The following is a 57671-nucleotide window of genomic DNA, read 5'->3' as shown; positions in this document are numbered from 1 at the left end:
CCTACATATCCAATTGTTTGGCCTTGCGTTACTTTTCTGCCCCGCCGGATACCTTTAGCAAAACGGGAAAGATGCAGGTATTGTGTAGTAAATGTTTTGTTGTGCTGAATTTTCACGAAATAACCATTACCAAAATTGTAAGCCGCATCTAAAATTACACCATCGCCGACACTCCGGATAGGGGTGCCCCGGGGAGCGGCAAAGTCGGTGCCTAAGTGCGCTTTAAACCGCTTTTGCACCGGATGAAAACGGTTCATGGTATAACGGCTACTGATGCGGGTGTATTCCAAAGGTTCTTTCAGGAAAGCCTTTTTAAAACTTTTACCATCCTGGTCGAAATAAGTAATTCCTTTTCCCTGATCGAAACCAATGGCGTAAAGCGGTTGGCCACTATGTTCAAAAAAGGCAGCTTTTAAAGCGCCGTAGCCAATAGTAGTATTGTTTACCAGTTTCTCTTCAAAAATTAGTTTAAATTGGTCGCCAGGTTGCAGTTGATTAAGATTCAACCGCCAGCCGTAAACATCGGCTAACTGATTTACCATTTGCGCTGATCCGCCCGCAGCCAGCACCGACTCGTATAGAGATCCTTTAATTTCACCGGCTAGCTCCCGTTCCACTACTTTTATTTCCCGTTCATGTCGGGTTACAGCTAAGTCGCCGCGTAAATCATAAATCACGTACTCGGTACTACTCGGCTCGTAAATAAAATATTGCGCCGTTTGAGCTGAATCCAAGCTGTGTAATAGCACATAATGGCGCCGCGACTGAATGCGACGAACGTTAAAAACCGGCTTTGCTTTTTGAGCCAGGTTATGAACCATAGTAGGCGAGATATTATATTTCGTTAAAATATCCGAGATACTCTCGCCCCGGTTTATGGTACCTTCCACAATGGTTAAAGAATCGGTAGAAATTCCAAATACCACGGGAGCTAATTTTTTTATTTCCTTTTGAACAACCGGCAGTTTCGGGGTGGCCGTGGTTTGCGACCCAGAAAGAACACGGCTTATATCAAAGTTTAGGGTCTGAGCAGCGGAGATAAAAATGAGAAAAGATAATGCAATAAGAATGAACAGACCTTTATTACGTTTGAACATAAGTTATACACCTTGGTTAAAAATTAATAAAGAAGGCGCAAAACTAGGCCGAACCATCTAGAAATAAAAATTTAACAGAACACAATAATCAGCAGCTAAGTGGGTTAACACCACTTAATTTACCTATTTCAAAGAGTTAAAAGAAATATTCCAAGATTTATTATCGAGAGGTATATAACTTAAATTCAACCTTTTAGATAAAATTATCTACAAGAGATAGTAGAAAAATTCTATTTAGCTTAAAAGTCTAAAGAATTTAAAATTTACAGGTTAGTTTTTAAAATTAATTTCCAATATCCTCAATTTTTAGTAATGCAATGGCAAGATTCGTTACTAAACTAGAAAATACAAATATTCTTATTTTCAACTAAGATTCTACCATGCTTGTATTTCAGCAAACAATTTAAAGCATCTAACAAACTTTATAAAATATTAGTCAACTTGCCTTAATTGTTGCACAAAAACTTGCATGCGGTCGTAATGAGAACCCTTCCAGAGAACGCGCAGGCAGTTTTGGCATTGGTAAAATTCCTGAAAGTATAGTTTGGTTTTGGGTGGTAATTGTTCCAGCACTGTTTCTTTTGGCACCCAGGCCAGAATGCCGTTGCAAACCAAACAGCGGGTAAATGGCTGAAAAGGCGGAAGAAATTTAAAATAAGCGAGTACTTCGGTTAATTGCTTTTCTGGGTGCTGCGAACGCAGCCAATATCCCCAAAGTACCGTTTTATGTTTTAGTAAACCTACATCGCGGGTAAGAATAATACGTTCCTCCGCACCGGCTAATTGTACAATAGTTTTATTGTCGTAATCGGTGCGGTACAGCGTATCGAAACCCAGTAGTCGCAAGTTTTTTGCTAATTTACCTAAATGTACATCCAGAATAAATTTATGCCATACCGGTAAAGTTGCTTGCCTGGAATACGCGGCTAAATTGACGTGGTTCGTACCAGTTGGATAAACTGCTACAGAATCGTTGGCTTGTAGTAAATTAGTAAACTGGGTAGGCTGACCATTTATCAGAACTATATCTACTTCGGGGTGAGGAATACCCAAAGCTTCTATTGCATCTTTTACGGCTGGTGTGCCGGTAAATGAATATTTCACTTCTTTTTCCTTCTGCAAAGAAGGCAAAAAATCATTCAGGTTACCGTAAAAACGAAAGTAAGCTAGTTTTGCCATCCTCCTTTTACGGCCAATTGCCTACCCGTTAATCACTAATCTATTTTTAATTAAGTAATTCGAGATTACGAAACCGCAAACCAAGCTCGCCAAGGTAAACGGCTTAAAATAAGAATAAGCCCAATGCCGTAAAACACAAAAATGCTCTGGAAACGAGCTTTGCCAAGTTTTAACCGTTTGGCCCGGGAGTAACCAATGGTAATGAGTACCACCGCGATAATCATGGTAAGCGGATGTTCCAGAATATACAGCCGGGAGTTGGCATCTTTCATAGCAGCCCCCGAAGCATTTGCCGCGCCAAGCGGAGAAATAAAATATAAAATTAGCCCGATTATCCATTGCAAATGCGTGGGAATTAATCCGAGCAAGGCACGTTTCCGGTCTTTATCAGCAAAAGGGCGGTTTTGCATCCAACCGCCAATAGCCGTTAAAATGCTAACTAATAAACCTAATAAAACCAGGTAAGCCAAATAAGAATGCAGGTGTTGTAATCCGGTATACATACGTTCTAATATTTTTAATACGCCGCATTAATCGGCCTTTTGTTAAATTTTGCCTCAATATTAGTTAATTTTTGAGAAATAAGTACCCCAAAAATGAATCTGAATGAGTAGTACTCGTTCTTGTTAAATTTAAGGTAAGCTTACTTTTTTTACTAGTTGTGCGTTTCTCCTGATGTTTATGCAGGAAACATATCAAGCTACTTCTTTTATTTTAATCGTTTTATGGGATTGGATGAATGAATCACAAACAATTTTTACTAAATATAGCTTGTTTAATAAAGGAGAGGTATTACTTTTGCAAATAAAACAAGTAGAAACTTGTAAAATTAAAATGACTGATTTTTCGCCAACACCTTTTCTTACCTTTAAGATTATTTGTTGTAGCTAGGTCCCCCGAAGGTCTATAGCTATTTTCTGTTGGCTTTCCATTTCCACTTGCCTTGTATCACAGGCTCTTTCTTATAAAAATAAACTTTTAAGATTATTTCTGCTTTTATAAAGCAGAGATAGAAACAGGCATTATTCTGTTTCCATTTACTAATTTTTAAATTTTCCTAAGTACAATCATGATAACTACTGATATATGCATTATTGGTGCTGGCCCTGTGGGCTTGTTTGCCGTTTTTGAAGCCGGATTATTAAAAATGCGCTGCCATTTAATAGATGCTTTACCGCAGGTAGGTGGGCAATTATCTGAGATTTACCCCCAAAAACCTATTTATGACATTCCTGGCTTCCCGGCCATTAACGCTCAGGATTTAGTAAATAATCTTTTAGATCAGATTAATCCTTTCCACCCTACCTTTACCTTAGGCGAACGGGTAGAAAAACTAGAACGCCAGGAAGATGGCTCTTACCTGATTACTTCAAACGAAAATACTCAAATTCACTGCCAGGTAGTAGTAATTGCCGCCGGACTAGGTTCTTTCGAACCGCGTAAACCGGCCGTAGAACGGCTTGAAGATTTTGAAGGCAAAGGCGTAGCCTACATGGTAAAGAATCCGGAACTGTTCCGCGATAAACGCATTGTTTTAGCAGGCGGCGGCGACTCAGCTTTAGACTGGACTTTATTTTTATCTGAAATAGCCAGCAAGGTTACCTTAGTACACCGCGGCGAAACCTTCCGGGGGGCTCCGGATTCGGCGGAGAAAGTATTTTCCTTAGCGGAGCAAGGCCGGATTAATTTAATTTTAAATGCCAATGTTACAGCTCTTAACGGTAATGGCCATTTAAAAGAAATATCGATCTCGCGCAAAGATAAAACTGTTTCTAACCTGGATGTCGATTATTTTATTCCCCTATTTGGTTTAACTCCTAAGTTAGGACCAATTGCGGACTGGAATTTAGCCGTGGATAAATCAGCCATTGAAGTAAATACTCAAGATTTCTCGACGAACGTAGAGCGCATTTATGCCATTGGCGATATTAACACGTATCCGGGTAAGCTGAAGCTGATTTTATGTGGTTTCCACGAAGCTGCTTTAATGGCGCAGAGTGCCTTTAAATACGTTTTTCCGGAGCAAAAACTAAGTTTTAAATACACCACCGTAAATGGTATTCACGCTTTGTAATTTACTTAATTACTTATGATTAACATAACCATAGAAGACCGCAATGGCACCCGGCAGGATATAGTAATTCCGGAAGGTATTAATCTTTCCCTGATGGAAGTGTTAAAGGCCTCGGAATATAATATACTGGCTACTTGCGGCGGTATGGGCATTTGCGCTACTTGCCACGTACAGGTTTTAGAAGCACCTGGTTCTTTACCGCCGGTTAACGATACCGAACTAGATATGCTGGATACCTTACCCGAAGCTGGTCCGGATAGCCGTTTGTCCTGCCAAATAAGAGTGAATGAAAATATAGCCGGTGCCGTTTTCCGAATAAAAGGAGAATCCAATGAATAACTCTTCAGTTTAAAGTGGAGGTAATAAATTAAACCAATATAAACTTTCTAAATTGCCCCTGGCTTTAGCCAGGGAAACTAGAGATAAAAAAACCCGCCAAGATTACAAACTTGGCGGGTTTACTATTCATTTTAATATTTCTATTATCAGATTAATGTAATGCGGTACGCACAACGACGGGCACCTTCCAAAATATGGTCTACCCGTTTTACATCTACCTCATTCCCTAACACTCGTTTTAATATTTGAAACTCCGACCGGCAAATAGCCGGGGTGGCGGTGGCCGCTGCGCAAATGGGGCAATGGTTTTCTATGAGTAAATAACCCAGTTCATCTTTTTGACAACTGGCAATATACCCTTCCCGGTAACGAATGGTAGCAAAGCGGTTAATTTTTTCTTCTAAGGTTAAGCAATCTTTTAATTCTTCCGCATACCGGTTTAGTACTTCTTCGCCCCTTCGGTCAATGATTTGCTCTAAAACTTGTTCGCCTAATTCTGCTTTAATGGTATTTAAAAGTTGTACCGATAAATCACTATGGGTATTCGGAAAACGGGCATTACCAGCGGCGGTTAAACTCCAGTTTAAAGTAGGGCGGCCCACTCCTTTGGATTCGGAAGTAGCTTGCACCAGGCCTTCTTCGGCTAGTTTTAGCAAATGCAGGCGTGCCCCCTCACCGGTCATTCCTAAAATTTGGGCAAGAATGCCAGCCGTTTTAGGTCCCTCCGTTTTTAATACCTTTAAAATTTTTTCGGTAGCCGATTGGGAACTAATGGAACTACTTTCCAAGTAATTACTTGCTTTATTCATTATTGTGATAACTTTGCGTCGCTTTCGAAACCAGTTCGGGTTAGAGGCAAATGTAACTTACTTAAACAGAGCCGTTGGAAATTTAACTTCTACTAAACTAGGAACAAGAAAGTATGCAAAAGGGTGCTTTCCTGCGAATATTTTTATTCTATTTATCCCGTAACCCTTAAAGCAACGGCAAAAAGCTTAATTAAAGATTATTTTCCTAATTTTACACTTTATTACAATTTTGTATTCCATCGGCTCATTTTTTTACGAAGGAACGAATAGAATAGCTAAAAGCAAGAGTTTATTTTGCAACCTATTACTTGGAATATTTGTTAATTAACTAACTAAGCAGGAATATCATGATTACTGTATCTCCAAAAGCAAAAGAATATATCAGCCAGTTATTGGCAAAAGAAAATAAAGATACTGATACCTTTGTGCGGGTAGGCGTACGAGGCGGAGGCTGCTCTGGTTTAGAATACCAGCTTCAATTCGATTCAGACAAAAAAGAAACCGATGAAGTTTTTCAGCATAATGGTTTAAATGTGGTGGTAGACCGGAAAAGTTTGCTTTACCTGTTCGGAACCGAACTGGATTACTCAGATGGTTTGAACGGGAAAGGATTATTTTTTAATAACCCGAATGCTTCGCGTACGTGCAGTTGCGGAGAAAGCTTTGCGGTTTAAACCTTGTAACTTACGGGAAGAATGAAAGATAGTAATGAAATAATTAACGACTTTGCCACCAAGGAATACGAATACGGCTTTGTCACGGATATTGAAATGGAAATTGCCCCGGCTGGTCTGGATGAGGGTACTATCCATTTTATTTCGCAGAAAAAGAACGAGCCGGATTGGTTACTGGAGTGGCGTTTAAAAGGGTATCATGCTTTTTTGAAGGAACCCATGCCGCATTGGCAGAATTTTGATTTACCAGCAATGGATTTTCAAAAAATTTCCTATTATGCCGCTCCCAAAAATAAAAAGAAATACAATAGCCTGGACGAAGTAGATCCGGAGTTGTTAGCCACTTTCGCTAAGTTAGGTATTCCGTTATCGGAGCAAAAGGCCTTAGCGGGTGTAGCGGTAGATGCCGTTTTCGATAGCATTTCGGTAGCTACTACTTATAAAGAAAAACTAAAGGAATTAGGCGTTATTTTCTGCTCCATCAGCGAAGCGGTGCAGGAACATCCGGAACTGGTTCAAAAATACTTAGGTTCGGTAGTGCCTCATTCCGATAATATTTACGCGGCTTTAAACACGGCGGTATTTTCTGATGGTTCCTTTGTGTACATCCCGAAAGGGGTTCGTTGCCCGATGGAATTGTCTACTTATTTCCGGATTAACACCGAAAATACCGGTCAGTTTGAGCGTACTTTAATTATTGCCGATGAAGGTAGCTACGTAAGTTACTTAGAAGGTTGTACGGCTCCGATGCGTGACGAAAATCAGTTGCACGCCGCTGTGGTAGAACTAATTGCCCTGGAAAATGCCGAAATTAAGTATTCTACCGTTCAGAACTGGTACCCTGGCGATAAAGACGGTAAAGGCGGAATTTATAACTTTGTAACCAAACGCGGTATCTGCAAAGGAGCTAATGCTAAAATCTCCTGGACGCAAGTAGAAACCGGATCGGCTATTACCTGGAAGTACCCCAGCGTAATTTTACAGGGCGATAATTCCAGTGGTGAGTTTTATTCGGTAGCCGTTACCCGCAACAAGCAAATTGCTGATACCGGTACTAAAATTTACCATTTAGGTAAAAATACCAAGAGCCGGATTATTTCGAAAGGAATTTCGGCTGGGGAAAGTAATAACAGCTACCGGGGTTTGGTGCAAATTGGTTCTAAAGCCGATAGTGCCCGTAACTTTACTCAATGCGATTCTTTACTAATTGGCAGCCATTGCGGAGCCCATACGTTCCCGTACATAGAAACTAAAAACAGTACTGCTACTGTAGAGCACGAAGCAACCACTTCTAAAATTGGTGAAGATCAGATCTTCTATCTAAATCAAAGAGGAATTGCTACCGAGAAAGCAGTAGCACTTATTGTGAACGGATACGCGAAAGAAGTTTTAAACCAACTGCCGATGGAATTTGCGGTAGAAGCCCAAAAATTATTGTCTATTACCCTCGAAGGTAGCGTGGGTTAATATTAAATAAATAATAAAAGTAGATGCTAAGCATTAGAAATTTGCACGCCGAAGTAGAAGGCAAAAAAATATTAAAAGGAATTAATTTAGAAGTAAAGGCTGGTGAAATCCATGCCATCATGGGTCCTAACGGTTCTGGTAAAAGTTCTCTCTCGTCGGTATTGGCGGGACGGGAAACCTACGAGGTAACCGAAGGAGAAGTAATTTTTGATGGTAAGGATTTATTAGATATGGCACCTGAAGTTAGGGCTCGCGAAGGTTTATTTATGGCCTTCCAGTATCCGGTAGAAATTCCAGGCGTATCTAATATTAACTTCTTGCGCACAGCGTTAAACGAAATTCGGGAATACCGGGGTTTACCCGCGCTGGAAGCCAAAGAATTTTTAAAACTTACCAAAGAAAAACAAAAGCTGGTTGAGTTTCAATCTAAGTTGGTAAACCGTTCGTTAAACGAAGGTTTTTCGGGCGGAGAAAAGAAACGGAATGAAATTCTGCAATTAGCCATGCTGGAGCCTAAGCTTTCTATCATGGACGAAACAGATTCCGGCTTAGATATAGATGCGTTGCGCATTGTGGCCAAAGGTGTTAACCAAATCCGCAATGAGCATAACGCTTTTATTTTAATTACGCACTATCAACGCCTGTTAGAATACATTGTACCCGATTTTGTGCATGTATTATACGATGGCCGAATTGTAAAGTCCGGAACCAAAGAATTGGCGATGGAACTGGAAGAAAAAGGCTACGATTGGATAAAAGAAGAATTTAAAACGGAAGAAACAGCCCACTAAAATGGCTAATCAAATATCCACCCTCCCCTTGTATCAAGACCTGTTACAAGGGTTTGATAACTGGTTAACGAGTAAACAAACTACCGGACACGAGTCAACGTTGCCTCTCCGGAAAAAGGCCATGGAGCATTTCCGTACTTTGGGCTTTCCTTCCCGGAAAGTAGAAGATTGGAAGTACACCAACGTATTGCCTTTTTTGCAGCAATCTTATGAGTTTAACCCGGATGTTATCCAAAATACCGATAAAGCAGCTATTGCTTTAGACAACATTAATATGGTTGGCTTAGATGCCTACCGGGTTGTTTTAGTAAATGGTCAGGTACAACTAGCTTTGTCCGACGAATTACCGGCCGGTATTACGCTTAAAAGTATTGCAGAAGCTGAAAATGAACCTGCTTTTCAGGCTAATTTTGGACAGCAGATAAACCTGGAAAAATATCACTTTGCGGCTTTAAACACGGCTTGGTATGCTAATGGTTTATTCCTGGAAGTTCTGGCTAACACAGTTTTAGAGAAACCAATATATTTGGTTCACATTTATACGGGTTCCGGAAATTTGTTTATTCAGCCCCGGAATTTAGTGGTAGTAAACCGGAGTGCTTCGGTTAGTATCGTAGAATCTGTTATTGCAGATAGTCATAACGGCGATATTTTTGTAAACAGTGTATCTGAAATTGTAGTAAAAGAAAATGCCCAGGTACACCATTATAATTTGCAAAACAACAGCAAAAATACCCGGCAGGTAAACCACACCGAAGTAAGTCAGAAACGCGATAGTGTATATAGCAACTACACGTTTTCTTTACCGGAAGCTGATTTGCTGCGTAACAACTTGCACTTAAACCTGAACGATGAGTACACCGAAAGCCATTTATATGGTTTATATCTGTTGAATGGTCGTCAGCTTACCGATAACCATACTTTAGTGAACCACCTGCATCCGCATTGCGAAAGCAACGAGGTATATAAAGGCGTGTTGTTAGATAATGCAAACGGGGTGTTTAACGGTAAAATTTTTGTGCAGCGTGATGCTCAGAAAACAAATGCTTTTCAGCAAAACAACAACTTGCTTTTAAGTAATAAAGCTACCATAAATTCTAAACCGCAATTAGAAATTTTCGCCGACGACGTAAAATGTAGCCATGGTTCCACCGTAGGTCAGTTAAGCCAGGAAGCCATGTTTTATTTACGTTCCCGGGGAATTTCGGAGCAAACCGCCCGCCGTTTACTGGTAAGTGCTTTTGCTTTTGACGTTACTCAGAATATTAGAATTCCTGCGGTAGAAGCCTATATTAATAAATTAATTACCCAACATATACCTGCTGAACAGGAGTTGGTTAAAGCCTAAAATTATGCCGGCAAATATAAGTTTAGAAACAAGCGTTCAACTGGACATTCATAAAATCCGGGCTGATTTCCCGATTTTGGAAACCCAGGTTTATGGCAAGCCATTAATATATTTAGATAATGCTGCTACTACCCAAAAACCTGAACTAGTTCTACGAACCATTCAGGATTACTATACCCAGTACAACAGTAATGTTCACCGGGGAGTACATTTTTTGAGCCAGCAGGCAACCTCGGCTTACGAAGATGCCCGCAAGAAAGTAACCGCCTTTATCAATGCCAAACACACCCACGAAGTAATATTTACCCGGGGAACTACCGATGGCATTAACTTAGTGGCTAGCAGTTTCGGTCGTAAATTTTTAAAAGCCGGTGATAGTATTCTAATTTCTGCCATTGAGCACCATTCTAATATTGTGCCCTGGCAAATGATCTGTGAAGAGCGAGGAGCTACTATTAAGGTAATTCCGGTAAACGAAAAAGGCGAGCTGGTTTTAGAGGAACTGGATGAGCTGTTAGACGAAACGGTAAAATTAGTAGCGGTTACTTACATTTCTAATACTTTGGGTACTATTAACCCGGTAAAAGAAATTATTAACCGGGCGCATCAACAAGATATTCCGGTATTGGTAGATGCCGCGCAAGCCGCTCCGCACTTACCTATAGATGTGCAGGAATTAGATGTAGATTTTCTGGCTATTTCAGCGCACAAAATGTACGGACCAACCGGAATTGGCGCATTATACGGCAAAGAATCCTGGCTAAACCAATTACCTCCTTACCAAGGGGGTGGTGATATGATTAAGTCCGTTAGTTTCAAGAAAACAACTTATAATGAATTACCGCTGAAGTTTGAGGCAGGAACTCCCAGCATTTCAGAAGGAATTGCCTTTGGAGCGGCCGTTGATTATATTCAGGGTTTAGGATTAAACAATATTCAGGAAGCAGAAAGCCAGTTATATAGCTATGCCGTAGAAGCCTTGCAAACCATTGATGAACTTCGTTTTATTGGCGAAGCGAAACACCGGGCAGCTTCTATATCCTTCCTGGTAGGCGATGCCCATCCATTTGACATTGGTGAAATCCTGGATAAACAAGGTATTGCCGTTCGTACGGGCCACCATTGTACCGAGCCTATTATGCAGTACTTTAATATTCCGGGTACAGTAAGAGCTTCTATAGCTGTTTACAATACCCCGGAAGAAATTGACAAATTAGTAACCGGAATTAAAAAAGCGGTTACTTTATTAAGCTGATTTATTAAATATGACGATAGAAGAACGGCAGGACCAGATTATAGAGGACTTTGAGTTGTTTGATGACTGGATGGATAAATACGAGTATATTATTCAGTTAGGGAAAGACCTGCCTCTTATTGACGATAAATATAAAACTGACGAAAACCTGATTAAAGGTTGCCAGTCGAAAGTTTGGCTGCACGCTGATTATGAAAACGGTAAATTAGTTTTCTCGGCGGATAGCGATGCCATTATTACTAAAGGTTTAGTGAGTATGGTGGTACAGGTATTATCCGGACATACGCCTCAGGAAATTTCCGAAGCCAATATGTATTTTATTAACAAAATTGGTTTACAAAACCACCTCTCTCCTACCCGTTCCAATGGATTATTATCCATGCTAAAGCAAATAAAACTGTACGCTCTGGCGTACCAAACCCAAGCTCTGAATCCATCATGAATCCTTCGGAATTAAGAGACAAAGTAGAAGAAGTTTTACGGACAGTACACGACCCGGAAATTCCGGTGAATATTTACGAGTTGGGTTTGGTGTACGAGATTAAAATTGAAGAAGGTTCTAAAGTTAGAGTTACCATGACCTTAACGGCTCCAGCTTGTCCTGCGGCCGGCGATATAATCTTCGAAACTCAGAGTAAATTAGAAGCAATTGAGGGAGTAACAGATGCCTACGTGCTTCTTACCTTTGACCCACCCTGGACTCGTGATATGATGAGCGAAGAAGCCAAATTAGAACTGGGTTTCTTATAGGATAAGCTCTTAAATGGTAAATTAATTAGTCGGGTGTAGTTTTAACTACACCTTTTTTATTGAAATCTAAGTCGAGTTAAGATTTAGCCTGCATTTTTTCTCTCGCCTCATACACCACTTAAGTTCCTGCAGAAAAGTTTGAGTTCTTTTTTCTGTACCAGCTACATCACCAGGAATTCTGTTTTCATCAAAGGATTCCTGCACTTGGGGCACCTGGTAGCGAGCCGGCACTACCCAAACGCCTTTCTTCCACAAAGAGAAAATAAGCGACGGATAAACCAAAACACCACCAAACGGGCCAATAGAAACCGTTACAATACCTGTGGGTTTTCGCTTCCATTCTTCCGATAATAAATCAATTACATTTTTTAAACTGGCCGGAAATCCACCGTTATATTCAGGCGTTATTACCACTATTCCATCGGCTTTTTTCATGCGGGTGGCAAATTCTAAAATTTGGGGCGCAGGATTGACCATAAAACGTAGCCGTTCTTCAAAAATAGGAAATTTATAATCCTGCAAGTCAATTAAGTCAGCGGTAACAATATTGTTTTCTTCGATATACTACTTAAAGTTAAGCCCCACCCGGTGGCTATTTCGTCCGGTACGTACGCTGCTGGAAAGAATGGCTATATGCATAAAAGTCCGTGAATTAAGTTATAGGTGTTACTTTATAACCAACAGATTTCCCTTTGTTCTAATAATATAGAGAAAAGAAATTTTCTGAATCAAATAAACCTGCTTGCTGAATATTTTAAAAATTGAGGTTTCTTACCGGTGATTTATGAAGAGATATATCTAAGCTTTACGTAATTCGATATCTTCATTTACCTTAACAAATAGATATTTATCAAATAGTTATAAATATTTTAGTTAAGTCTTTTTTAATTCAGATTAAGATTCTACATTTGTTAACCAAATGGTTAAATTTAATGGTTAAAAAAGAAAAAGATCAAACTACTGAGCAGCGCATTTTACAAGCAGCTAAAACGGTTTTTATTCATAAGGGTATGGCAGGGGCTAGAATGCAGGATATTGCCGATGAAGCCGGTATTAACAAAGCTATGCTGCATTATTACTTTCGAAGTAAAGAAAAATTGTTTGAAGTTATCTTCCGGGAAGCTGTAGGCAGATTTTTGCCAAAGCTTAACGCCATTATTGCCATGGATTGTAACTTGTTCGAGAAGATTCAGATCTTCTGTCGGGAATACATTAATGTACTTTCAGAAAATCCTTATATCCCTTTATTCGTGGTAAATGAAGCAAATAAGCAATCACACGATTTTCTAAGTACTATGATGGGCAATCAAAAACCAAATCTGCACGCCTTGATTAACCAGATTGAAGAAGAAGTGAAACAAGGAATTATTAACCCCATCAGCCCGGCTCAGCTTTTACTAAATATGATGTCGATGTGTATTTTTCCTTTCCTAGGTCGTCCGATCTGGAATTTTCTTTCGGGAATGGATGAATTGCAGTTTAATTTTTTAATGCACCAGCGGAAAGAAGAAGTCGCCGACTTTATTATTAATTCCATAAAAAAACAGAAATAACAACTTTAACAATTTTTGTTATGAAATTAACTAATTGGTTAAACATTTTGGTTATTTTATTATTTACTAGCATCACCTACGTACGGGCTCAGACAATTACTTTAGAACTAATTCAGCAAAAAGCCCGTGAACACTATCCTCTTACTAAGCAAAAAAACTTAATTCAGGAAAGTAATGCGTTGCTGCAGCAAAACATAAATAGAAACTACCTACCCCAACTAATTTTTACGGGTCAGGCTAGCTACCAATCGGAGGTAACTAGTATTAACTCCCCTATTCCTGGCCTGGACATAGAAGCACCCACTAAAGACCAATACCGGATTCTGGCTGATGTATCACAATCCTTGTACGATGGAGGTTTAAGAAGAACCCGGTTACTGGTTCAGCAACTGAATAGCGAAACCGAAAGTCAACGCCTGGAAGTAGAATTATATAAGCTGCGGGAACAAGTGAATCAACTTTATTTTGCCATTATTTTATTAGAAGAACAGACCAAACAGGCAGCCCTATTTCAGAAAGATTTAACCATTGGTATTAAAAGAACCCAGGCACAAGTGGCAAACGGCGTTACTTTTAAATCTAACCTGAATGTGTTACAAGCCGAACACCTGAAAGCGGGCCAAAGAATAGTTGAACTGCAAAATACCCGCTCGGGCTTTTTACAAGCGTTAAGTTTATTAACCGGCGAATCCTTAGATCAGAATACAAAATTAAACAAGCCCGTTCCTATTATTTCATCCACTCCGGAAATTCGCCGACCCGAACTCAGTTTGTATAATAAACAAATGCAAATATGGGAAGCGCAGAAAAAATTAATAGATGTTGCCTTACGCCCCGGAATCAGCTTTTTTGGTCAAGGAGGTTACGGTAGACCCGGCCTGAATTTACTAAAAAATGAGTTCGATTACTTTTATCTTACCGGACTTCGATTTACCTGGCGCTTGAATGGTTGGTACACCAGCCGAAATGAAAAAAAGATTTTAGACATAAACAAAAACACGGCTAGTCTGCAACAAGAAGTATTTCTCCTGAATGTAAACCTGCAGCTTACCCGCGAACGGGCCGAAATTCAAAAACTGGAAGAATTGGTTCGCAGTGACCAGGAAATAATAGCCCTTCGGGAAAGCGTAAAAAAAGCAGCTCAGGCCCAATTAGAAAATGCTGTTATAACTGCTAACGATTTTTTACGGGAAGTAAACGCCGAGGACCAGGCCCGGCAAGCTTTAATTATTCACCAGGTGCAGCTCCTGCAATCGCAACTAAACTATCAAACTATTTCAGGCAATTAACTAATCGCAAAATGAAAAAGCTAAAAATACTAGTGCTATCCTTAAGTAGTTTACTTTCCTGCCATTCGGGAGAGGACATACATGATGCTTCAGGCACTTTTGAAGCCGATGAAGTGATTGTCTCGGCAGAACTTGGGGGTGAAATAGATTCTTTGAACATTCAGGAAGGACAAATTTTACCTGCCGGGAAAATTGTAGGAGTAATAGATGCTGAAAACCTAAAACTGCAGAAAGAACAAGCCGAGGCAAGTTTAAATGCATTAGCGGTAAGAACCACTGACGTGCAGCCACAAGTATTGCTCTTAAAAGACCAGCTGGCCGTTCAGCAAGTGCAGCTAAAATCGTTATTACGAGAAAAACAACGGACCGAAAATTTAGTAAAACTGGATGCTGCTACCGGCAAGCAACTCGATGATATAAACACGCAAATTGAAGTAACGGAACGCCAAATCCAGGTTATTCAGCAGCAGATTAAAGTGCAGCAAAACGAAGTAGCCACCCGGAACCGGACAATTTTGAGTGAAAGAGAACCGATGCAAAAACTTATTGCGCAATTGGGCAGTCAACTAAATAAAGCGCAGGTTCGCAACCCCATTTCCGGTACGGTTCTTACTAAATACGCCATGACCGGCGAAGTAACCGCTCCCGGCAAAGCCTTATACAAAATTGCTGATTTATCTACCCTCACGCTGCGGGCCTACATTACCGGCGACCAGTTAACGCAAGTTAAAATTAGACAGGTTGTAACAGTATTGGTAGACAATGGCCAGGAGGAATACATAAAATTACCCGGTACTATAACCTGGGTGGCCAGCAAAGCCGAATTCACTCCTAAAACCATTCAAACCAAAGATCAACGGGCCAATTTAGTTTACGCGGTAAAAATAAAAGTTAAAAATAATGGCTTTCTGAAAATCGGAATGTACGGTGAAGTAGCTTTAAATCAAGCCTCATGAAAACAATAACCGTCGATAATCTGGTTAAAACTTATAAAACCAGTAAACAAAGCGTTGAAGCTCTGAAAGGAGTTTCTCTGGCGGTAAATTCCGGGGAGCTATTTGGCTTAATTGGTCCGGATGGAGCTGGTAAGACTACGCTCATTCGTATTCTGGTAACTCTTTTGGTAGCTGATTCAGGATCCGCTTGGGTGGATGAACTTGAGGTAGTAAAGGATTATAAAATCATCCGGCAGCGGGTAGGTTATATGCCCGGTACGTTTTCTTTATACCAGGATTTAACCGTGCAGGAAAACCTTGACTTTTTTGCTACCGTTTTCGAAACTTTCATCGAAGAAAATTACGATTTAGTAAAAGATATTTATATTCAGATTGAGCCTTTCAAAAATCGGAGAGCGGGCAAACTTTCTGGCGGTATGAAGCAAAAATTGGCTTTATGCTGCGCTTTAATTCATAAACCTACCGTCCTCTTTTTAGATGAACCTACCACTGGGGTTGACGCCGTATCCCGGAAAGAATTCTGGGATATGTTGGCCAATTTAAAGCAGCAAGGCATTACCACCCTGGTATCTACTCCTTACATGGACGAAGCTTCTATGTGCGATCGGGTAGCCTTAATTCAGGAAGGAACCATTCTGGCAATTGATACTCCGCAAACCATAAATCAACAATTCAATAACCCTTTATTAGCCGTTGCTTCTACCCATATGTTTCCATTATTAAATGACCTGAAAACTTACGATCAGGCAACTGCCACTTATCCATTCGGCGAATACCACCACGTAGTAATGCAACCCGGTTACGATCCCATTCGGTTGGAAAAATACCTGCAAGATAAAAAGCATTCGGGGCTGGAAATAAAAGTTGTTTCGCCCACCATTGAAGATTCTTTCATCCAGCTAATGTCTAAAAACAGAAGTTAAATTCTTTTCCGATGAATAACGCTAGCATTATTTGTGAAAATTTAAGTAAAACCTTCGGCAACTTTAAAGCAGTGGATAATATTTCTTTTGAAGTTGAAAAAGGTGAAATTTTTGGTTTTTTGGGCGCTAATGGAGCGGGTAAAACTACGGCCATCCGCATGTTTTGTGGCTTGTCTAAACCTACTTCCGGAAAAGCATCGGTAGCTGGTTTTGATGTATTTACCCAAACGGAGCAGATAAAAAAGAACATTGGCTACATGAGTCAAAAATTTTCTTTGTACGCCGATCTTACGGTAAAAGAAAACATTTATTTGTACGCCGGTATTTACGGCAAATCCGACCAATTTATTAAAGAAAAAAGCCAGGTTGTACTGCAGAAATTAAAATTAGAAAAAGAAGCCGATCAACTGGTAGGTTCCCTGCCCTTAGGCTGGAAACAAAAACTGGCTTTCTCGGTGGCTATTTTTCACGAGCCGCAAATAGTTTTTCTGGATGAACCTACCGGCGGTGTAGACCCAATTACCCGCCGCGAATTCTGGCAAATGATTTACGAAGCCGCCGAACGGGGAATTACGGTTTTTGTTACTACCCACTACATGGACGAAGCCGAATACTGCAACCGGGTTTCGATAATGGTAGATGGCCGGGTAGAAGCCTTAGGCAAACCCAAAGAACTAAAAACCCAGTTTACAGCTGCCAATATGGGCGAAGTATTTCTAAAACTCGCCCGCCAGGCTAAGCGCTCTGGTGAGTAATTACTATCTACTGCCCCTCCTAAGTTTATTAAGGAAGCATTTTAAAGAAATTTTAAAACAAGGGCAGTTTACAAAGTAAAGTAGCAGAACAGTAGTTATTAGCAACAATTATCAGTTTGGCTATGGAGGTCCTTTTAGCGTTCAGGTGTTGCAAAACGGCATGGCGTAATGGAGGCAAGGAAGAGAGAAAAGAGAGAAAATAGAAATAATTGCATTTCCTCACCTGTTTTTAGCTTGTCGTAGGAGGAGGAGTGAGATAAACGAGATTCGCCGGCTAGGAGGCAAACTTGGCCAGATGAATTGTATTAGCACCTTAAACTGGAGACTTATAAAGTCTCGGACTAAAAATAGGATAGCCTTTTATTACTTCAAAAGTTCATGAAAAATCATTCTAAAAACGGTAAGCAAAAAGCCAAAAGAAGTCAACAATTCTACTCGCTGGTAAAAAAAGAATTCTTCCATATTTTCCGCGACCCTAAAACCTTGATTATTCTTTTGGGAATGCCGGTGGTGCAAATTATCATTTTTGGTTTTGCCTTAACCAACGAAGTAAAAAATTCCCGCATGGGCGTATTGGATCAGGCTCAGGATGCTAGTACCCAAGCTTTAATATCCCAGATAGACGCCAGCCAGTATTTTGAAATAACCCGATATTTGAATTCTTACTCCGAAATTGAACAGGAATTTAGAACAGGTACCATAAAACTTGCCTTGGTTCTGCCGCAAAATTTTGATGCCGACTTACAGCATTTTAACAAAGCCCAGGCACAGTTGATTGCCGACGCATCTGACCCTAACGTAGCCAACACATTAATCAACTATGCTTCGGCCATAATCCTAGATTTTCAGGAACGCATAACGGCTAACAGCAGCTTACCATATACTATTCACACCGAAACCCGCATGTTGTACAACCCACAATTGCAAGGTGCTTATAGTTTTGTGCCTGGGGTAATGGCCATGGTACTCATGCTGGTTTGCACCATGATGACTGCCATAACCATAGTGCGGGAAAAAGAACTGGGCACAATGGAAATACTTTTAGTTTCTCCGGTGAAGCCGCTTAAAATTATAATAGCCAAAGCAGTACCTTATTTGCTTTTATCCATGCTCAACATTGCCAGCATTTTGCTTTTGAGCGTGTTTGTACTGCAAGTGCCCATTAATGGCAGTTTGCTTCTTCTTTCGGCGGCCAGTATTTTATTTACCATTACCAGTTTATCCCTGGGCTTACTTATTTCCACTGCCACAGACTCGCAGCAAACAGCTATGTTTATTTCTTTAACGGGTTTGTTTTTGCCCACCGTTATGCTGAGCGGATTTATGTTTCCGATAGAAAATATGCCTTTGCCGCTGCAGGTTATTTCTAATTTGGTACCCGCTAAATGGTTTTACGATATTGTTAAAGCCGTTATGATTAAAGGGGCAGGATGGCAGGTAATCTGGCAAGAAACCTTGGTATTAACAGGCATGACTATAGTCTTTATGGGCTTAAGTATCAAAAATTTTAAAATCCGGTTATCATGAGAACCCTAAAGTTTTTGCTGCAAAAGGAATTTCGGCAAATATTCCGGAACAAAGCTATTCTGCGCATTATATTCGTGATGCCCCTAATGCAATTACTGGTTTTGCCCTGGGCCGCAGATTACGAAATGAAAAACATCCGCTTAACCATAGTAGACCACGATCATTCCCTTGGTTCGCAGCAGTTAATTAACAAAATTAATTCTTCCGGTTACTTTTTACTTTATGCCTATTCCCCATCGTATCAGCAGGCAGTTACTACCCTTGACCAGGATCAGGCAGATATTATTTTAGAAATCCCTAATGGCTTTGAAAGAGACATGGTTAAAGAAAACGAAACAACTACTTTAATTGCAGTAAACGCTATAAATGGTATGAAAGCAGGTTTAGGCAATGCTTACCTGCAAAGTGTTATCCGCGACTACAATAACCAAGTCCGCACCGAGTGGATTCAGCCAGCCCGTTTTTCCCCTCAAAAGGTTATAGAGGTAACGGCATCTAACTGGTATAATCCCCTACAAAATTACAAAGATTTTATGGTGCCTGGCATTTTAGTAGTGCTGGTAACAATGGTTGGTTCTTTTCTGGCCTCCTTAAACATTGTAAAAGAAAAAGAAATAGGTACCATTGAGCAAATTAACGTAACGCCGGTAAAAAAATATCATTTCATTCTGGCTAAACTTCTTCCTTTTTGGGTTCTGGGGCTTTTCGTGCTAAGTTTAGGATTGCTCATTGCCTGGTTGTTTTACGGCATTGTACCGGTTGGTAACTTGGTGGTTTTATATGTGTACGCGGCCGTTTATCTGCTGGCTGTTTTGGGTTTGGGCTTACTGCTTTCTACTTATTCCGAAAATCAGCAACAAGCCATGCTGCTTTCTTTTTTTCTGATAATGGTTTTTATTTTAATGAGCGGCTTATATACCTCCATTGAAAGTATGCCCCTTTGGGCACAGTATTTAACTAAAATTAACCCGGTATCTTACTTTATTCAGGTAATCCGGATAGTGATTTTAAAAGGCAGCAGCCTGGCAGATATTTCCCAGCAATTAGTAATTACCGCTGGATTTGCCTTATTACTTAATGCCTGGGCCATTCTGAATTACAAGAAACGCAGCTAATTACTATCAAATTACTTTTAGTAAGTTAAATACAAGAGAAGGATTTATAAATGTAGCTTGTAAAAAACTGCCAAAGTATAATTTTTACTAGCCGCTACCAGACAAATATCCGTTGATAAACCATAAATTTTTAAAGCCATAATCCGTAAGCCTACGTTATTAGGCTTATCTTTGTCCGGATTTAACTCTATAGCTTATTTATGAAAACCCGTATTACTGTAAACAGCAATGGTTCTTTAAAAGTACAAGGCGACGATTTCGAGATTGTAGACGCACAAGGCAATGTATATGATTTAGGCGGCCGCGAAATAGTTTCTATTTGCCGTTGTGGTTTATCGAGCAATAAACCTTTTTGCGATGGTTCGCACAAAGGCCATTTCGAACATGTTTCCGAAGCCTTTGCCTTACCTCCCCGCAAAGTTTAAGGCGGGTAGGTTGCAGGTAAAGCCTAATTTTTAAACCATTTATAAAACTACCTGCCAATCAATTGTAAAGTTTTAAATAGGTAAAAGTTTATACGCTAAGCTTCTGACTTTTTTCTGATTTTTAGTAAATGGCTTCTTCGCTGATTTTATCTGATATTTATATTTACCCAATTAAGTCGTTGGGGGGAGTACGCGTAAATGAGGCCATTGTAGAACCGCAAGGCCTGCAATACGACCGACGTTGGTTACTGGTAGATGATACCAATACCTTTTTAACGCAACGGGTATTTCCCAAAATGGCTTTGCTGCAGGTACAACTATTGCCAACTGGATTATTGGTTACGCATAAACAGCAAGTTGCCGAAAGTTTGTTTGTGCCATTCGACTCCAACAATTACCTGAATACTCCTTTAACTGTTACCATCTGGGATGATACGGTATCTGCCGTAGAAGTTAGCCAGGAGGCGAATGCCTGGTTTAGCCAAATGTTGCAAATAAATTGCCGGTTGGTGTTTATGCCTCCTAATGCGCATCGCCCCGTTGATATGAATTATGCTTTTAATAACGAGCCCGTCAGTTTTGCCGATGCTTATCCTTTTTTATTAATTGGCCAGGAGTCATTAAAAGACTTAAATAATCGTTTGCCGGAACCCTTACCCATGAATCGCTTCCGGCCTAATTTGGTATTTTCGGGTGGTGAACCTTTTGTAGAAGATACGTGGCGGGAATTTACAATTGGTCACCAAAATTTTGCGGCTGTTAAGCCCTGTTCGCGTTGCGTTTTAACCACCGTAAATCAGGACACTGCCGAAAAAGGTACCGAACCCCTCCGCACTTTGGCTACCTACCGTACTAAAAACAACAAAGTAATGTTCGGCCAAAATGTACTGCCAAGGTCGGTTGGTAATTTTCTGCAAACCGGTAGTCCTATTTCAATTCAGTCTTACCGGTAAAAATTTACTAAAAAGAATAAATTCAGCCCGAACTTAATTTTTTCAAATTAATTGACTGCTCTATTTTCTTATGTCTGCTGCTACTTCTGCTAAATCAAATAATACGATTATCCGGACAGCTTTTAATCCAGACGACATTCCGGTTATTGCAACTTTGGCGGAACAAACCTGGGCACCTACGTATCAAAATATTTTATCGGCAGAGCAATTAAACTTTATGTTTCAGGAGATTTATAATCCCGAGGCGTTAAAGCAGCAAATGGAAGCGGGTCAGCAATTTTTACTTTTGTTCCAGGATCAGGCACCAGCCGGATTTGCCTCCTACTCAGCTTTACCTGATAATAGTTTTAAGTTAAATAAATTATACGTTTCCCCGGCGTTTCACGGGTATGGCTTGGGTCGTTTACTTATTAATGCGGTAGAGGAAGCGGTAAAACACGTTAGCGGTACTACCTTGTTGCTAAATGTAAACCGGAACAATCCGGCCAGGAGTTTTTACGAGAAATGCGGGTATACCATAGCCTACGAAGAAGATATTCCGATTGGCCCTTATTTTATGAACGATTACGTGATGCAAAAAAAGCTGGCAGTAACTTAAGGTTGTTCTTTTGACGCCGGCATGCGTTGAAGTAATTTTCGTACAACCGGCAATAAAAGCACGTAACAAAAAAAAGTAAGTGGTCCGGCCAGTACCAACCACAACAACACTCCCGCCAGGTTAGCTAACCAAATAGTTTTTAAAGCAACAAGCCAGTCGCGCTGAAATAAGTCGGTTATTTGGCTTAAACTCAGTTTAAAAGTGGTTAAAGGAAAAACTTTTAAACCTACTTCAATAAAAGGAATGTACAAGATTAGATGCAGCGGACTAATTAAGTAACAAATTAAAAGTAAGGCGGGCAAATTCAGCTTAAATCGCAAAGCCAAAATGGTGCACACAAAAGAAGTTATGCCAAACAAGGGCATCAATCCTATAACTACCCCCAACGCACCCGTAATAGCTAACTTTTGGGGCGTAATTCCCATGGTAAGCAGTTTTTTAAAAGGATGCACTACCTTCCTTTTAAAATAAGAAGGTTTGGAATGAGGTGTAAGCAAAAGAAATATATTTAAGGTACGCGCTTCAGGAATAGGAATTCGGGTAAGGATTTAAATTAACCAGCACTGCACCTATTCGTTCGCAAATTTATGATATTTAGGCACTTTCCATTATAAAACATTATTTATTATAGCTCTTTGTTTTTGCTATTCGAGAAGAAGCTGCAAATCTGATATGGTTTTGGTTATTCTAGTCGCTTGTTACGCTATAAAGTAAAAAATGCCGGAATAACGGATTTATAATCGGGTAACTTTCTTACAAAACGGCGTATCCAATCATTTAGTAAAGCGTTACAAAGTCTATTTAGAAATAATCGTATATTTCATCTGATACGGAGAATATTCTTTCTTTTCTTTTGGAATTTCTTCCTTTTTGCCATTATACTATTTAGAAAACACTTTAGTAATTAGATAAACGGGAGCTTAACCGGGCAGAAAGATTTAGCTTTAACATTATCTGTTTACTAATTAAACATTATCAGGAATACGTTTGCATGGAGGCTATATACTTTTTTAGCTTATTGGTTGTTTTATTAATAGTGGGCTTGTTGGTGTGGCTGCTTCTAATTAAAATGCGGGAAATAAGTTCGGAGTTGCGGCAATTACGGCAAGACATCACTAAAATTAGGCATTCTCCGGTTATTACTTCCCAATCCGATCCGGCGGTATTTATTACCCAAGATGAATTTGCCTTACCCGTTCAGGCCGCAGCACCTAACCGAAGTTTGCTTAGTAGCGAGGTTAAAAAACAACCAAGTAAGCGACCCGGCTTTTTTGAACGTAACCCTGATTTAGAAAAATTTATTGGCGAGAACCTGATAAATAAATTAGGCATTGCCGTGCTGGTTTTAGGAATTGGTTACTTTGTTAAGTTTGCTATTGACCAAAATTGGATTAATGCCTGGGGCCGGGTGCTGATTGGCTTTAGCTGCGGTGCTGCCTTATTGGGTTTAGCCCATCATTTACGGAAGCAATATGCGGCTTTTAGCTCGGTATTAGTAGGCGGTGGTTTAGCCGTACTCTATTTTACCATTGCCTTAGCCTTTCACGAATATCAACTGTTTTCTCAAGCCATAGCATTTATACTAATGGTAGCCGTTACCGGGTTTTCGGTGTTTATGTCCATTACCTACGATCGTCAGGAATTAGCGGTACTTGCTCTTTTAGGTGGATTTGCCTCTCCTCTTTTAGCGAGTTCGGGAGGTAACAATTACTTGGTATTATTCATTTATATTTTAATTTTAAATATCGGCATGCTGATTCTGGCCTACTTTAAAAAATGGCCGGTTATTACATTCATTTCTTATGTAGCCACGATAATCTTATTTGCGGGTTGGCTGGTAGCCAAAGCAATGGGCGAGCCGCAAGCTCCTTATTTAGGCGGGTTTATATTTGCGATGCTGTTTTACCTCGTATTCTTCGCCATGACGGTAGTGTATAACCTGAAGCAACAGCAACCATTTAATTTTCTGGAAATAAGTATATTACTGAGTAACACCATTTTTTTCTATTTGTGCGGATTGTACTTACTTAATCAATTAGCTGTTGGTACGTATTTAGGTCTTTTTTCGGGCGTAATGGCCTTTGTTAATGGGTTAGTCTTTTGGCAATTAAAACAACAGCTTAATGATGATCCTAAACTTAGGCTCCTGCTTGGTGGCTTGGGAGGCATGCTTTTGTACCTGGCTATTCTGTTCGAACTTACTTATAAGTTGAGTAGTACCACTATTGAAATGCGCGCTATTAAATACCTGATCATAGCCAGTTACCATTATTTATTTGCCATTCTTATTTTTCGGTTTTTACCCGCTGGTACGGCAACCCGCTGGCCTTTGCGAGAGATACTATTAGGTTTAAGCTTCGGATCGTATATTCTGCTGGTACAGCCCATCGTAGAAGATGCCCGGAATGCTTATTTACTACAACCAAGTGGCAGTATTCTACCTTTTGTGCTGCATTACCTTGCCTTGTTTTTGTTACTGGCACTGCTTTATTATGCGTTTACTTACTACCGCCAGGCAATTGGCTTACGTACCAAACGAATGAATAACTTTTTATGGTTTGGCTGTAGTGCCTTGGTGTATTTGGTTAGTATTGAAGCCGATCATGTTTTAGCTTTAATTCAATATAAGTCCGGTCAAAACTTAAAAAATTTGCTGCAACAGCAACATAAAATATACTTCCCTATTTTGTGGGGTTTGGCTTCTTTTGGATTTATGCTGTTGGGCATGCGCTATAAATTAAAAACTTTACGGCTCGTTTCATTAAGTTTATTTTTTATCACTTTACTAAAATTGTTTTTGTTCGATATTCAGAACATATCGGCGGGTGGCCGTATTGCGGCATTTATTTCTTTGGGGGTTTTATTATTGATTGTTTCTTTTTTGTATCAGAAATTAAAAATTCTTTTGCTGGACGACACACCGCCGGAGAAGTAAAAAGAATTTTGACTCTGGTAGCTAAAAAGAATTATTTTAATAGCCAAAGCTTAACGCTTATCTTTACTTCCCCTTAACGTATTTACTTTTTCTATTTTTATGAAAGTACTCCGGTTTCGTATTTGCGCGCTAAGCATATTAAGTGGCTTATTTTTAATCGCTTGTTCCGGCAAATCCAATCGTGCTGATTTAGGTACCTACGAAACACTAACGGATGCCAACGTAACCGAAGTACTTACTAAATTCGGGAAAGAGAATCCGGAAACTTTAGTAACCATTAGTACCAGCATGGGCAAAATTAAGGTACGCTTGTACGAGGATACGCCTCTGCATCGGGCTAATTTTGTGCGATTAGCCAAAATGGGTTTTTACGATAATACTATTTTCTATAGGGTACTCCGCGATTTTATGATTCAGGGAGGCGATACCCGCGAACGCAAAATTAAAAAAGATAAATACGGAGTCCCGAGCGAAGTAAAACCGAATCATTTTCATAAACGTGGTGCTTTGGCTATGGCGCGTTACGACGATGAATTTAACCCGAAGCGGCTTTCTTCGTCGCATAATTTTTACTTAGTGCAGGGAGTAGTTCATAACCAGGAAAGCCTCAACGATATAGCTTTAGATAAAAAAATCACCTTTTCCCCGGAGCAAATAAAAACCTATACTACTATCGGCGGCGTTCCTTCCCTAGATACAAAATACACGGTTTTTGGCGAGGTAGTAGAAGGATTAGAAGTAATGGATAAGATTGCCAAAGTACCTGTAGATCCCAACGATTTCCCCGTGCAAGACATTTTTATGACCGTGGAAGTAGAAGAGTAATATGTAATAACCAATATCAGTTCGGTAAGAATTTACTAAATTTTCATTTAGTAAATCAACCCAGTCACACTCATTACTGTTTATTGTACTCAATGTGTGAGTTACGTTTTAGCAAAGTAGAGTTTCGTATTTTAAGCAATAAAGAAGAAGTCTTTTTGCTTTTATTTACCGCAGATGTATATTATTAATTTTGAATACACTCCTGGAACCAGTATTTTATACTTTATAAATAAGGTGAATAAAAACATCCTTATTTTTAATGCGAGCCGCCTGGATTATTTACTATTTCTGAACCATTCACGAACAAATTCTATTTTAATCAAAACTGCCGGTTAGCCTTCACGAGAAAACTGCTAATATACTTTCAGTAAATAGTTATAATCTTTTGAAGATGGGATTTATAATTAGGAGCTAAAATTAGAATAGCTTAATACAAGTTTTTAGGCCTCTTCAAACAAAATAAGGAATCCGGATCCAGGTAACATCAAAATCATTCGCAGCTGAATCCTTTGATTTCTCCCTATATTTTAGTATAATCATTCTAATAATTAATATAAATACTAAATTTACTTTTCTCTGGCAGAATTTTATGAAATGCAGGCATGGTTTGGCCTACTCATTTCCCTTTTTCTGTTGCACGAAAAATTTAAAAGGTAACTACTTTATGAAGTATAAAATTATTCTTTTGCAGGTTCTTTTACTTTCCCTGTGCTGCTTACCTGTTTGGGCTCAGGTAGATGCAGATAGTGCCTTTCGTCATGCAACAACTCAGACCAAAGTAATGCTGCAGGAAATTACCAAAGCTCAAACTCCTCAGCATCCGGAATTAGTATCTCCCCGAACATTAAATTCAGAAAAAGAACTTAAACTTATTTCTTCCCGGGATTGGACGAGTGGTTTCTTTCCAGGTAATTTATGGTTTTTGTATGAATATACTCAGGATTCTTACTGGCTGAATCAGGCAAAAGCTTTTACTTCTCAGCTTGCGTCAGAGCAATTTAATACCGAAACCCACGATGTAGGTTTTAAAGTTTATTGCAGTTATGGCGCGGGCTATCGTTTAACTCAAGATACCGCTTATCGTTCGGTTATTATTCAAGCGGCAAAATCATTAGCTACCCGCTTTAGTCCCAAGGTGGGTTGCATTCAATCCTGGAAAGCTACGCGGAAGTGGCCTTTTCCGGTTATTATTGATAACATGATGAACCTGGAATTGCTATTTGCCGCTACCCGCTTAACCGGAGATTCTACTTATTATAATATTGCTAAGAGCCACGCAGATACTACCCTGAAGAATCATTTTCGAGCGGATTACAGTTCCTGGCACGTTGTCGATTACGACCCTGTGACCGGAAAAGTTCGCCAGAAAAACACCCATCAAGGCGCCAACGACTCTTCGGCCTGGGCTCGGGGGCAAGCCTGGGGACTGTACGGCTATACCATGTGCTATCGCGAAACCAAGAACCGCGCCTACTTAACCCACGCCGAAAACATAGCATCTTTTATCTTAAACCATCCAAATTTACCCGCCGATTTAGTGCCTTACTGGGATTTTAATGCGCCTCTAATTCCGAATGAACCCCGCGATGCTTCCGCTGCCGCAGTAATGGCCTCGGCTTTGTATGAACTGAGCACGTATAGCAAGAATAATAAAAAGTACCGTGCTGCCGCCGATAAAATAGTAAATAGCCTGGCAAATTTGTATGCTTCACCGAAGGGCGAGAACCGGGGTTTTATTTTATTGCACAGCACCGGCCACAAACCCGGCAACTCCGAAATTGACGTACCCTTGATTTATGCCGATTATTATTACCTCGAAGCTTTGTTGCGCCAGAAAGAAATTAATGTTGCCCCTAAATTATCTGTAGTTAATAACAAATCCGTTATTGTAGGCCGCAAGTTACGCTTTACTGTTTCTGCAAATGATGCCAATCCGAAGCAGATTCAGAATTATTCTTTAATAAATGCGCCAGCGGGAGCGTACATCCAACCAGCCACCGGTGTTTTTAATTGGACCCCCTCTAAGGAAGGAACCTATACTTTTTTTGTAAAAGCGTCGGATAACGGTACGCCCGTTTTAACGGATCAGGTGCCGGTAGTGGTAAAAGTTACGCCAGTTCCTTATTATAATTTACAGATTGCCGTTACCGGTTCCGGTTCGGTTACCAGAGAGCCTATGCAGGATAGTTATGCCCATGGAACCAAAGTTACTTTAAACGCCGTACCGGCACCGGGTTATAAATTTGTAGGCTGGAGTGGAGATGCTCTAGGTAAAAATACTTTGCTTTCCCTTACTATGACCAATAGGAAGCAAGTGGTAGCCAATTTTGTTTTACAACCCAACCAGGATGTAGCTAAACTAAACCTGATTAATACAAATACCAAGGAAGTAATAACTACTCTTACTGAAGGCATTATTTTAAACTTAGCGGCTTTACCCAGTTCCAATTTAAACGTGGAAGCAGTACTTAACCCAACTACCGTTAAGAGCGTTACTTTTGAGCTTTCCGGAGAACAAAACCGCAGCCAAACCGAATCAAAAGCTCCTTATTTTTTATTTGGCGATGTGGATGGTAATCCTATTGCCTGGGTTCCGGCCAAAGGCAAATACACTTTAAAAGTTACTCCTTACTCAGAAGCCAATGGTGAAGGAAATGCCAGAGAACCTTTAACCATTTACTTTACGGTAATTGATAAACCTTTAAGTGAATCCGAAAGAGTGGCATATTTGGCCGAACAGTCGAATAAGAATATAATAAATTTATTTGCCTATCCTACTCCTACCTCTGATGGTCATTTCAAGGTTTTCTTGCCTGCTCCACTTCGGGGTAACTTTACGTATACTCTAATCTCAGCAGTAGGAAGTACATTAACTAGCGGCGAGAAAAATGCTGCTCACTCCGCCATTGCTACGTTTGATTTTTCTCGCCACATGTCATCGGCCGGAATTTATTATTTACGTCTGGAGAATGCCACTACTACCAGCTATATTAAGCTAATTCGCCATTAATATTCAATTGGAATAAGGTAAATGTATTTGCTGTTATTATAGCATCTGTGAAAGGTAGGTAAGGTAGCTATTAACATTTAACAACCGTTTGGTCCTGAAGCACCTCGCAGAATAATATCTTTATGACCAGATTTAGTAATACCCATTAGTATTTAGAGGTTCCCTATTAAAATGAAGGATAAACTATTGTGGAATAAACCTGGAAGGTTGTGAAAACCTGCCGGATTTTGAATATAGAAGCTGCTTTTTACTATTTGGTATAAATTGCTGCCATACATCCCGTAAATTCATGCATTTAGTAAGTTTACTGCAATTTTAATTTACTTTTTTATCCTACTTTACCCCAGAAATAACATACTTTTGCGGTAGTACTCTACTTGCTTCATGATCGCAGAAAATACCGGTGGTAAGATTTTGTCAATGTTTCCTTCCCTTTCGCCGGAAGAGAAGGTAGAGTGGCTGTTCCGGAAATATTACGCGGGTTTGTGCCGCAGCCTTTACCGCACATTACGCGATGCTAACTTTGCCGAAGATATTGTGCAGGAGGTTTTCCTGAAGGTTTGGGAAATGCGCGAAAGTTTAAAAATGGACGAAGCTATTCAATCGTATTTATATCGTTCCTGTTACAATACCGCCCTTAATTTCCTAAAAACCCAAAAAGCTAAAACTGATATTGATACATTAGCGGATATTATGCCGGGTAGTGAAACTGCCGAAAAACAGGTAACCTTACTCGAAACGGAAGCGCAGGTATTGCTAGCTATTGATGCCTTACCGCCTAAAACCAAACTGGTATTTTCGATGAGCCGTTTCGAAGAATTGAGCTACAAAGAAATTGCCGAACGTCTTGATATTTCCCTCAAATCCGTTGAAAAACACATGGGTATTGCCTTGCAGCGTTTGCGCGAAAACCTGAAAGAATACCTCGTAGGGCTGCTTTTATTTATTCTCACCGATTTTTTTTAATTTTTTTTCTAAACCAAGGTAGGGTAAGGACTACTTTAATTGTTTTATAGAAGAAGACCACAGGCGCCCTTCTTCCTTTAAACAATTAAAATCTAAACAATCCTTAAATCTTACTTTGATGAAATCTTATTTAGTTAAAAATGTAAGCAAAGCTTGTATTGCTATATCCACTGCTTTTTTGTTAACCTCCTGCGAAGATGAATTTTTGCGGGGCCGTGGCGATGTTGTATCCCGTACCCGTCCTGTTACTAATTATAATGCCGTGAGTGCCGGTGGCGAATTTGAAATTTTCTTAACGCAAGGTCCTAGTAAAGATTTGTTGCTCGAAGGTCAGGAAAATGTTTTATCGGAGTTGTCTACTGAAGTTCGGAACAATAAGCTGATTATTAAATACGATAAGAAACACGTAAAAACCAGCCGGCCCGTTCGCATTTACATTACCACGCCGCAATTAATCGAACTTTCGGTTTCTGGGGCAAACTCCGTTAGAAGCCTTACCGAATGGCAAGTAAATGATTTTGATTTGGAAGCTTCCGGTAACACCGATATTCATTTAACTTTAAAAGGTGCCCAGTCCATTGATACAGAATTATCCGGCTCGGCAGATGTAGAAATAAACGGCGATGCGGTTTACCACGACATTGATATTTCGGGTTCCGGTAATGTAAAAGCTTTTGACTTAATTACCAAAGAAGCGGATATTTCGGTGAGCGGTTCCGGTAAATGCGAATTAAGCGTGAGCGACCGTTTAAAAGCAACTCTCAGCGGTTCCGGCCGGGTACGTTACAAAGGTAACCCTACCGTTAGTACCAAAATTTCCGGTAGCGGCAGTGTATCGCAAGTAGATTAAATTATTTTCGTAACTTTTAAAATAAAATTTACCTTTAAGGTAGGGTAAGACTTGTTTTAACTGTTATATAAGTACATGAATGAAAACCGGCCAACATTCTGGGAACACCTGGCCCGGGAAGTCAGTGGAAATGCTTCGGAAGAATCGAAAGCCTGGGCGCAGCAGCAACCAGAACCAGAATTAAACGAAGCACGCACCCAGGCCGAACGGGTATGGAAAAATACGTCCTTGCCGACAGATTCGTACGAACCAGATGTGGAGCGCGGATGGCAACGGTTTCAGTTAAAAGTGCAAGCCCGGGAAATATCACTCACGTTAGTAAAGAAAAATAATACGGGAGTTATACGGTGGGCTGTAGCCGCAACTATTTCTTTACTAATGGTAGCCAGCGCTTACTTTCTTACTCGGCCAACTCAACCAGCTTGGACGGAAATAAGAACCGCTGCCAACGAAACCAAAACTATCCGATTGGCCGATGGCAGTACGGTGGCCTTAAATCAAAAAAGTGTATTCTCCTACCCTACCAATTTTCAGAAGGAAAATCGGATAGTAAAATTAACAGGAGAGGCATTTTTTGAAGTTGCTAAAGCCGAAGGAAAAAGATTTACTATTTACGCCGAAGGCACCAAAACTGAGGTAATTGGCACTTCTTTCAACCTGCGGGCTTATGCCCACGAACCCGTAAAGGTGCAGGTAGTAACAGGGAAAGTAGCCTTTGCTCGCACCGAAACCGACGATGCTATTTTTCTGGTACCGGGGCAGGAAGGCGTAATAGGCGAAAAAACGACTGTAGCCCAAAAGCAAATAATACAAAATGAAAATTTCAGAAGTTGGGAAACTAAAAACTTAACTTTTAGCAACATGCAACTAGATCAGTTAGCGGCCGAACTGGAAAGTTATTTTAACATAAAAATTACTATTCAAAACCAAGCCTTACTACAATGTCGGTTTACCACATCTTTCCGGAATCCGGACCTGAAAGAAGTACTGGATATACTGGCGGTTACAGGCAACCTAACCATTACCCAAAAAGGCACCGAATATTTTATAACAGGGCCGGGGTGTAATTAAAAATCTAAAAAATTTAAATAATTTTAAGAATGAAAACACGTAGTTTTTTCATAATGGCTTTGCTTTGCCTTATTTTTTCGACCGGCTGGGCGCAATCACAACCATTAAAAACAAAAATCTCCCTTAAAGTAAATAATGCTACCTTACCGCAGGTACTGCAATCCATTCAGCAGAAATACGCTATTCGGTTTTCGTACCTGAACAACGATTTACCTCCTAAAAACCGGATATCGGCCGAAATAGAGGATAAAACTTTAGCTGAAGTATTGGATGTACTGCTCGCCAATACGACCGTAGGTTACCTGGAAAAAAACGGCCAGGTAATTATTAAAAAAGGTTTGCCGAAAAGTCTACCCAAAGCATCTACCTTAAGCAAACTTCCTCTGCCTACTTCCAATACTCCCGTTAAACCAACGCCAAAGCCAACCACAACTCCCGTTGAAACCAAACCGGAGCCTACTCCTAAAATACCGGAAACCAGTGTAACACCTCCAAGCAGTAGCATAGCCGATGAGCCTTATTCTACTAAAGATACACTGGCCACCCAAAGTAGTACCGATTCCAATACTGAACGTACTACTGTTACCATTAAAACTGTTAAAACAGTGGCCTTCGACGAAGATTCACTGGAAATTAAACCTTTTCACCTGGGCATTATTTATCCAATAAGTACCAACGGCACCCGGGCAAATGAGTACGTAAACCGAGTATCAGCTCATTTGTTGGTGGGCACTGCGGCGGGTTCGCAAGGCGTTGAATTTGCGGGAGTAGGCAACATTGATAAAAAGTACGTGCGCGGCTTTCAGTTTAGTGGCTATTTTAGTATAATCGGAAACCGGGATAAATTAACGCCGATAACAGATAGCGCTATTGATCGGTACAGTTTACAGGGTGGCCAGTTTGCGGGATTTCTGAATATAGCGGGCGGCAATAGCAGTGGAGTTCAGTTTGCCGGTTTTTTAAATGTTAGCCGCAATATTACAGGCGTGCAGGGAGCCGGCTTTATGAATATTGCCCGCGATGTAAAAGGGGCGCAACTATCTGGTTTTTTGAACAAGGCCCGCTACGTACACGGTACTCAATTAGGCTTTATAAATGTGGCTGATAGTATCAACGGGGTGCCAATCGGATTCTTAAGTTTTGTGAAACACGGTGGCTACCACCACGCGGAAGTTTACGCAGCCGATGACTTTAACGTAAATTTAGCCTATAAAATTGGTGTACCTAAATTCTATACCATTTTTGCCTTAGGCGCGGAACTGGACGATAAAAAACGTTGGGGTTATGGGGCAGGCTTTGGCTCGGAATGGACACTCTACAAACGGTTGCATTTAAACACCGATGTGGTTTCGTATTACGTGGTTGAGAAAAGTTACGAAAAATTTCCGGATGGCCTATTCGAAGATTATGAGTTAAATATGCTGAACAAATTCCGGTTACTGGGTACCATACAACTAGCCAATCACTTATCTCTTTTTGGCGGACCCACTTTTAACGTAATGGTTTCGGAATACCAGGAACCCGGCGAAACCGAAGTGGGCTCTACCTTTCCTAAACACACCTTTTATAATAAAACCAATTTTTTTGATACCAACGTAAAAATGTGGATTGGCTTTAATGCCGGTATCCGGTTTTAAATTTAGTAATTAACCCTTCCCCTACACTTCTCATCTATTTTGCTTCAGAATATTTAAAACCGCCTTTTGGCGGTTATCAGAACCTTATTGCCTAATAAAACCTATGAATCAGTCCATAAATAAAAATACGATAACTATTGCTGAGGATTATCAGCAAGGCTGGGAAATGTCCTTGGCCGAATACGAACGGCAACGTGCTAAGGCACTTTATTTCTCTAAAAAAACTTATAAGCAAAAAGCAATTGCTTCTATTATAGCAATCCTTTTTTTACTAACAAGCCAGCTTCCGCTCCTAGGTCAAAACCTAACGCAAACCATTCGGGGCAAAATAATCGACAGCGAATCGCAAACACCTTTGGTTGGTGCTTCGGTAGCAATTATATCTTTAAATCCGGTTAAAGGCAGCACCTCTGATAACGAAGGTTTTTTTAAAATCGAAAAAGTACCGGTGGGCCGCCACACTATAAAAGTGAATTACATTGGCTACCAGGAGCAGGTAATTCCGGAATTGCTACTGGGTTCGGGTAAAGAAATAATTCTTACTATTGGGCTTACCGAATCTATCCGGCAAATGGATGAAGTGGTAATTACAGCCCAACCCGAAAAAGGCCAACCCCTGAACGACATGGCCACCCTAAGTGCCCGATCTATTTCCGTGGAAGAAACCAAACGGTACGCGGCTAGCGTCAACGACCCGGCCCGAGCCGCTTTATCGTACGCCGGCGTGGCAACAAACGACGATGGCGGTAATCAGATTGTAGTAAGGGGCAATTCACCGAAAGGCATTCTTTGGCGTATGGAAGGCATTGAAGTACCTAATCCCAACCATTTCGGTGAGGAAGGTGCCTCCGGAGGCGGGATTAGTATTTTAAGTGTAAACATGATTGATAACTCTGATTTTTATACCGGCGCCTTTCCGGCCGAATACGGTAATGCATTATCCGGAATTTTCGACATGAAACTACGCCAAGGCAACAACGAAAAACGGGAATACGCTTTTCAGGCCGGGGTTTTAGGTCTTGATTTTGCGGCCGAAGGTCCTTTTAAAAAGAACTACAAAGGTTCGTATTTAGCTAATTATCGCTATTCAACCTTAGCCATATTAAAAAAAGTAGGTGTAAATATTTCGGGAGATGCCGTGCCCGAATTTCAGGATTTTTCTTTTAAACTACATATACCTACTACTAAGGCCGGTATTTTTACTTTATGGGGCATTGGTGGGTATAGCACGCAGGTGCAGGAAGCGACCCACAATTCCACGGAATGGAAAGAAAAAGAAGACCGGTTCGATGAAGTTTTTAAATCCGGAATGGGAGCCGCCGGTTTATCGCACGTGTATTTTCTGAATTCTAAAGCTTACTTTGAAACCGTGTTGTCTTTGTCCGGCAATTTTAATCGTTACCGTTACGATTCGTTGGGCACTGATTATAAACCTAATACTTTTTTCCATGAGTCATATAAAAATTACGCCGGCCGATTATCCGTATTGTATAATCATAAAATAAACAACCAGCATACCATTCGGGTAGGTGCCATTTATAGTAATTTAAACTTCGACATATTTAGCGAAGGTAGGGATGAGGACCGGAATAATGCTATTGAGCGCTGGGTAGATAATGAGGGCTACTCCGGCTTACTGCAAGCTTATGGCCAATGGAAATACCGGTTAGCCGAAAATTTAACACTCAATTCCGGACTTCATTTTATGCGGCTGGGTTTAAACGGGAATAGTGCTCTGGAACCCCGGTTGGGCATTCGGTGGAACTTTTCGGGTACTCAATCACTCGGTGCTGGTTTAGGCACCCATAGCCGTAATGAATCAATGGCAGTTTATTTTGCCCAACAACCTTTAGGTAATGGTCAATATTCGCAAGCCAATAAAGATTTGAAGTTAACAAAGGCAAGACATTACGTGCTTTCCTACGATCAAATGCTGCGCGAAGACCTTCGATTTAAAGTAGAAACCTATTATCAGCAATTATATAATTTAGCCATTAGCCCCGACCCGAAGAGTACAATTGCCGCCTTAAACTCCGAAACCGGCCTAATTGCTGATAGTTTAGTAAGTAATGGCAAAGGTAAAAACTACGGAGTAGAATTAAGTTTGGAGAAGTTCTTTACTAATAATTACTATTTTTTAATTACCAGTTCGTTGTACAACTCTAAATATACGGCGGCAAATGGTATAGAATACAACACCCGGTACAATGGCAATCATATTTTAAATGTTTTAGGCGGTAAAGAATTTAGAGTGGGGAAAGAAAAAACTAACTTAATTGGAGCGAATGTGCGGGTACTTTGGGCGGGAGGAAATCGGTACACACCTTTAAACGCAGAACAATCACGTGCCGAAGGGAAAGCGGTTTATTACGAAAATGAACGTTACGAAGCCCAGGCCCCCGATTACTTCCGGACAGATATCCGGGTAAGCTACCGTAAAAACCGCCCGAAAGCTTCCTATATTTTATCGTTGGATATTCAGAACGTTACCAACCGCCTGAATATGTATAATCAATACTACGACAAAGACACGCAAAGTCTTAAAATTAGTACCCAAACTGGCCTCATTCCCGTGCTGAATTACCGGATTGAATTCTAAAAGACTCGCTCAAATCTAAAAAAGCACCTTTTTGAGAATCAAATAACTTGCTTATAAAACGAAGCGCACATTTAATAGAAAAAGTAAATAAACTCCTTTTTCTTAACGTATCTGGTATAAGCCAAGTATGTTAGGAAGAAGGAGTTTGGTTTTACTAAAGTACTTTCTACTCTTTTATTTTTTTGGTAATACTTAAAACTCTAAAAATCTACCTGTTTATACTATAGGTTCTTAGCTTTAGCTGATGCCACAACGTATAAAATTCTAAATCCACTATTTTCTAGTCTGCATCAACCTGCTTAGTCCATCTAAATTTTTATTCTATTTACTTTTCATTCTTCTCTTTTTAAGGTTTTCATTTTTCAGGTAACTAATATTTCTAGGGCTTCATCTACCTAAGGGTACAGTAAGAAATTATGTTGCGCCCATATAATTTAAATTTTTTTTTTTGCGGATTTATGCAAAAAGAGAGGAATGAGCATCTAGTAATTAAATAACAGTTCTGAGTATTTCTTTACAAGGGTAGTGGATCATTTTCCTTTAAAAGCTTACTACAGAAACTTAAGATTTCATATGCCACAGATACAATTCGCAGCAATTGAAAGCAGTTATAATTTCACAGTCCCTGTACACCACTCAAAAACAAGCCCTTAAGAATGCTTTTCACCTTTTCTGTTTAGGAAAGTCAGTCTTCTCTTAATCTATAATTTAAAAATCTTTTTTGCAGTACCTATTTGTAATACCATAGTTTGTACCTGCGTCGCGGTGAACCAGTGAAGTAGATTAGATTTAAATGCAAGGCTTAACACCTTAACAGTTTTAAATTATGAAATATCTAGTCGCTTTATTAATCATTCTTATTGGCTCCCGTTCTATTGTAGCACAATCGGCTTATCCGGGAAAAATTACAGGCTCTCTTACAGATTCCGTTACTTCTAAACCAGTAGCTTACGCCACGGCTGCTCTTAAAAAAGAAAACAAACTTTTTACCGGTACTACCACCGATGCCGCCGGTGTTTTTCTAATCACTAACCTACCCACCGTTAATTACCAACTGGAGATTTCCTTTGTAGGCTATCGCACCAAAATTATTCCGGTTGCCCTTACAACGGATCGTTCTGTTCTGGAGTTAGGTAAAATCCAACTAAGTCCGGATACAAAAATACTCAGCGGAGTTACCGTTACCGGCCAAAAAACTTTAGTAGAAGATAAAGGCGACCGCTTGGTGTACAACGCCGAAAAAGATATTTCTAATGCGGGCGGAACCGCCGCCGATGTGCTCCGCAAAGTTCCTACCCTTACCGTTGATTTAAATGGTAATGTGCAAATGCGCGGGAATAGCAACCTTAAAGTTTTAGTAAATGGCAAACTATCGGCCATGATGGCCCGCAACCTGGCCGATGCCCTGCGGCAAATGCCCGCTAACGTTATTAAATCCGTGGAAGTTATTACCAGTCCGGGCGCGAAGTACGATGCCGAAGGCTCGGCCGGAGTAATTAATATTATTACTAAAAAAGGTTTACAAGGCTTTAATGGCTCTACCAACATCACGGCCGGAAATTATAATCGTTCTATCGGAACCAATATAAATTACAAGAAAAAGAAAATCGGTTTAACGTTTTCGGCTAATGGTTACCAGTACCGCAACCAATGGGAAAGCCAGAATACCCGTACTACTTTGTTAAACAACCAGCCGGTAAATATTCTCATTCAAAGGAGTTTAGCTGATAATACGGGAACGGGCGGTTACGGCGAAATCAGTTTTGATTTTGATCCGGATTCTTTGAGTCGTATTAACTTTTCGGCGAATGTCTGGGGCGGTAGTTATCCTAACAACAACACGCTTTACAACCTTCTCATCGATCCTACCGGGCAGGAATTACAAAATTTTAGAAACGACCGCCGGTTTAGAAATCCATATGGTAACGGACAATTGGATTTAGGGTATACCAAAACATTTAAAAAACCGGAACAGGAATTTTCTTTTTTGACCCAGTTTAGCCGGATGCCCGATAACTATTTTTACGATACGGATAGTTACTCCTTAGCGGAGCAGCTTACCTACCGCCAGCACAGCACTAATTATAGCCGTAATAAAGAATACACCTCACAAATTGATTATACGCATCCTTTCACCATTAAAAGCCAACACGATACTACTAATATAAAAATTGAAATAGGGCTTAAAGGCATTTTGCGCGATATTGGCAGCGAGTACCGCGTTGAAGAATCCTTGGATGGAGCAGGCGAATTAATTCCGAATCCTGCGCAGTCAAATGATTTTAATTATAAACAGCAGGTTACATCGGGTTACACCTCGGTACGTTTAGATACTAAAAGTAAATGGGGCGTAAACATCGGGGCTCGCTTGGAGCATACCGATATCAAAGGTGATTTTGTTACTACCCAAACTAAATTAGCCAATCAATACAATAATTTGATTCCGAGTATTACCCTATCTAAAGGTATAAAAACCCAAACGTTTAAAATTAGTTATACGCAGCGCATTCAACGCCCCTTAATCTGGTATCTGAATCCCTGGCTCAATGCCAGCGATACTTTAAATGTGAATACCGGCAATCCTTACCTGAAGCCGGAATTAAATCATGCCACTGAGTTAGGGTATAATTTAAACACTAAAAAAGGATTATCGGTAAATACAGCATTTTACTGGCGTTATACCGATAATGCCATCGAATATTTAACTATCGTAGAACCTAACGGTGTATCCCTGAGTAAACCGCAAAATATTGCAACCCGTCAGGCATACGGTTTAAATTTAAATGTATCGGGCCAACCTAATAAAGAATTAAATGTAAACGGTGGCATAGATATACGCTACGTTGACCTTCGTAGTCCAGCTTTGAATCAGAGCAATAATGGTATTGTCTGGAACATTAATTTTAACTCCACCTACAAATTACCGAAAGATTATTCCCTGCAAGCTAATGGAAATTTCGGATCGGGATGGATAAGTTTACAAGGCACCAACTCGGGTTATTATTGGTATGGGTTTGCCGGAAAGCGCGAATTCTGGGATAAAAAAGCCAGTCTTACTTTGGGAGTTAATAATCCATTTAAGCGCAGCATACAACAGACTGGTCAGCAAACAGCACCTACTTTTATCAGCGATAATCGTTGGTCATTTGTAAATCGTTCAATACGGCTAACCTTTGAGTGGCGGTTCGGCCAAATGAGTGCAGGAGGTGGCAAGCAAAGCAAAAAAATCAGCAACGACGATAAAGGCGGCCGATAGAATCAACTTATTTACTAATAATTCCTCTAGCTGAAGCTAAAGCCAATTTAATTTTAAATATTTTATAATCAACCATTAGAAATATTTATATCTACTATATTTATCCTATGGTTCCTGATAACTTTGTCACTATACTTAAGTAAATTACAACTTGCCACTACCTGCAGCTAATGGTATATTTTGTAAATCCGAAGAATAAATAAAGCAGAACTCATAATTTCCTCGTATCTTTGTATCCCATAAGCCTTAAAATACTTATGGATTCTAAATATATTTTTGTGACGGGCGGGGTAACTTCCTCCCTGGGAAAAGGTATCATTTCCGCGTCGCTCGCCAAACTTTTACAAGCTCGAGGTCTCTCGGTAACTATTCAAAAATTCGATCCTTACATCAACATCGATCCCGGCACTCTAAACCCTTACGAACACGGTGAGTGTTTTGTAACCGACGACGGAGCCGAAACTGACTTGGATTTGGGTCATTACGAACGTTTCTTAAACATTCCTACTTCCCAAGCCAACAACGTAACCACCGGTAAAATTTACAACCACGTTATTACGCAGGAACGTCAGGGAGCTTACCTGGGCAAAACCGTGCAAGTAGTGCCGCACATTACCGATGAAATTAAACGTCGTTTGTTGCTATTGGGCCAAACCGGCGAATACGATATTGTAATCACCGAAATAGGTGGCTGCGTGGGTGATATCGAATCATTACCCTTTATTGAAGCTGTCCGCCAGTTGCGATGGGAACTACCTCATAACGATTCTTTGGTAATTCATTTAACTTTATTGCCTTACCTGAGAGCTGCCGGCGAATTAAAAACTAAACCTACCCAGCACTCGGTAAAAGCACTTTCTGAGGCCGGGGTACAGCCAGATATTCTGGTTTGTCGTTCGGAGCATCCAATTCCGATGGAAATGCGCAAGAAAATTGCCTTGTTCTGTAATGTAAAGGTAAACTCAGTAATTGAGTCTTTGGATGCGGAAACTATTTACGACGTGCCGCTGATGATGAAAAAAGAAAAGCTGGACGAACGGGTAATCAAGAAACTTAAAATTACAGGCAAACACGAATTAAACCTCGACTCTTGGAAAGAGTTTTTAGGCCGGTTAAAGAACCCCACCGAAGAAGTAAATATTGCTTTAGTGGGTAAATACGTGGAACTGCCGGATGCTTATAAATCTATTATCGAAGCTTTTATTCACGGAGGAGCCGCTAACGAGTGCAAAGTGCGCATTAAAACCATCCAATCGGAATATATTACTTCTGATAATATTGAGTCTTTGTTAGGCAAAAGCGACGGGGTTTTAGTAGCTCCTGGTTTCGGCAGCCGTGGTTTCGAAGGTAAACTAGAGGCGATTAAATTCGTGCGGGAACGCAATATTCCTTTCCTGGGTATTTGCCTGGGAATGCAATGTGCCGCCGTGGAATTTGCCCGCAATGTGCTAGGTCTGGCGGATGCAGCTTCTACCGAAATGAACCCTGACACCACTAATCCGGTTATTGATTTAATGGAGGAACAGAAAGATGTTACCCAGAAAGGTGGTACTATGCGATTGGGTGCCTATATTTGTGAGTTAAGAAAGGGAAGCCGGGCACAGCATATTTACGGTAAAACCAGAATTAGTGAGCGGCATCGGCACCGTTATGAGTTTAATAACCAATACTTGCAAGCATTCGAAGAAAATGGCATGTTAGCCACGGGTATTAACCCCGAAAACAACCTGGTAGAAGTTATTGAACTGCAAAATCATCCTTGGTTTGTTGCTGCCCAATACCACCCTGAACTAAAAAGTACTGTATTAAACCCGCATCCGCTATTTGTTAAATTCATAAAAGCGGCTATTCATCACACCAAAACTAAAAACGATTATTTAAAAGGTTAATACCTGAATTAATTTATTTATGGAGAAAAATCAAGCAGTAGGCTTAGTTATTATATCGGTCCTACTGATCGTGTACATGACATTCTTTGCTCCCAAGGCACCCCCTAAACCTGCTCAGGAAAAACCGACCACTTCGGTAAGTACTTCCCCGGCAACTATTTCTGCTACTCCTGCTAATGTTCCGGATTCAGTACGAGCACAGGCTTTAGGCGAATTTGGGGCGGCTGCAGTGGGTACTGCCGAAGAAGCGCGGTTAGAAAACAAGAATCTGCAGGTTACCTTGAGTAACAAAGGCGGTAAAGTAGAAGAAGTTTTACTGAAGAATTATAAAACCTGGGATAAGAAGCCGCTTATTTTATTTGATAAACAAAGCAGCCAAACCGATATCAGCTTTCAAACAAATAATGGTAAAACCATTAAGCTGTCTGATTTATATTTCAAAGCTTTACCTGTACAAAACCAAAACGGATCTCAGGTTTTAACTTACCGGGCGGAATTAGGAGACGGCCAATCTATTGACCAGACTTATGCCTTAGCTTCTGATGGTTTTACTTTGGATTACAAAATTAATTTTAAGGGTTTAAATCAATTAGTAGCCGATAAGCCTTTAACTTTTAATTGGAACGATCGCTTAAAAAAGACGGAATTTGATTTAAAACAAAACCGGGATCATTCACGCTTAAACCTGATGACCGCCGAAGAAAACTTTGAGCATTTAGTAGGTACAGCCGATGAAGTAGAAACCCAAAAAGTAGAAAGTCCAATTAAATGGGTGTCTAACAAGCAGAACTTTTTTTCAGCAGCCATTATTGCTAAAAACACGTTTTCAGGAGGTGAGTTAAAAGCATCGTTTAATCAGGCCGATACAACCGAAGTTAAAACTTTTGCTACAACACTTGCTATTCCAGCGAAAGACGTGCTAGGTAACGGGGGAGAATTTACTTTTTTCTTCGGACCGAACGATTACACTGTTCTAAAGAAGTTACCCTTTGATTTTGAGCGCAATTTAGAGCTGGGCTGGGGTATTTTTGCTTATGTTAATAAATTTCTGATTATTCCGATATTCCACTTTCTGCAAAAATTTATTAGTAGTTACGGCATTATAATCGTTTTGCTAGTTTTATTTATTAAAACCTTATTGCTGCCGCTTACCTACAAATCGTACTTATCGATGGCTAAAATGCGGGTATTAAAACCCGAAATTGATGCTATTAAAGAAAAGAACGAGGGTGATATGCAAAAGACTCAATCGGAGACCATGAAACTGTACAGCGAAGTGGGTGTGAACCCCATGAGCGGCTGTATTCCGGTGGTACTTTCTATTCCGGTTTTGTTTGCCTTGTTCAACTTTTTCCCTAACTCGATAGAATTGCGGCAGGAACCATTCTTATGGGCGCATGACCTTTCTACTTACGATGTATTTGCCCGTTTGCCGTTTACCATTCCGTTTTATGGCAACCACGTAAGTATGTTCACCCTCTTAATGACGGCTTCTACTATTTTGTATACCTGGTCAAATAATCAGGTTAATACTAGCATTCAGGGCCCCATGAAGTTTTATTCTTACTTGATGCCCTTAATCTTTTTGTTTGTAGTAAACTCGTTACCGGCTGGTTTAAGTTTTTATTACTTCGTGGCGAACATTATTACATTTGGTCAACAAGAATTAATTAAGCGTTTCGTAGACGAAGATAAAATTCGGGCTAAACTAATTGCCAATAAAGAGAAAAATAAAAACAAGCAGCCCGGCGGTTTCCAAAAACGTTTACAAGATGCAATGAAAGCTGCCTCTGAACGCGAAGCTCAACAAAAGAAAAGCAGTAAAAAATAAATCACGGATTTTCGCGGATAACGCGGATTATTTTATTAGCATAAAGCCGTTCTTAGTTATACTAAGTACGGCTTTACTTTTTGTACACTATAATCAACAAATATTTTCAGCATATAAAAATATTAATACCAAATAGTATTTACTAATTACTATATCAGTAGTTTAAAAAACAAATTCGGGAGGTTTTCACTCCCTAGGCTTTAAGGTATAGCATTGGTATAATATCCGTAACCTAATTATAGCCGCATTTATATTTTCTGGATTACTCTCCAATACAGTACACACTTCCAGCGGTACAAGCAAAATTAATCCGCGGAATCCGGGTAATCCGGGAAAATCCGCGATTTAGATTTTATCTACTTTTTCCAGGCGCAAATTATTCATAGCATCGGCCTGCAAACCAGTGATATTATTTTGCGTTAAACGAATTACCTCATCGTAAAACAACACAATCACCGGCGACTCTTCCACTATAATTTTATCCATGGCCTGGTATAAAGCACACCGCTTTTCTTCATTTTGCTCCAAACGGGCTTGTTCGTACAAACGATCATAAGTAGAATTTTTAAAATGAGTTTTATTGGGGCCTCCGGGTGAGAAATTGGGACTGTAAAACAGAGCTAAAAAGTTTTCTGCATCCGGGTAATCGCCAAACCACGACTTCATAAAAAAGGCCGAGCGTCCGTTATCTACGGCTTCCTGGTGAGCGGGAAACTGATTAATGTTAATCTCTACCTCCACTCCTACATCTGCCCAGTTCTTTTGCATAAATTCGGCAATTTCTTTGTGTTCCGCCACAGTATTCAGCCGAATCTGTAAAGGATTGTGCGGACCATACCCAGCCAATTGTAACAGCTTTCTCGCTTTATCTGGTTGGAACGCATAACCACCCACTAGCTTACGATTATATGAAGGCAAAGCTGGCGGTACCATGCCTGAGTGTCCGGGTATACCTAAGTTATTCCGGTAATACAATACCAAGGCTTTTTTATTTAATGCATAATTCAAAGCTTGCCGCACGCGCTTATCGCGTAAAGCCGGATTATCCTCCGGAAGATTTTTAGTGTCTAACTGAATTCCTATGTATTCGGTGTCTAAGTAAGGTCTTTTCTCTACTTTAAACTTTCCGGCAAAATCTTCTTGTACGGTTCCGTCGGGATTAAATATTAAATCTTTAGAACTGCCTTTCACTCCCGAAAGAAAATCTAATTTGCCTTGCTGAAAAGTGAGAAACTCTAATTTGCGATCATTAATAAACGAAATCTGTACAGCATCCAAATAAGGTAATGCTTTACCTTTGATGTCTCGCTTCCAATACCGCGGATTTTTGTGAAAGATAATGGCATTTTCTTCGTCCCAGCTTTTAAATAAAAACGGTCCCGTACCAATGGGGTGGCTACGAAAATCTTTGCCAAATTTAGTTATTCCTTCTTTAGGTACCACAAATGCATAAGGCATACTCAAAATTCCTAAAAAAGGAATAAACGGCTCTTTTAAATAAATTACTAGCGTACTGTCGTTCAGAGCTTTAAAGCACGTATCTGCCACTTCTCCTTTACTATTTTCCAGCACTTTGCCTTTAAAAATCCAACTGCCGGTACTAGCGGTACGGGGCTCCAGAATGCGTTTAAAAGAATAAACAAAATCAGCTGCCTTCACCAGGCGTCCTTTTCCGTTTGAAAAAACCGGGTCATCGTGAAAATAAACATCTTGCCGCAAATGAAATAAATACCGGCGTCCATCCGGCGAAATTTGCCAGGAGCGGGCAATGGCCGGTGCTGGATGCAGTTGCGCATCAAGTTCTATTAAACCGTTATAGAGTTGGGTTACAGCCCAAATATTACCCTGGTTGCGTGCATAAGCCGGGTCCAGCGAGGTTAAGGATTCTGGCTGGTTATACTTAAAAACTTTTTTATTCGTTTCATCTGCAAACCGCCTTTCGCAAGCCAATATTACAAGCACGCAGCAGCAGAAAAATATCCTTAGTCTCATCGTTCTAAATAAAAATTCTCCCTAAAATAGTATATCTTTGCGCAAGATTTAGTCGAATAAAATACGGCTGCTAAACCATTCCATCATGACCGTTACGTATCTGGGACATTCGTGTTTTTTATTTGATTTTAATGGTATTAGAGTACTTACTGATCCATTTATTACGTATAACGAACTGGCAAAATCCATTGATAAAGAGAGCATTACCTGCGACTTTATTTTGTTATCGCATGGTCACCAGGATCATATGGCCGATGCCGAGTATTTTGCCAAAAAAGATAATGCCACCCTGGTAGCTATATACGATATTGCCGAGTGGTTTAAGAATAAAGGTATTGAGAATTTAGTACACATGAATATCGGGGGTAAAGCTCCTCTATCGTTTGGTACTGTTAAAATGGTAGCGGCTGTACATTCCAGCGTATTGCCCGATGGCACGTACGGTGGTAATCCGGCGGGCTATGTTGTTCAAATTGCTGATAAAGTAATTTACTTCGCCGGTGATACTGCTCTTACCTACGATATGAAAATAATTGCCGAAAGATACGGCAAAGTAGATGTAGCTTTTTTACCTATCGGCGATCGTTTAACCATGGACGTAGAAGACGCCTTAATAGCTGCCGAATGGGTGAACACAAGTAAAATTATAGGAATGCACTACGATACTTTTCCTATTATACAATTAGACAAAGAGCAGGCCTTAAAAGCAGCTCAACAGGCAGGTAAAGAGTTAATTATACCTGCCATTGGAGAAACCATAACTATTTAAGTTTAGGAACAACGCATAAAATGGGAAAAATAATTGCAGTAGCCAACCAAAAAGGCGGGGTAGGCAAAACCACTTCCGCGATTAACCTGGCGGCCAGCCTGGCAGCGTTGGAATACAAAACCTTATTGGTTGATGCCGATCCACAGGCAAATGCTACCTCCGGTATTGGATACGACCCGAAAGATATTTCTACCAGTATTTATGAGTGCATGGTAGACGGATTAAATGCAGCCGATATTATTATATCTTCTTCTATTAATTTTTTAGATTTAATTCCTTCGCATATTGACTTAGTTGGGGCTGAGGTAGAGATGATTAACCTGCCAAACCGCGAGGAAAAAATGAAGGAAGCATTAGCACCGATTAAAGATAAATACGATTTTATCATAATTGATTGCTCCCCTTCGCTGGGTTTAATTACCGTAAATTCACTTACTGCCGCTAACTCGGTTATTATTCCGGTACAATGCGAATATTTTGCCCTGGAGGGTTTAGGTAAGTTGTTGAATACCATTAAAATTATTCAATCGCGCTTAAATCAGGAACTGGAAATTGAGGGCATTTTGCTTACCATGTACGATGTACGGTTGCGTTTATCAAATCAGGTAGTTGAAGAGGTAAAGCTCCATTTCCAACAAATGGTTTTTGATACAATTATTCCGCGTAACGTTAAATTAAGCGAATCTCCGAGCTTTGGCTTGCCGGCTATTATGCACGATGCGGATAGCAAAGGAGCCATTAGTTACCTGAACCTGGCACGAGAGATTGTGGAAAAAAATGCGGTGGTTCAAGCACGATAATGTACTGCTACCTGTTATTAAATTTTAGCTTTTACCGGAAAGCAGTTTCAAAATTGCAATTATTCGAATGTCCGAAAATAAAAATCAAGTAAAGAAAAAAGGAGGATTGGGCCGGGGCTTAAACGCTCTAATTACTGGTAGCTATGACAGAAAAGAAGAAGTTGCCAGTAGTACCGAGGTTGCACCCGTAAACGCTATTGATGAGATTTCTTTAAATTCTATTCAGACAAACCCTTTTCAGCCCCGTACTCATTTCGATGCGGAAGCGTTAGAAGAGTTGGCCGAATCCATTAAAATCCAAGGCATTATTCAACCTATTACGGTTCGTAAGTTTGATGATAATACGTACCAATTAATTTCGGGCGAACGCCGCTTGCAGGCCTCCAAATTAGCTGGTTTAAAAACTATCCCTGCTTTTATTCGCCAGGCCAATGACCAGCAAATGCTGGAAATGGCATTAATCGAAAATATCCAGCGCGAGAATTTAAATGCTATTGAAATTGCGCTTTCTTACCAGCGCTTACTTAGTGAGTGTAATTTAAAGCAGGAAGAATTAGGAGACCGGGTTGGCAAAAAGCGGACTACGGTTACTAATTACCTGCGTTTATTAAAGCTTCCACCGGATATTCAAATTGGTCTGCGGGATAATCAAATCAGCATGGGCCATGCCCGGGCATTAATCAACATTTCTACCGTTGAAAAGCAACTGGAAGTTTATAAACGTATAATTGCCGATGAACTATCGGTGCGGAAAGTAGAGGAACTAGCCCGCCACTTAAACAACGAATCCAATCAGGCATCTAAAAAAGAAGAAAAGCCAGTACCAACACCCTCGGGCGAGATAAAAAATGTAGAATCCCGTTTATCTACGCATTTCGGGACCAAAATTCAGGTAAAATCAAATTCTAAAGGAAAAGGAGAGATTAAAATACCTTTTGTTTCCGTTGAAGATTTAAACCGGATTTTGGAAATTTTAAATTATTAAATATGGCTGTTGCTCACCTGAGAGTTTTTCTTCTGCTGGCGCTTTTATGCTCCACTTGTATTTCCAAAGCTCAGGTAATTACTACTGGCAGCGATTCTACAGTGGTGAGCACCACTACTACTAACGATACCCTTTCTACGGGTATATTTGGCAGCTTGAAAAGCTGGGATAAGCCTTCCCGGGCAGCTTTATATTCCGCTATTATTCCAGGTGCCGGTCAATTTTACAATAAAAGCTATTGGAAAATACCTGTGCTTTATGCGGGAGGTGCTGTACTTGGGTACTTTTTACAAGACAATCATAAAAAATACCTTTTGTATCGTTCATCATTAGAAATTCTAAATGCGGGAGGGGAAGATAGATTTGCTAAACAGATACCGGATAAAACTCAACGATTTCAAAGCTTATCAAGAGCCGTTCAAAATTTTAGACGGTACCGGGATTATAATATTATTTTTGCTATCCTGTTGTATGGACTTAATGTAAGCGAAGCCTACGTAGATGCTCATTTAAAAGGCTTTGATATAAGTGATGAGTTATCTTTACGTATCGAACCTTCTTTTCTAACCGGTCCAAGCTATGGAGTTACACCCGGAATTTCGGTGAGATTAAATTTTAAAAAACAATGAGAATACTATTAATTGGCTACGGTAAAATGGGCCACACGATTGAACATATTGCTACGCAACGGGGGCACGAAATAGTTGGTATTATTGATGTAACTAATACCCATACTTTAAACCAGTACAATGGAACAAATGTAGATGCAGCTATTGAGTTTACGCACCCAGAATCGGCCTTTAAAAACGTATATTATTGTTTAAATAATAAAATTCCGGTAGTTTGTGGCTCTACAGGTTGGTTAGAACATTTGGGTGAGGCTAAAGCTATTTGTGAAACCAAAAACGGAGCTTTTTTTTATGCCTCTAATTACAGTATTGGAGTTAATTTGTTTTTCCATTTTAACGAATACTTAGCCTCTAAAATGCAGGCTTACCCTGATTTTAAAGTTTCGGTTAAAGAAGTGCATCATACCCAAAAAGTAGATAAACCGAGCGGCACGGCCATTACTACTGTAGATGGAATTTTAACTCAATATCGGGATAAACAAGGCTGGATATTAGCACCGGAAGAAGCAACAAATAAAATTACTATTTCCTCCGAACGGATCGGAAATGTGGTAGGAACCCACGTGGTCCGTTACCAATCGGAGAATGATACCATTGAACTAATGCACGATGCGCACAGCCGGACCGGCTTTGCCGAAGGTGCCGTAATGGCCGCCGAATGGTTACAAAATAAAAAAGGCGTATTTGGAATGAAAGATATGCTAAATTTGTAAGTTACAATATCAAACGTATGAATATCAAGATTTTAACGAAACCTGAAAGAAAAACAAAAAAGCAAAAAAGCTTCTTTCGGGAATGGGGCGATGCTATTTTATTTGCGGTAGTAGCAGCTACTCTAATCCGGTGGGCTACTTTCGAAGCGTATACGATTCCTACTCCTTCCATGGAGAAATCGCTGTTAGTAGGGGATTATCTGTTTGTGAGTAAGTTACATTATGGCCCTCGTACCCCGCGAACTCCCTTGCAGGTACCGCTTACCCATCAAACTATTTGGGGAACCAGCATTCCTTCTTATTCCAGTGCTATTCAGTTAAAATCGCACCGGTTACCTGGTTTTTCTTCAGTAAAAAATAACGATGTGGTGGTATTTAATTATCCCCCGGAAGATCAATACCCCGCCGACTTACGCACTAATTATATTAAACGTTGTGTTGGCATTGCGGGCGATAAAGTAGAAATACGCGATATGGAGGTTTACGTAAATGGTACCTTAGCCACTAAACCTGAAAAGCTGCAGTACAGTTACTATTTGGTTACAGATCAGGCCATAAACGAAAAAACCTTCGAGGAATACGACATTACGGACATTAATATGGTGCAAGGTGGATACATCGTACATACAATGCCCGAAACCGCCGAAAAATTAAAAACCTTAGGTTTTATTAAGGAAGTTCAATTATTAAAAGATCCGGTGGGAGTAGCAGACCCAAGTGTATATCCCAATTTGCCTTCACGGTTTAAGTGGAACAAAGATAATTACGGACCGATCCAAATCCCGAAAGAAGGCCAAACCATTACCCTCGACTCCATGACAGTGCCTCTTTACGAAACAGTTATCCGGAAATACGAAGGCAATGAAAACGTAGAAGTACAAGGAGATCAGGTTTTTGTTAATGGTAAAGAAATTAAAACATATACCTTTAAGCAAAATTACTATTTTATGATGGGTGATAATCGCCATAACTCGGCAGATTCACGCTTTTGGGGTTTTGTTCCGGAAGATCATATTGTAGGTAAAGCAGTTCTTATCTGGATGTCGGCCAATCCAAATGGTGGCATAGGGGGTAAAGTTCGCTGGAACCGTATCTTTAATATTATTCATTAATAATTAGATAAATAGAAAACAAAAAAGTACTGGCTTTAGTCAGTACTTTTTTGTTTTTAGTTACTACGGTTAATTAATTTTTACCAGTCTATTTCGGCTAAGCCATGTTCTTTTAAGTAAGAATTAGCCTGGCTAAAATGCCGGCAGCCGAAGAAACCTTTGTCAGCCGCAAAAGGCGATGGATGAGCCGCTTTCAGAATGCAATGCTTTTTCTTCTGCTCAATAATTACTCCTTTCTTTTGCGCGTAGGCTCCCCAAAGCATAAAAACTAAATTATCCTTTTTTTCTGATACTATCTCTATAACGGCATCCGTAAACTCTTCCCAGCCTTTTTTCTGATGAGAACCGGGCGTATTTGCCCTTACCGTTAAAGTAGCATTCAGCAACAATACGCCTTGTTTCGCCCAGCGTTCCAGATTGCCACTCTTCGGAATAGACTTGCCTAAATCATCTTGTATTTCCTTAAAAATATTGCGTAAAGAGGGCGGTATAGCCACCCCATCGTTCACTGAAAAAGCCAGCCCGTGGGCCTGTCCAGGTCCATGATAAGGATCTTGTCCTATTAAAACTACTTTTACCTGATCAAAGGGGCATTTATCAAAAGCATTAAAAATCTGGCCGCCTGGTGGGTAAATGGTATGAGTGGCGTATTCTTCCTTTACAAATGAAATAAGCTTTTTAAAATAATCTTTCTCAAATTCTGGTTGCAGTTCATTTTGCCAACTTTTTTCTATTTTAACGTTCATACAAGTATGCTTTATGATTTTACTTTTAAACAGTATTTTTTTACTATTTTCTTGTTTTACAAAAACTATTGCCTAAAATTGAATGTTAATTACCAACAAAAGCGCTCGCCATATGGATACAACCACCACAGAAGGAGTAAAAATAACGGTTACTACCAATTATTTACCTGATTATTCCAGCCCTTCGCAGCAGCATTTTGTTTTTGCTTACAAAATTATTATTGAGAATAACAGCGAGTTTACCGTAAAGTTACTAAGACGTCATTGGTATATTTATGATTCTAATGCGGTTGTACGCGAAGTAGAAGGAGAAGGTGTAGTAGGTCAGCAACCGGTGCTGGAACCAGGCGAATCGCACGAATATGTATCGGGATGTAACTTAAAAACCGGTTTAGGTAAAATGCGCGGTACTTACACCATGGAAAGACTGGTAGACGGAAGTTTGTTCACCGTGAATATTCCGGAATTTGTGTTAATTGTACCTTATAAATTAAATTAGTTTTACCTTATTCGTGTTTGTAATCCGGCTGGTATATTATTATGTAATACATTTAATTAAATCTACCCGGTTACATGGTATTCACTCCCCCTTCGTTTTCGATTTATATAACCGGGTAATTATTCATACCGGCTCTTTTAGTATTTTTCCGGCCATCGAGAAAATACGTCAAAGTCTTTATAAAAATAACAAGCAGGTATTAATTACCGATTTTGGTGCGGGTTCCCGTACCCAAAATACGCGCACTAAAACCATAAGCCATATTGCCCGTACGACGGCCAACCCTCCCCGCAGAGCGCAATTACTTTTTCGTCTGGTCAATTTTCAGCAACCAGTTACCATTTTGGAAATTGGCACCAGTTTAGGCCTTACTACTTCTTATTTGGCAGCAGCTAAAAAGAAAGCGCAGGTATTTACATTAGAAGGCTGCTCTCCATTGGCTCAGCAAGCTGAATTAGTTTTTAAAAAACTTCAACTCAAAAATGTAGAAGTAATAACCGGCAACTTTGATGAAACCTTACCAATTGTATTAGCTGGTTTAAATACCGTAGATTTTGTTTTATTTGATGGTAACCATCGTTACGAACCCACTTTACGTTATTTTGAATGGTGCCTGACAAAGTCCACCGAAAACAGCGTTTTTGTATTTGATGATATTTACTGGTCAAAAGAAATGCAGCAAGCCTGGAAACAGATTTGTAAACACCCCGAAGTGATGATATCTATTGACTTGTTTTATTTAGGATTCATTTTTTTTCGGAAAAATCAACCGAAACAGCACTTTACTATTCGGGTTTAAGTTGTAATGGCTTGTCTGATTCTTAACAACTTTTCCAGTAAACCTTCTAACTGATCCAGTGGTAGCATGTTTGCTCCATCCGATTTGGCTACTCTGGGGTTAGGATGGGTTTCAATAAATAGCCCGTCGGCACCAACGGCAATAGCAGCTTTAGCAATTGTTTCAATTAAAGCAGGTTTACCACCCGTAACGCCAGAGGTTTGATTGGGCTGTTGCAACGAGTGGGTTACATCCATTACTACGGGCACCTGGTAGGCTTTCATAGCTGCAATATTCCGAAAATCTACAACCAAATCAGAGTAACCAAAAGTATTACCACGATCCGTTAAAATAACGTTCTGGTTACCGGAACCTACAATCTTATCAACGGCAAATTTCATGGACTCACCAGAAAGGAACTGGCCTTTTTTAACGTTTACAACCTTTCCCGTTTGGGCAGCGGCTACCAGCAAATCGGTTTGCCGGCACAGGAAAGCCGGAATTTGCAAAACGTCTACGTATTCCGCCGCCATAGCTGCCTCATCCGTTTCATGAATGTCCGTTACGGTAGGCACCTCAAACTCCTGACTTACTTTTTGCAAAATACGCAAAGCTTTTTCATCGCCAATACCCGTGAAAGAATCTAATCGGGAGCGATTTGCTTTTCGGTAAGAACCTTTAAAAATCCAGGGTATTTGCAGTTTATCCGTTATTTTCTTTATTTTTTCTGCTATTTCAAAAGCTATATCTTCTCCTTCAATGGCACAAGGTCCCGCCATCAAGAAGAAATTATTAGAATTAGAGTATTTTAATTTTGGAATAGATATCATTTCCGTGTTCTTTATTTCAGATAAAAAATAATGAAGTATTCTTACCAGCAAAGATATTTAAATATATTCGGTACAAGCCTTTCTGCAAACAAGTATTTCTCTATTAATAAACTTACACCTTTACGCTTTAATTAAACTTTATTTTAAAGAATTAGAATAAATATTTAAGCCACTTATCTAAGAATTAATAATGATGGTATCGTTTACTAAAAAATAGATAGAAAGTAATTTCAATGTATAGCAGAAAGTATAATGTATAGGCTTTTCCTATTAAATACTCCTGATTTACTTCAATTAAAATTTAACATTTTCTTGTCTAAAACTGAATAAACTTGCTGGGTATAGTACTAAAGCAAGATTCATTATTCCTTAAATTTTTACTTAATCTCTTCATCTTATCTTCAAGTGGCAAGGTTATTGAACCAAAATAACAAAAGAGAAATTTTTGCTATTACTACCTGATCTATCCTCCGAAGTATTTTTGAAGGATATTTGTATTCGAATGATATAAGATTATTTTTGTATAACTTGCATAATTTTAACTAATGGAACAGAAAACAACGAGCAAAATGGCAGGAACTTTACCCGATGGAAATAATCCTAACAACAATCGAAAATTGTTAGTAGTGGGGTTAATTATTGTGCTGTTAACTATTAACGGCATTCTCTTTTACATGCAACACCAAAAAACTCAACAGGTAGAAGAAAAAGAAGAAATTATTCGGGTAAAAAACAGCGAACTTGAAAACCAAATTAAGGTTTATGAGGCGCTGAAAGCTGATTTTGAACGTCAGAGTCAGGAATTGCAGGCTTTAGGTCTCGCCAACGATTCGCTCGAATCCCGTATTGCTTCTATTAATGCCGATTTAACTAAACTGCAATCTTTCCGGAACAGTTCTTTTAGTTTACAGGATCAGCGCTTGTTTAAAGCCCGGGCGGCTAACCTCGAGAATCAATTAAGGCAGAAGAATGCCGAAATTGCTAAATTGAAAGAGGATAACCAGGTTCTGTACGGCGAAAATACTCAGCTTAAAACCACCAGCACTCAACTATCAGATACTCTTAAAACATTAAAATCTACTAATACTACTTTAACTGAAAAAGTAGCTTTAGCATCACGACTAGAAGCCGAAAATATTCAGGTTAATATTATAAACAAACGTGGTAAAGAAAAAGAAGACAATGATGCCGAATACCGGGCTAAAAGGGTAGATAAAATTAAAGTTTCTTTTAAGCTGGCTAAAAACGATGTTGCTCCAAAAGAAGGTAAAGAAATTTTGATGCGGTTAATTGAACCAGACGGTGCCGCAGTTTATAATTTAGCTACAGGTTCTGGTACATTTATGCTGGACGGACAAGAAACCTTCTTTACGGCTAAACGCGATATAGTATATGATAATACCCAACAAGCAGTTTCGTTTATTTACTCTAAAGGGGCTGCTTATAAGAGGGGAGCGCACACCATTGAACTATACGCCGATGGTGTTTTGATTGGTAAATCGTCTTTTACCTTAAAATAAATACAAGCTTAATTTAAAAAGAAGGGGCCGGACAAATTATTTTGTCCGGCCCCTTCTTTTTAATTCTACCAGGAATTATTCCACTAATACCCGGCGATCCTGGATAACTCTAAAATTTTCTACCATTTTAATGGCTTCGGATATTTCCTCGGAGAAAATGCAAATAAAAGAATCACGGGTACCATTCTCCAAGGCATAAGCAATCGCCCGCATTTCTTCTGGTATTACTTTTACGTCTTTTTCTCCGGAGTAATTTATTCCTTGCTTAAGATGATATAAAATTTCATCTGGATTTGCCCCGCGTAAATCTTTATCCTGCCGAATAATTATTTCATCGAATAATTCTCCGGCCAACCTACCTAACTCCCTGGTATCTTCCGGACGCCGATCCCCTACTCCGGCAATGATACCTACTTTGCGGGCAGCTTGCGTATTGTTTAAGAACTCACCAATAGCTTTTAAACCGGCAGCATTATGGGCATAATCTACCAATACCTCGAAGTTCGGAAATTTAAATAAATTCATCCGGCCAGGTGTTTTAGCCGGCGATGGAATAAAGGTTCGCAAGGCAGTTTTTATATCATCAACGGCTACATGCGATGCGTAAGCAGCTAAAATGGCGGCTAGTACGTTTTCAATGTTAAACCGAGCTCTACCGCCAAAAGTTAAAGGTATATCTGCTGCCCGGTCTATCCGAATTTTGTAACTGTTTTTAAATATGGAAATGTAACCGTTTTCAAGTACTGCGGCTAAACCTCCTCTGGCAATATGTTTTAAAATGCGGGGATTGTTCTCATCTAAGCTAAAGTAGGCGACTTTACAACTAAGTTCTTTACCCATAGCGTAAACTAAGTTATCATCGGCATTTAAAATGGCGTATCCATCTGGGTTAACTGTTTTGGGAACTACAGCTTTCACACGAGCCATATCCTCCAAAGTATGAATATCTTTAAGCCCTAGATGGTCGGCGGCCACATTGGTTACAATGCCTACATCGCAATGTTGAAAACCCAGGCCAGAACGTAGCATTCCTCCGCGGGCACATTCCAGTACCGCAAAGTTTACCGTAGGATCTTTTAAGACAAATTCGGTACTAAGAGCGCCGGTCGTATCGCCTTTTTCAAGCAACCGGTCTTGAATGTAAATACCATCTGTAGTAGTAAAACCTACCTGGTAGCCACACGATTTTATTATATGCGCAGTTAAACGGGTAGTAGTAGTTTTACCATTTGTACCTGTAACGGCAATAATAGGGATCCGGGAAGGGCACCCCCGGGGAAATAACATATCTATAACTGGTTCGGCTACGTTGCGGGGTAAGCCTTCGGTAGGCGAAATGTGCATCCGGAAACCAGGTGCCGCATTTACCTCTAATACCGCCCCACGCGCTTCGTTTAAAGGAATAGCAATATCAGTTGTCATTACGTCAATACCGCATACATCCAAGCCAATAATTCCGGCTATCCGCTCGGCCATTAGCACATTATAAGGATCAATAATATCGGTTACATCGGTGGCAGTACCACCCGTGCTGATATTAGCCGTGCTTTTTAGATACAATATTTCGTCGGCTGGCAGTACCGATTTAGTAGTTAAGTCTTTATCTCTTAAAATAGCATTGGTTTGTTTATCTACTTTAATTCTGGTAAGAACTTTTTCGTGGCCTACTCCCCGCCTTGGGTCTTCGTTTACTTTATCTATTAACTCCTGAATAGTAGAAATGCCATCTCCTACTACCATGGCCGGTGTACGTTTAGCCGCCGCTACAAATTTTTTATTTATTACTAATAATCGAAAATCAAAACCTTCGATAAACTGCTCCACAATTACGGCTTCCGAATATTTTTGAGCTTCGTTCAAGCCTTTTAAAGCATCTTTCCAATTTTTTATGTTAATGGTTGCTCCTTTGCCGTGGTTTCCATCCAAAGGTTTTGTTACAATGGGGTAACCCAGTTCAGCCACGGCTTCTTTCAACTCGGCAGCATCGTAAACCGTAGTGCCCCGGGGAACCGGCACCCCTCCTTCCCGAAGCATATCTTTTGTGGCATTTTTATCCCCCGCTAACTCAGCGGCAAAAACCGAAGTGCGGCAGGTCATTGTAGCCTGAATGCGTTTCTGGTTAACACCATAACCCAACTGAATAAGGGAATTTTTATTTAAACGAATATAAGGGATATTCCGGCTTACCGCTTCTGACACAATGGAATAGGTACTCGGGCCAATGTGCTCATCTTCCCGGATTTCGTGTAATCGATCTACATCCCGTTGCAGGTTGTATTTAGTACCTTTAATTAAAGCTTCGGTAATCTTAACCGCTGCTCGTGCGGCATATTCACCTGCCCGCTCCTCGCTGTAAGAAAATATTACGAAATCTTTGTCTTTATCCGGTGAGGGCATAGTCCTACCGAAACCACAATCCATTCCGCCCAAGTTTTGCAATTCCAACGCAATGTGCTCAATAACATAGGTTATCCGGACACCCTCGCTTACTAATTTAAAAAATCCGCCTTCTACTCCTTCCGAACCCCGGTGTTCATATAAACCCGGAAACATTTGTTGTAATCGGTCAGCAAATCCAGGTATGTTGCTGGTTAACACTCCACTATATTCGTGTAAAGCAATTTTTAAAACAATAATTTTAGGATGTTTAACGGACCAATAATTAGGACCACGCATGATCCTTAAATCGACGATTTCCATGAATGGGAATATTTTTACAATTATGATTATATAGCCGAAATCTGTTGGTAATACACTTTATTTATGATAGCTATCTGTAATATTAATTTCGTATTGATCGCCTTTACCTAACATGTGCACAATTAAATTACGAATAGTTACAGGTGCACCGGTATGTACTATATGTACGTTGGTTTCTGTGGAGAAATGACCGTCTACAATTACTATTAAACCGCTCCCTATTACTTCTATAAGCCTGCCATCCCGTACAATAATGCCCGTATCTTCTTCTAAACCAATACCAATGCACCCGGGGTTAGTAGCTACTGCCTGCGCCATACGCACAATCCGGCCCCGGGCAATAAAATGAGTATCAATGGCAACATCTTTCATAAATTCCAGTCCGGTAGTAATTCGCACATCTCCTTTCAGAATACCACTATCGGCACTTGCCCCTTCGTAAATCATGGGGGTAGATAAGGCCATTGCTCCCGCACTGGTACCAGCAATTACAATAGAATCGTAGGTATACCTGTTTTTAATAATCGTCAGGAAATCTGTACCGCCAAAAATGGCAGTTAAGCGTAATTGATCCCCCCCCGTGAACATAACGCCTTTAGCCTGCTCAATCAGATCCAGGTATTCGGGTTTACTAGCATCTTCCCGGCAACGAATATCCACAACCTTTACATTAGTCAGGTTTAGTTCCGCGAAAGCCTTAATGTAATCTTGCGCAGATTCTTCCGGTTGTGAACTGGCAGTTGGAATTATGGCAATTAAAGGATTATCGCCTTTCAGTTCTTTTTTGAAACACGTTAATATTCCAAGCTCAATAAAGTTGGCGTTATTTTCTTGATTGGAGCCTTCATCAGG

The 57671-nt window shown here is 40.0% G+C and carries 50 protein-coding genes (2 of these 50 only partly in view); 39 read left to right on the top strand and 11 right to left on the bottom strand.

What is annotated here, in order from left to right; translation table 11 throughout:
* From HUW48_RS08205 to HUW48_RS08195, 3 genes are all read right to left on the bottom strand, one after another.
* On the bottom strand, positions 1-1097 hold the 5' portion of the coding sequence (locus tag HUW48_RS08205) for a peptidoglycan DD-metalloendopeptidase family protein (protein ID WP_182415216.1). Its footprint begins 235 nt before the window's first position; only the first 1097 of its 1332 coding nucleotides appear in the window; it begins with the start codon at positions 1095-1097; its stop codon lies beyond the left edge, outside the window.
* Between the two features lie 432 nt (positions 1098-1529).
* Positions 1530-2276 carry a Mut7-C RNAse domain-containing protein gene (locus tag HUW48_RS08200; RefSeq protein ID WP_182415215.1) on the bottom strand — a complete coding sequence of 249 codons (747 nt, stop codon included), beginning with the start codon at positions 2274-2276 and terminating at the stop codon, positions 1530-1532.
* A gap of 65 nt (positions 2277-2341) precedes the next feature.
* Positions 2342-2779, bottom strand: coding sequence for a hypothetical protein (locus HUW48_RS08195; RefSeq protein WP_182415214.1), 438 nt, complete (start codon positions 2777-2779; stop codon positions 2342-2344).
* Positions 2780-3345: 566 nt separating this feature from the next.
* Between HUW48_RS08195 and HUW48_RS08190 the strand changes: the two genes are divergently transcribed.
* Both HUW48_RS08190 and HUW48_RS08185 read left to right on the top strand, forming a co-directional pair.
* The gene (locus tag HUW48_RS08190) at positions 3346-4350 is read left to right on the top strand and encodes an NAD(P)/FAD-dependent oxidoreductase (RefSeq protein WP_182415213.1); all 1005 of its coding nucleotides are present in this window, start codon (positions 3346-3348) and stop codon (positions 4348-4350) included.
* A 15-nt stretch (positions 4351-4365) separates the two neighbouring features.
* Positions 4366-4689 (top strand): 2Fe-2S iron-sulfur cluster-binding protein, encoded by a 324-nt coding sequence (locus HUW48_RS08185; RefSeq protein WP_182415212.1) that lies wholly within the window; start codon positions 4366-4368, stop codon positions 4687-4689.
* Between the two features lie 146 nt (positions 4690-4835).
* On the opposite strand, the gene HUW48_RS08180 is transcribed toward HUW48_RS08185, so the two are convergent.
* On the bottom strand, positions 4836-5498 hold the full coding sequence (locus HUW48_RS08180) for a helix-turn-helix transcriptional regulator (protein WP_182415211.1): 663 nt from the start codon (positions 5496-5498) through the stop codon (positions 4836-4838).
* A 347-nt stretch (positions 5499-5845) separates the two neighbouring features.
* Between HUW48_RS08180 and HUW48_RS08175 the strand changes: the two genes are divergently transcribed.
* From HUW48_RS08175 to HUW48_RS08145, 7 genes are read left to right on the top strand one after another with little or no spacing between them, the layout of a single operon-like run.
* A complete protein-coding gene (locus HUW48_RS08175) occupies positions 5846-6172 on the top strand; it encodes a HesB/IscA family protein (protein WP_182415210.1) in 327 nt (108 codons plus the stop codon).
* Positions 6173-6193: 21 nt separating this feature from the next.
* The gene (sufB, locus tag HUW48_RS08170; RefSeq protein ID WP_182415209.1) at positions 6194-7639 is read left to right on the top strand and encodes a Fe-S cluster assembly protein SufB; all 1446 of its coding nucleotides are present in this window, start codon (positions 6194-6196) and stop codon (positions 7637-7639) included.
* Positions 7640-7662: 23 nt separating this feature from the next.
* On the top strand, positions 7663-8430 hold the full coding sequence (gene sufC / locus HUW48_RS08165) for a Fe-S cluster assembly ATPase SufC (protein WP_182415208.1): 768 nt from the start codon (positions 7663-7665) through the stop codon (positions 8428-8430).
* Position 8431: 1 nt separating this feature from the next.
* Complete coding sequence (gene sufD / locus HUW48_RS08160) at positions 8432-9778, top strand: Fe-S cluster assembly protein SufD (RefSeq protein WP_182415207.1); 1347 nt, start codon at positions 8432-8434, stop codon at positions 9776-9778.
* Between the two features lie 4 nt (positions 9779-9782).
* On the top strand, positions 9783-11033 hold the full coding sequence (locus HUW48_RS08155; protein ID WP_317173779.1) for an aminotransferase class V-fold PLP-dependent enzyme: 1251 nt from the start codon (positions 9783-9785) through the stop codon (positions 11031-11033).
* A gap of 10 nt (positions 11034-11043) precedes the next feature.
* Positions 11044-11475, top strand: coding sequence for a SufE family protein (locus tag HUW48_RS08150; RefSeq protein WP_182415206.1), 432 nt, complete (start codon positions 11044-11046; stop codon positions 11473-11475).
* Entirely contained in the window at positions 11472-11783 is a 312-nt protein-coding gene (locus tag HUW48_RS08145) for a metal-sulfur cluster assembly factor (RefSeq protein ID WP_182415205.1), read from the top strand. The genes HUW48_RS08150 and HUW48_RS08145 overlap by 4 nt, the downstream gene beginning before the upstream one ends.
* 66 nt (positions 11784-11849) lie before the next feature.
* On the opposite strand, the gene HUW48_RS08140 is transcribed toward HUW48_RS08145, so the two are convergent.
* Positions 11850-12329, bottom strand: a complete 480-nt coding sequence (locus tag HUW48_RS08140; protein WP_262891524.1) for an NADPH-dependent FMN reductase — start codon at positions 12327-12329, stop codon at positions 11850-11852.
* Positions 12330-12715: 386 nt separating this feature from the next.
* On the opposite strand from HUW48_RS08140, the gene HUW48_RS08135 reads away from it, so the two are divergent.
* The 10 genes from HUW48_RS08135 to HUW48_RS08090 all read left to right on the top strand — a co-directional run bounded on the left by HUW48_RS08135 (position 12716) and on the right by HUW48_RS08090 (position 21877).
* Positions 12716-13336, top strand: coding sequence for a TetR/AcrR family transcriptional regulator (locus tag HUW48_RS08135; RefSeq protein ID WP_182415204.1), 621 nt, complete (start codon positions 12716-12718; stop codon positions 13334-13336).
* 20 nt (positions 13337-13356) lie between these two features.
* Positions 13357-14625: a TolC family protein gene (locus HUW48_RS08130; protein ID WP_182415203.1), complete on the top strand. Its 1269-nt coding sequence runs from the start codon at positions 13357-13359 to the stop codon at positions 14623-14625.
* An 11-nt stretch (positions 14626-14636) separates the two neighbouring features.
* Positions 14637-15581, top strand: a complete 945-nt coding sequence (locus HUW48_RS08125; RefSeq protein WP_182415202.1) for an HlyD family secretion protein — start codon at positions 14637-14639, stop codon at positions 15579-15581.
* On the top strand, positions 15578-16504 hold the full coding sequence (locus HUW48_RS08120; RefSeq protein ID WP_182415201.1) for an ABC transporter ATP-binding protein: 927 nt from the start codon (positions 15578-15580) through the stop codon (positions 16502-16504). Before HUW48_RS08125 ends, HUW48_RS08120 begins: the two co-directional genes overlap by 4 nt.
* 11 nt (positions 16505-16515) lie before the next feature.
* Positions 16516-17259, top strand: a complete 744-nt coding sequence (locus HUW48_RS08115; protein WP_182415200.1) for an ABC transporter ATP-binding protein — start codon at positions 16516-16518, stop codon at positions 17257-17259.
* A 378-nt stretch (positions 17260-17637) separates the two neighbouring features.
* The gene (locus HUW48_RS08110) at positions 17638-18786 is read left to right on the top strand and encodes an ABC transporter permease (protein ID WP_182415199.1); all 1149 of its coding nucleotides are present in this window, start codon (positions 17638-17640) and stop codon (positions 18784-18786) included.
* On the top strand, positions 18783-19901 hold the full coding sequence (locus tag HUW48_RS08105) for an ABC transporter permease (protein ID WP_182415198.1): 1119 nt from the start codon (positions 18783-18785) through the stop codon (positions 19899-19901). Before HUW48_RS08110 ends, HUW48_RS08105 begins: the two co-directional genes overlap by 4 nt.
* Positions 19902-20101: 200 nt before the next feature.
* Entirely contained in the window at positions 20102-20326 is a 225-nt protein-coding gene (locus HUW48_RS08100; RefSeq protein WP_182415197.1) for a CDGSH iron-sulfur domain-containing protein, read from the top strand.
* A 128-nt stretch (positions 20327-20454) separates the two neighbouring features.
* Positions 20455-21279 carry an MOSC domain-containing protein gene (locus HUW48_RS08095; RefSeq protein WP_246343782.1) on the top strand — a complete coding sequence of 275 codons (825 nt, stop codon included), beginning with the start codon at positions 20455-20457 and terminating at the stop codon, positions 21277-21279.
* A 70-nt stretch (positions 21280-21349) separates the two neighbouring features.
* Positions 21350-21877, top strand: coding sequence for a GNAT family N-acetyltransferase (locus tag HUW48_RS08090; protein ID WP_182415196.1), 528 nt, complete (start codon positions 21350-21352; stop codon positions 21875-21877).
* Here HUW48_RS08090 and HUW48_RS08085 read toward each other — a convergent pair.
* Positions 21874-22329 carry a DUF2062 domain-containing protein gene (locus HUW48_RS08085; RefSeq protein ID WP_262891497.1) on the bottom strand — a complete coding sequence of 152 codons (456 nt, stop codon included), beginning with the start codon at positions 22327-22329 and terminating at the stop codon, positions 21874-21876. The two genes, HUW48_RS08090 and HUW48_RS08085, sit on opposite strands and share 4 nt — an antisense overlap.
* Before the next feature lie 539 nt (positions 22330-22868).
* Between HUW48_RS08085 and HUW48_RS08080 the strand changes: the two genes are divergently transcribed.
* From HUW48_RS08080 to yidC, 11 genes are all read left to right on the top strand, one after another.
* Entirely contained in the window at positions 22869-24812 is a 1944-nt protein-coding gene (locus tag HUW48_RS08080) for a DUF2339 domain-containing protein (RefSeq protein ID WP_182415194.1), read from the top strand.
* 99 nt (positions 24813-24911) lie between these two features.
* Positions 24912-25637: a peptidylprolyl isomerase gene (locus HUW48_RS08075; RefSeq protein ID WP_182415193.1), complete on the top strand. Its 726-nt coding sequence runs from the start codon at positions 24912-24914 to the stop codon at positions 25635-25637.
* A 664-nt stretch (positions 25638-26301) separates the two neighbouring features.
* The gene (locus tag HUW48_RS27470) at positions 26302-28647 is read left to right on the top strand and encodes an InlB B-repeat-containing protein (protein WP_182415192.1); all 2346 of its coding nucleotides are present in this window, start codon (positions 26302-26304) and stop codon (positions 28645-28647) included.
* Between the two features lie 384 nt (positions 28648-29031).
* Entirely contained in the window at positions 29032-29613 is a 582-nt protein-coding gene (locus HUW48_RS08065) for an RNA polymerase sigma-70 factor (RefSeq protein WP_182415191.1), read from the top strand.
* 118 nt (positions 29614-29731) lie between these two features.
* Complete coding sequence (locus HUW48_RS08060; protein WP_182415190.1) at positions 29732-30463, top strand: head GIN domain-containing protein; 732 nt, start codon at positions 29732-29734, stop codon at positions 30461-30463.
* Positions 30464-30538: 75 nt separating this feature from the next.
* Entirely contained in the window at positions 30539-31534 is a 996-nt protein-coding gene (locus tag HUW48_RS08055) for a FecR family protein (RefSeq protein ID WP_182415189.1), read from the top strand.
* 29 nt (positions 31535-31563) lie between these two features.
* On the top strand, positions 31564-33171 hold the full coding sequence (locus HUW48_RS08050; RefSeq protein WP_182415188.1) for a DUF4974 domain-containing protein: 1608 nt from the start codon (positions 31564-31566) through the stop codon (positions 33169-33171).
* Between the two features lie 103 nt (positions 33172-33274).
* Positions 33275-35770, top strand: coding sequence for a TonB-dependent receptor (locus tag HUW48_RS08045; RefSeq protein WP_246343781.1), 2496 nt, complete (start codon positions 33275-33277; stop codon positions 35768-35770).
* A gap of 826 nt (positions 35771-36596) precedes the next feature.
* Positions 36597-39026, top strand: a complete 2430-nt coding sequence (locus tag HUW48_RS08040) for a TonB-dependent receptor domain-containing protein (RefSeq protein WP_182415187.1) — start codon at positions 36597-36599, stop codon at positions 39024-39026.
* 257 nt (positions 39027-39283) lie between these two features.
* Complete coding sequence (locus HUW48_RS08035; RefSeq protein WP_182415186.1) at positions 39284-40915, top strand: CTP synthase; 1632 nt, start codon at positions 39284-39286, stop codon at positions 40913-40915.
* 19 nt (positions 40916-40934) lie between these two features.
* Positions 40935-42746, top strand: coding sequence for a membrane protein insertase YidC (gene yidC, locus HUW48_RS08030; RefSeq protein ID WP_182415185.1), 1812 nt, complete (start codon positions 40935-40937; stop codon positions 42744-42746).
* Positions 42747-43091: 345 nt separating this feature from the next.
* Here the strand turns inward: yidC and HUW48_RS08025 are convergent, their stop codons facing one another.
* On the bottom strand, positions 43092-44696 hold the full coding sequence (locus tag HUW48_RS08025) for an ABC transporter substrate-binding protein (RefSeq protein WP_246343778.1): 1605 nt from the start codon (positions 44694-44696) through the stop codon (positions 43092-43094).
* 127 nt (positions 44697-44823) lie between these two features.
* Between HUW48_RS08025 and HUW48_RS08020 the strand changes: the two genes are divergently transcribed.
* From HUW48_RS08020 to lepB, 6 genes are all read left to right on the top strand, one after another.
* Positions 44824-45507, top strand: coding sequence for a metal-dependent hydrolase (locus HUW48_RS08020; protein ID WP_182415183.1), 684 nt, complete (start codon positions 44824-44826; stop codon positions 45505-45507).
* 20 nt (positions 45508-45527) lie between these two features.
* Positions 45528-46307 carry a ParA family protein gene (locus tag HUW48_RS08015; RefSeq protein WP_182415182.1) on the top strand — a complete coding sequence of 260 codons (780 nt, stop codon included), beginning with the start codon at positions 45528-45530 and terminating at the stop codon, positions 46305-46307.
* A 67-nt stretch (positions 46308-46374) separates the two neighbouring features.
* Positions 46375-47292 carry a ParB/RepB/Spo0J family partition protein gene (locus tag HUW48_RS08010; RefSeq protein ID WP_182415181.1) on the top strand — a complete coding sequence of 306 codons (918 nt, stop codon included), beginning with the start codon at positions 46375-46377 and terminating at the stop codon, positions 47290-47292.
* 2 nt (positions 47293-47294) lie between these two features.
* The gene (locus tag HUW48_RS08005) at positions 47295-47921 is read left to right on the top strand and encodes a DUF5683 domain-containing protein (protein ID WP_182415180.1); all 627 of its coding nucleotides are present in this window, start codon (positions 47295-47297) and stop codon (positions 47919-47921) included.
* Positions 47918-48634, top strand: a complete 717-nt coding sequence (gene dapB / locus HUW48_RS08000) for a 4-hydroxy-tetrahydrodipicolinate reductase (protein WP_182415179.1) — start codon at positions 47918-47920, stop codon at positions 48632-48634. The genes HUW48_RS08005 and dapB overlap by 4 nt, the downstream gene beginning before the upstream one ends.
* A 17-nt stretch (positions 48635-48651) precedes the next feature.
* A complete protein-coding gene (gene lepB / locus HUW48_RS07995; protein ID WP_182415178.1) occupies positions 48652-49746 on the top strand; it encodes a signal peptidase I in 1095 nt (364 codons plus the stop codon).
* Between the two features lie 80 nt (positions 49747-49826).
* On the opposite strand, the gene ung is transcribed toward lepB, so the two are convergent.
* A complete protein-coding gene (gene ung / locus HUW48_RS07990) occupies positions 49827-50492 on the bottom strand; it encodes a uracil-DNA glycosylase (protein ID WP_182415177.1) in 666 nt (221 codons plus the stop codon).
* A 112-nt stretch (positions 50493-50604) separates the two neighbouring features.
* Between ung and apaG the strand changes: the two genes are divergently transcribed.
* Both apaG and HUW48_RS07980 read left to right on the top strand, forming a co-directional pair.
* Complete coding sequence (gene apaG / locus HUW48_RS07985) at positions 50605-50991, top strand: Co2+/Mg2+ efflux protein ApaG (protein WP_182415176.1); 387 nt, start codon at positions 50605-50607, stop codon at positions 50989-50991.
* A 13-nt stretch (positions 50992-51004) separates the two neighbouring features.
* Positions 51005-51790: an O-methyltransferase gene (locus HUW48_RS07980; protein ID WP_246343776.1), complete on the top strand. Its 786-nt coding sequence runs from the start codon at positions 51005-51007 to the stop codon at positions 51788-51790.
* Here HUW48_RS07980 and kdsA read toward each other — a convergent pair.
* Positions 51787-52599: a 3-deoxy-8-phosphooctulonate synthase gene (kdsA, locus tag HUW48_RS07975; protein ID WP_182415175.1), complete on the bottom strand. Its 813-nt coding sequence runs from the start codon at positions 52597-52599 to the stop codon at positions 51787-51789. The two genes, HUW48_RS07980 and kdsA, sit on opposite strands and share 4 nt — an antisense overlap.
* A gap of 545 nt (positions 52600-53144) precedes the next feature.
* On the opposite strand from kdsA, the gene HUW48_RS07970 reads away from it, so the two are divergent.
* On the top strand, positions 53145-54119 hold the full coding sequence (locus tag HUW48_RS07970) for a hypothetical protein (protein WP_246343775.1): 975 nt from the start codon (positions 53145-53147) through the stop codon (positions 54117-54119).
* Between the two features lie 75 nt (positions 54120-54194).
* Here HUW48_RS07970 and cphA read toward each other — a convergent pair whose 3' ends face one another.
* Together cphA and HUW48_RS07960 are read right to left on the bottom strand one after the other, a co-directional pair.
* Positions 54195-56819, bottom strand: a complete 2625-nt coding sequence (cphA, locus tag HUW48_RS07965; protein WP_182415174.1) for a cyanophycin synthetase — start codon at positions 56817-56819, stop codon at positions 54195-54197.
* A 57-nt stretch (positions 56820-56876) separates the two neighbouring features.
* Positions 56877-57671 carry the 3' portion of a cyanophycinase gene (locus tag HUW48_RS07960; RefSeq protein ID WP_182415173.1) on the bottom strand. Its footprint extends 99 nt past the window's final position, so the window shows 795 of its 894 coding nt (coding positions 100-894); the start codon falls outside the window, past its right edge; the stop codon is at positions 56877-56879.

It is taken from the genome of Adhaeribacter radiodurans (genome assembly GCF_014075995.1).
In the GTDB taxonomy this organism is placed as follows: domain Bacteria; phylum Bacteroidota; class Bacteroidia; order Cytophagales; family Hymenobacteraceae; genus Adhaeribacter; species Adhaeribacter radiodurans.
This window is presented reverse-complemented; position numbering and strand designations above follow the sequence as displayed.

Bases quoted from the DNA above. Each gene is read 5' to 3' on its own strand.
- apaG (WP_182415176.1), top strand. From the start codon at position 50,605: ATGGATACAACCACCACAGAAGGAGTAAAAATAACGGTTACTACCAAT.
- HUW48_RS08200 (WP_182415215.1), bottom strand. From the start codon at position 2,276: ATGGCAAAACTAGCTTACTTTCGTTTTTACGGTAACCTGAATGATTTT.
- HUW48_RS08075 (WP_182415193.1), top strand. From the start codon at position 24,912: ATGAAAGTACTCCGGTTTCGTATTTGCGCGCTAAGCATATTAAGTGGC.
- yidC (WP_182415185.1), top strand. From the start codon at position 40,935: ATGGAGAAAAATCAAGCAGTAGGCTTAGTTATTATATCGGTCCTACTG.
- HUW48_RS08065 (WP_182415191.1), top strand. From the start codon at position 29,032: ATGATCGCAGAAAATACCGGTGGTAAGATTTTGTCAATGTTTCCTTCC.
- HUW48_RS08120 (WP_182415201.1), top strand. From the start codon at position 15,578: ATGAAAACAATAACCGTCGATAATCTGGTTAAAACTTATAAAACCAGT.
- HUW48_RS08175 (WP_182415210.1), top strand. From the start codon at position 5,846: ATGATTACTGTATCTCCAAAAGCAAAAGAATATATCAGCCAGTTATTG.
- HUW48_RS08050 (WP_182415188.1), top strand. From the start codon at position 31,564: ATGAAAACACGTAGTTTTTTCATAATGGCTTTGCTTTGCCTTATTTTT.
- sufD (WP_182415207.1), top strand. From the start codon at position 8,432: ATGGCTAATCAAATATCCACCCTCCCCTTGTATCAAGACCTGTTACAA.
- lepB (WP_182415178.1), top strand. From the start codon at position 48,652: ATGAATATCAAGATTTTAACGAAACCTGAAAGAAAAACAAAAAAGCAA.
- HUW48_RS08040 (WP_182415187.1), top strand. From the start codon at position 36,597: ATGAAATATCTAGTCGCTTTATTAATCATTCTTATTGGCTCCCGTTCT.
- sufC (WP_182415208.1), top strand. From the start codon at position 7,663: ATGCTAAGCATTAGAAATTTGCACGCCGAAGTAGAAGGCAAAAAAATA.
- HUW48_RS08115 (WP_182415200.1), top strand. From the start codon at position 16,516: ATGAATAACGCTAGCATTATTTGTGAAAATTTAAGTAAAACCTTCGGC.
- HUW48_RS08090 (WP_182415196.1), top strand. From the start codon at position 21,350: ATGTCTGCTGCTACTTCTGCTAAATCAAATAATACGATTATCCGGACA.
- HUW48_RS27470 (WP_182415192.1), top strand. From the start codon at position 26,302: ATGAAGTATAAAATTATTCTTTTGCAGGTTCTTTTACTTTCCCTGTGC.
- kdsA (WP_182415175.1), bottom strand. From the start codon at position 52,599: ATGATATCTATTCCAAAATTAAAATACTCTAATTCTAATAATTTCTTC.
- sufB (WP_182415209.1), top strand. From the start codon at position 6,194: ATGAAAGATAGTAATGAAATAATTAACGACTTTGCCACCAAGGAATAC.
- HUW48_RS08005 (WP_182415180.1), top strand. From the start codon at position 47,295: ATGGCTGTTGCTCACCTGAGAGTTTTTCTTCTGCTGGCGCTTTTATGC.
- ung (WP_182415177.1), bottom strand. From the start codon at position 50,492: ATGAACGTTAAAATAGAAAAAAGTTGGCAAAATGAACTGCAACCAGAA.
- HUW48_RS08130 (WP_182415203.1), top strand. From the start codon at position 13,357: ATGAAATTAACTAATTGGTTAAACATTTTGGTTATTTTATTATTTACT.
- HUW48_RS08155 (WP_317173779.1), top strand. From the start codon at position 9,783: ATGCCGGCAAATATAAGTTTAGAAACAAGCGTTCAACTGGACATTCAT.
- dapB (WP_182415179.1), top strand. From the start codon at position 47,918: ATGAGAATACTATTAATTGGCTACGGTAAAATGGGCCACACGATTGAA.
- HUW48_RS08100 (WP_182415197.1), top strand. From the start codon at position 20,102: ATGAAAACCCGTATTACTGTAAACAGCAATGGTTCTTTAAAAGTACAA.
- HUW48_RS08105 (WP_182415198.1), top strand. From the start codon at position 18,783: ATGAGAACCCTAAAGTTTTTGCTGCAAAAGGAATTTCGGCAAATATTC.
- HUW48_RS08110 (WP_182415199.1), top strand. From the start codon at position 17,638: ATGAAAAATCATTCTAAAAACGGTAAGCAAAAAGCCAAAAGAAGTCAA.
- HUW48_RS08180 (WP_182415211.1), bottom strand. From the start codon at position 5,498: ATGAATAAAGCAAGTAATTACTTGGAAAGTAGTTCCATTAGTTCCCAA.
- HUW48_RS08145 (WP_182415205.1), top strand. From the start codon at position 11,472: ATGAATCCTTCGGAATTAAGAGACAAAGTAGAAGAAGTTTTACGGACA.
- HUW48_RS07970 (WP_246343775.1), top strand. From the start codon at position 53,145: ATGGAACAGAAAACAACGAGCAAAATGGCAGGAACTTTACCCGATGGA.
- HUW48_RS08135 (WP_182415204.1), top strand. From the start codon at position 12,716: ATGGTTAAAAAAGAAAAAGATCAAACTACTGAGCAGCGCATTTTACAA.
- HUW48_RS08035 (WP_182415186.1), top strand. From the start codon at position 39,284: ATGGATTCTAAATATATTTTTGTGACGGGCGGGGTAACTTCCTCCCTG.
- HUW48_RS08195 (WP_182415214.1), bottom strand. From the start codon at position 2,779: ATGTATACCGGATTACAACACCTGCATTCTTATTTGGCTTACCTGGTT.
- HUW48_RS08015 (WP_182415182.1), top strand. From the start codon at position 45,528: ATGGGAAAAATAATTGCAGTAGCCAACCAAAAAGGCGGGGTAGGCAAA.
- cphA (WP_182415174.1), bottom strand. From the start codon at position 56,819: ATGGAAATCGTCGATTTAAGGATCATGCGTGGTCCTAATTATTGGTCC.
- HUW48_RS08095 (WP_246343782.1), top strand. From the start codon at position 20,455: ATGGCTTCTTCGCTGATTTTATCTGATATTTATATTTACCCAATTAAG.
- HUW48_RS08185 (WP_182415212.1), top strand. From the start codon at position 4,366: ATGATTAACATAACCATAGAAGACCGCAATGGCACCCGGCAGGATATA.
- HUW48_RS08055 (WP_182415189.1), top strand. From the start codon at position 30,539: ATGAATGAAAACCGGCCAACATTCTGGGAACACCTGGCCCGGGAAGTC.
- HUW48_RS08125 (WP_182415202.1), top strand. From the start codon at position 14,637: ATGAAAAAGCTAAAAATACTAGTGCTATCCTTAAGTAGTTTACTTTCC.
- HUW48_RS08150 (WP_182415206.1), top strand. From the start codon at position 11,044: ATGACGATAGAAGAACGGCAGGACCAGATTATAGAGGACTTTGAGTTG.
- HUW48_RS08020 (WP_182415183.1), top strand. From the start codon at position 44,824: ATGACCGTTACGTATCTGGGACATTCGTGTTTTTTATTTGATTTTAAT.
- HUW48_RS08045 (WP_246343781.1), top strand. From the start codon at position 33,275: ATGAATCAGTCCATAAATAAAAATACGATAACTATTGCTGAGGATTAT.
- HUW48_RS08080 (WP_182415194.1), top strand. From the start codon at position 22,869: ATGGAGGCTATATACTTTTTTAGCTTATTGGTTGTTTTATTAATAGTG.
- HUW48_RS08010 (WP_182415181.1), top strand. From the start codon at position 46,375: ATGTCCGAAAATAAAAATCAAGTAAAGAAAAAAGGAGGATTGGGCCGG.
- HUW48_RS08190 (WP_182415213.1), top strand. From the start codon at position 3,346: ATGATAACTACTGATATATGCATTATTGGTGCTGGCCCTGTGGGCTTG.
- HUW48_RS08060 (WP_182415190.1), top strand. From the start codon at position 29,732: ATGAAATCTTATTTAGTTAAAAATGTAAGCAAAGCTTGTATTGCTATA.